Genomic DNA, 57,671 nt, shown 5'->3' on the forward strand with positions numbered 1-57,671 from the left:
GATCATTGCTGCTGTTTTTACCCGGCGTGGGCGAAATTCAGCGCGTTCAGGAAAAGCTGGCTGCGCGCGTGGGCAGCGATGTTGTGCTGTGTCCGCTGTACGGCGCGCTTTCCCTGAATGAACAACGCAAGGCGATTCTTCCGCCGCCCGCCGGGCAGCGCAAAGTGGTGCTGGCGACCAATATCGCCGAGACCAGCTTAACGATTGAAGGCATCCGTCTGGTGGTCGACACGGCACAGGAGCGGGTGGCAAGTTTCGATCCGCGCACCGGCCTGACCAAACTGCTGACGCAGCGTATCAGCCAGGCGTCCATGACGCAGCGTGCGGGTCGTGCCGGGCGTCTGGAGCCGGGGATCTGTTTGCATCTCACAAGCGTTGAACAGGCCGATCGCGCCGCCGCGCAAAGTACGCCAGAAATTCTGCAAAGCGATCTTTCCGGATTGCTCATGGAACTGTTGCAGTGGGGATGCCCCGATCCGGCGCAGCTCTGCTGGCTCGATCGGCCACCTGCGGTGAATCTGACGGCGGCACGTCGCTTGTTAGCGCTGTTAGGCGCACTGGACGGCGAGCGGTTAACGCCAGCCGGCCAGAAAATGGCTGCACTGGGAAATGATCCGCGCCTGGCGGCGATGCTGATTGCCGCGAAAGGGGATGATGAGATTGCCACGGCAGCAAAACTCGCCGCGATTCTGGAAGAGCCGCCGCGCGGGGCGAGCAGCGATCTGGCTTCGGCTTTCTCCCGCAATCAGCCGAACTGGCAGCAGCGCGCGCAGCGGTTTTGTCAGCGGCTTAACAGCCGTGGCGGGGCGCTGGACAGCGATAAAATCGCCGAACTGCTGGCGCAGGCTTTTCCGGACCGTATTGCCCGTCGGCGCGGCCTGGACGGGCGCTATCAGCTTGCAAACGGAATGGGCGCGATGCTGGACAGCGACGACGCCTTAACGCGCCATGAGTGGCTTATCGCGCCGCTGCTGTTGCAGGGCAGCCAGTCTCCCGATGCGCGCATTTTGCAGGCGGTGGCGGTGGATATTGACGCGCTAACGCACCGCTGCCCGCAGCTTTTGCAGCAGTCTGATACCGTCGAGTGGGATGACGCGCAAGGCACATTGAAGGCGTTTCGCCGCAGCCAGATTGGTCGACTCGCGGTAAGCGTTAAACCGCTGGCAAAGCCGTCAGAGGACGAATTGCACCAGGCAATGCTGAACGGTATTCGTGATAAAGGCCTGAACGTCCTGAGCTGGACGCCGGAGGCTGAACAGTATCGGCTGCGTTTACACTGCGCGGCGCAGTGGTTGCCGGAATATGACTGGCCTGCGGTTGATGATGAAACGCTGCTGGCCTCGCTGGAGAAGTGGTTGCTGCCGGAAATGAGCGGTGTGCATTCGCTCAAAGCGCTTAAATCTCTGGATGTGAAGACAGCGTTACAGAATTTACTCGACTGGTCATTGCGCCAACGTCTGGATAGAGAGCTTCCTGGGCATTACACTGTGCCGACCGGAAGTCGGATTGCCATTCGTTATCATCAAGATAATCCACCGGCGCTGGCTGTGCGGATGCAGGAGATGTTTGGAGAATCTGCCACGCCATCTATCGCGGAAGGGCGTGTTCCGCTGGTACTTGAGCTATTATCACCTGCGCATCGTCCGCTGCAAATTACGCGTGATTTAAGCGCGTTCTGGGCCGGAAGCTATCGCGAAGTGCAAAAAGAGATGAAAGGGCGGTATCCAAAGCACGTTTGGCCGGACGATCCGGCAAATACCGCGCCGACACGGCGTACGAAGAAGTATTCGTAGTTTGTGCGGAGTGGTGCGGCCTGATGCCCTCACCCGGGCCCTCTCCCACTGGGAGAGGGAGGAAACACTAAAAGCTTTCTTGATAAGAAAGCCTTGCTGTTTATTTTGAGAGATTTCTTCTTTCACCGCCTGGTGGAAGAAAAGAGAATCGGGCCCTTGCGCCTGACAGTTGCGGAGAAAAAGCATGGCGGGGAATGACCGCGAGCCAATTGGACGTAAGGGTAAACCTGCGCGTCCGGCGAAGGAAAAAGTGAGCCGTCGTCGCCTCAGTGATGAGGATTATGACGATGACTATGAAGACGATGATGAGGATCAAGAACCCATGCCGCGTAAAGGTAAAGGCAAAGGGCGGAAGCCTCGTGGACGACGCGGCTGGTTCTGGCTGCTGCTGAAGCTGTTTATTGTATTTGTTGCCCTGATGGCGATTTACGGTGTGTACCTGGATCAAAAAATCCGCAGCCGTATCGACGGTAAAGTCTGGCAGTTGCCTGCGGCGGTATATGGCCGCATGGTGAACCTTGAGCCAGATATGTCCATCAGCAAGAACGAAATGGTCAAACTGCTGGAAGCGACACAGTATCGTCAGGTGACGAAAATGACGCGTCCCGGCGAGTTTACCGTGCAGGCGAAAAGCATCGAGATGATCCGTCGTCCGTTTGATTTTCCGGACAGTAAAGAAGGGCAGGTGCGTGCGCGTCTGACCTTTGACGCCGATCGTCTCGAAACAATCGAGAACCTGGAAAGTAACCGCCAGTTCGGTTTCTTCCGCCTCGATCCGCGCCTGATCACCATGCTCTCTTCACCAAACGGCGAGCAGCGCCTGTTTGTGGCGCGTAATGGCTTCCCGGATCTGCTGGTCGATACGCTGCTGGCGACGGAAGACCGTCATTTCTACGAACACGACGGCGTGAGTTTGTACTCCATCGGTCGTGCGGTGCTGGCGAACCTGACGGCCGGACGTACGGTGCAGGGGGCGAGTACCCTGACGCAGCAGCTGGTTAAAAACCTGTTCCTCTCCAGCGAGCGCTCTTACTGGCGTAAGGCCAACGAAGCGTACATGGCCGTGCTGATGGACGCTCGCTACAGCAAAGATCGTATTCTTGAGCTGTATATGAACGAGGTGTATCTCGGTCAGAGCGGCGATAACGAGATTCGCGGTTTCCCGCTGGCGAGCCTGTATTACTTTGGTCGCCCGGTGGAAGAGCTGAGTCTCGATCAGCAAGCGTTGCTGGTGGGCATGGTGAAAGGCGCGTCAATCTATAACCCGTGGCGCAACCCGAAGCTGGCGCTTGAGCGTCGTAATCTGGTCCTGCGTTTACTGCAACAGCAGCAGGTTATCGATCAGGAACTTTACGAGATGCTGAGTGCGCGTCCGCTGGGCGTTCAGCCGCGCGGTGGGGTAATCTCTCCGCAGCCTGCGTTTATGCAGATGGTGCGTCAGGAGCTGCAAACCAAGCTTGGCGATAAGGTGAAAGATCTCTCCGGCGTGAAGATCTTTACCACGTTCGACTCGGTGGCGCAGGATGCCGCTGAGAAAGCCGCCGTTGACGGCATTCCGGTGCTGAAAAAGCAGCGTAAGCTGAGCGATCTGGAAACCGCGATGGTGGTGGTCGATCGTAATTCCGGTGAAGTTCGTGCGATGGTCGGTGGCGCGGAACCGCAATATGCGGGCTACAACCGCGCGATGCAGGCGCGTCGTTCGATTGGTTCTCTGGCAAAACCAGCGACCTATCTGACCGCGCTGAGCCAGCCGAATCAGTATCGACTGAATACCTGGATTGCCGATGCACCGATTGCCCTGCGCCAGCCTAACGGCCAGGTGTGGTCGCCGCAGAACGATGATAAACAGTTCAGCGGTCAGGTGATGCTGGTGGATGCGCTGACCCGTTCCATGAACGTGCCAACCGTTAACCTTGGTATGGCGCTGGGTCTGCCTGCGATTACGGACACCTGGCAGAAGCTGGGCGTGGCGAAAGATCAGCTGCATCCGGTTCCTGCGATGATTCTGGGCGCGTTGAACCTGACGCCAATCGAAGTAGCGCAGGCGTTCCAGACCATCGCCAGCGGTGGTAACCGCGCTCAGCTCTCTTCGCTGCGTTCGGTGATCGCAGAAGACGGTTCGGTGCTGTATCAGAGCTTCCCGCAGGCGGAGCGCGCGGTGCCTGCACAGGCCGCATATATGACGCTGTGGACCATGCAGCAGGTTGTGCAGCGCGGTACGGGTCGCCAGCTTGGCGCGAAATATCCGGGTCTGCATCTGGCGGGTAAAACCGGAACCACCAACAATAACGTCGATACCTGGTTTGCCGGGATTGACGGGCGCGAAGTGGTGATCACCTGGGTTGGCCGCGATAACAATCAGCCGACCAAGCTATACGGTGCAAGCGGGGCGATGTCGATTTATCAGCGCTATCTGGCTAATCAGTCTCCGGTTCCGCTGAACCTGACGGCACCAGAAGATATCGTCGATATGGGCGTGGATGATTCCGGTAACTTCGTGTGTGGCGGCGGGGTGCGTACCTTGCCTGTCTGGACGGCTGACCCGGATTCGCTGTGCCAGCAAAGCCCAACGCAGCAACCGACGGGCAATCCGTTTGAGCAGTCTTCTCAACCTCAGCAGCAGCCGCAGCAACAACAGCCGCAGCAGCAGAATGAGAAGAAAGACAGCGACGGCGTCGCAGGCTGGATCAAAGATATGTTCGGCAGCAACTAGTCTCACTCATCCCCCTCCGCAGTGAGGGGGATTTTTCACTTCCGTCATACATTCTTCTAACCTGATTTTCATCTCAGTTTAACCCCGCGTTTCTACTTGTTTAATTCTTAAACCCTCAATTCTTGTAGGGCCGCATATTGCTTGCTATGCCGCCAGCGTTTCGCCTATTATTCTGCGGTCATAATAATAATTCTCGTTTACGTTATCATTCACTCTTTCATCAGAGATATACCAATGGCGCTTAAAACTGCTCAGCCAATGAATGCTTCGCTGCGTAAAATCGCAGTCGTTGTAGCCACAGCGGTAAGTGGCATGTCTGTTTTTGCACATGCAGCAGATACCCCTAAAGAAGAAACCATCACCGTCACGGCGGCACCCGCTGCGCAGGAAAGCGCCTGGGGTCCTGCGGCGACGATCGCGGCAAGACAATCGGCGACTGGGACCAAAACGGACACTCCTATTCAAAAGGTGCCGCAGTCTATTTCTGTCGTGACCGCCGAAGAGATGGCGCTGCATCAGCCTAGATCAGTTAAAGAAGCGCTGAGCTATACGCCAGGTGTTGCGGTGGGTACCCGTGGTGCTTCAAATACCTACGACTACCTGGTTATTCGCGGTTTTGCCGCCGATGGTCAGACTCAGAATAACTACCTCGACGGTATGAAGATGCAGGGCAACTTCTATAACGACGCGGTGATTGACCCTTATATGCTGGAGCGTGCTGAAATTATGCGCGGTCCGGTTTCTGTGCTGTATGGAAAAAGCAGCCCAGGTGGCTTGCTGAACATGGTGAGTAAGCGTCCAACAACCGAGCCGCTGAAAGAGATCCAGTTCAAAATGGGCACCGACAGCCTGTTCCAGACCGGTTTTGACTTCAGCGATGCGATTGACGATGACGGTGTTTACTCTTATCGCTTAACGGGCGTGGCGCGTTCCAACAATGCGCAGCAGGAGAATAAAGGAGAACAGCGTTATGCCATCGCGCCATCTTTCTCCTGGCGTCCGGACGATAAAACGACATTCACGTTCCTCTCCTACTTCCAGAACGAGCCTGAAACGGGCTACTACGGCTGGTTGCCAAAAGAGGGAACGGTTGATCCGCTGCCAAACGGCGATCGTCTGCCGACGGACTTCAACGAAGGTGCGAAGAACAATACCTATTCCCGTAACCAGAAAATGGTGGGATATAGCTTCGACCACGAATTCAACGATACCTTTACCGTTCGTCAGAACCTGCGTTTTGCCGAGAACAAAACCTCGCAAAACAGCGTTTATGGTTACGGTGTCTGCACCGATCCGGCGAATGCCGGCAGCAAACAGTGTGCGGCCTTAGCCCCAGCAGACAAAGGGCATTATCTGGCACGTAAATACGTCGTTGATAATGAAAAACTGCAAAACTTTACCGTTGATACTCAGCTGCAGAGCAAATTCTCTACCGGTGCGGTAGATCACGTCCTGCTGACCGGCGTTGACTTTATGCGTATGCGTAACGATATCAACTCCTGGTTCGGCTACGACGACTCCGTGCCGTTGCTGGATCTCTACAATCCGGTAAGCAGCGATTTTGATTTTGGCTCAAAAGATCCGGCAAACTCTGGCGCTTATCAAATCCTTAACCGTCAAAAACAGACGGGTCTGTATGTTCAGGATCAGGCGCAGTGGGATAAGGTGCTGGTGACGCTGGGCGGTCGCTATGACTGGGCCGATCAGGACTCCTATAACCGTGTAACGAACACCACCTCCACACGTGATGACACCCAGTTCACCTGGCGTGGCGGCGTTAACTACCTGTTTGATAACGGCGTAACCCCTTACTTCAGCTACAGCGAATCGTTCGAACCCGCTTCTCAGACCGATGCTCAAGGTAAACTGTTCTCACCTTCTAAGGGTAAACAGTACGAAGCTGGCGTGAAGTACGTACCTGAAGATCGTCCGATTGTGCTGACCGGTGCGGTGTATCAGCTCACCAAAACCAACAACCTGATGGGTGATCCTGCGGGTTCATTCTTCTCGGTTGAAGGCGGTGAAATCCGTTCCCGTGGTGTAGAGCTGGAAGCGAAAGCGGCACTGTCTGCGAGCGTGAATGTGGTCGGTTCTTATACCTACACCGATGCCGAGTACACCACCGACACCAACTATAAAGGCAATACGCCAGCGCAGGTGCCGAAACACATGGCGTCCCTGTGGGGTGATTACACCTTCTATGATGGCGCATTGTCTGGCCTGACGTTGGGTACTGGCGGACGCTTAACTGGCTCAAGCTATGGCGATCCGGCGAACTCCTTCAAAGTGGGTAGCTATACCGTGGTGGATGCGTTGATCCGATACGATCTGGCGCGCGTGGGTATGGCAGGCTCGAACGTGGCGCTTCACGTGAACAACCTGCTCGATCGTGAATACGTCGCCAGCTGCTTTAACACCTACGGCTGTTTCTGGGGTGCTGAACGTCAGGTTGTTGCTACCGCGACCTTCCGCTTCTAATCTCTCTTCGGGCACGGTTCGCCGTGCCCTTTAACACGTTGACGTTGGCCACAATGCAGGATAAAAACTCGCAATCCGAGACCACCTTTACGCTCGATAACACCTCCTTCCGCGTACCCGGACGCACGTTGCTGCATCCGCTCTCCCTGACGTTCCCTGTTGGTAAAGTGACCGGCCTTATCGGCCACAACGGTTCGGGTAAATCCACATTGCTCAAAATGCTGGGTCGCCATCAGCCGCCATCAGAAGGGGATATCCTGCTTGATGGACAGCCGCTCGATAGCTGGAACAGCAAGGCGTTTGCCCGCAAAGTGGCCTATCTACCGCAGCAACTGCCGCAGGCCGAAGGGATGACCGTGCGCGAGCTGGTGGCGATTGGGCGTTATCCGTGGCACGGCGCGCTCGGGCGTTTCGGCGTGGCCGACAGAGAAAAAGTGGAAGAGGCGATCACGCTCGTGGGCTTAAAACCGCTCGCGCATCGTCTGGTTGATAGTTTGTCCGGCGGCGAACGTCAGCGCGCGTGGATCGCGATGTTGGTGGCGCAGGACAGCAACTGTCTGCTGCTTGATGAACCGACTTCCGCGCTGGATATCGCGCATCAGGTGGATGTCCTGGCGTTAATCCATCGCCTCAGCCAGCAAAAAGGTCTGACGGTGATTGCGGTTCTGCATGATATCAATATGGCTGCGCGCTACTGCGACTATCTGGTGGCGCTGCGTGGCGGGGAAATGATCGCCCAAGGCACGCCATCTGAGCTGATGTGCAGCGAAACGCTGGAGCTGATTTACGGCATTCCGATGGGTATTCTGCCGCATCCGGCAGGCGCTGCACCGGTGAGCTTTGTGTACTGATGCGGGATCCTATGATAAGTCGCCGTCGCTTACTGACGGCCATGGCGCTTTCGCCACTGCTGCTGAGAATGGGCACCGCCCGCGCCGCTGCCATCAACCCGCACCGAATCGTGGCGCTCGAATGGTTGCCGGTTGAGCTGATGCTGGCGCTGGGAATTACGCCGTACGGCGTAGCGGACATCCCCAATTACAATCTGTGGGTCAACGAGCCGAAAATTCCGGACTCGGTGATCGATATCGGTTTGCGAACCGAACCTAATCTTGAACTGCTGACCCAGATGAAACCCTCTTATTTGGTTTGGTCTGCGGGCTACGGTCCGTCTCCTGAGACGCTGGCACGCATTGCGCCGGGTCGCGGTTTCGCGTTCAGCGACGGTAAAAAACCGCTGACCATGGCGCGTCACTCCCTGTCCGAAATGGCGCAGCTTCTGAATTTAGAGACGGCGGCGAAAGCGCATCTCGATCATTTCGACAGCACTATCGACGCCTTAAAACCGCGCTTTGCCAGTCGTGGCGATCGGCCATTGCTGATGGTCACCCTGCTGGACGCGCGGCATATGCTGGTGTTTGGCAAAAACTGCCTGTTCCAGGAAGTGCTCGATCGTTACGGGATTCCGAATGCGTGGGAAGGCGAGATGACCTTCTGGGGCAGTACCGCGATCGGTATCGATCGTCTGGCGCAGTTCCGCGATGTGGACGTGCTCTGTTTTGATCATGGTAATGAGCGTGAAATGCAAACCCTGATGGCGACGCCGCTGTGGCAGGCGATGCCGTTTGTGCGCGAGCAGCGTTTCCAGCGCGTGCCAGCGGTGTGGTTCTACGGCGCAACGCTCTCTGCGATGCACTTCGCCCGCGTGCTTGACGACGCGCTCGGAGGCAAAGCATGAAATCACGTTTCGCGCTTTTCCCGGCGATCCTGCTGGGCGTCGTTTTCATTGCCGCGCTGCTTCTGACGGGGGAAAATCTGTCAATTGCGCTGCCGCGCGGGCAGTGGGGTCAGGCGATTTCCGTTCCGGATATCGACAACATCCAGCAGATGATTTTCCACTACAGCCTGCTGCCGAGGCTGGCGATTTCGTTGCTGGTGGGCGCAGGACTGGGTCTTGTCGGCGTGCTTTTCCAGCAGGTATTACGCAATCCGCTGGCCGAGCCGACCACGCTTGGCGTCGCCACCGGCGCGCAGCTCGGGATCACGATCACCTCGCTCTGGGCGCTGCCTGGCGCGTTAACCAGCCAGTTTGCCGCGCTGGCGGGCGCATGCATCGTGGGTGCGCTGGTATTTGGCGTCGCCTGGGGTAAACGTCTCTCTCCGGTCACGCTGATTCTGGCGGGCCTGGTCGTGAGTCTGTACTGCGGGGCGATCAATCAACTGCTGGTGCTGTTTCATCACGATCAGCTGCAAAGCATGTTCCTCTGGAGCACTGGAACGCTGACGCAAACCGACTGGAGCATCGTGCAACGCCTGTGGCCACAGCTGCTCGGCGGCGTGCTGCTGACCTTGCTGCTGCTACGTCCGTTGACGCTGATGGGGCTGGATGACGGCGTGGCGCGCAATCTCGGCCTGGCGCTGTCGCTGGCTCGTCTGGGGGCACTGACGCTGGCGATTGTGATCAGTGCGCTGCTGGTCAACGCCGTCGGAATTATCGGCTTTATCGGGCTGTTTGCGCCGCTGCTGGCGAAAATGCTCGGTGCGCGCCGATTGCTGGCGCGACTGATACTGGCTCCGCTGATTGGGGCGCTGATCCTCTGGCTTTCTGACCAAATTATTCTTTGGCTGGCACGTGTCTGGATGGAAGTTTCGACCGGGTCCGTCACGGCGCTGATTGGTGCACCGCTTCTGCTCTGGCTGCTGCCGCGTCTTCGCAGCATGAGCGCGCCGGCGATGGATGCCGGGGACAAAGTGTATGCTGAGCGCCAGCACATCCTGTGGTTTTCCCTGGCGGGTGTCGGCGTGCTGATTCTCGTCTGCTGGCTGGCGCTGTCTCTGGGGCGCAATGCCAGCGGCTGGCATTGGGCAAGCGGTTCACTGCTCAACGAACTGGCGCAGTGGCGCTGGCCGCGCATCTCCTCCGCGCTGATTGCGGGCGTCATGCTGGCTGTGGCGGGCTGTATTATTCAGCGCTTAACCGGCAACCCGATGGCGAGCCCGGAAGTGCTGGGGATCAGCTCCGGCGCGGCGTTTGGTGTGGTGTTGATGCTGTTCTTTGTGCCGGGCGATGCCTTTGGCTGGTTGATGCCGGCGGGCAGTCTCGGCGCTGCGGCGACGCTTTTCATTATCATGATCGCGGCGGGGCGTGGCGGTTTTTCGCCACATCGTATGCTGTTGGCGGGGATGGCGCTGAGTACCGCGTTTACCATGCTGCTGATGATGCTGCAGGCCAGCGGCGATCCGCGCATGGCGCAGATCCTGACATGGATTTCAGGTTCGACGTATAACGCCACGGGCGCTCAGGTGGTGCATTCCGGTATGGCGATGCTCTTGCTGCTGGCGGTGACGCCGCTGTGTCGTCGCTGGATGACCATTTTGCCGCTGGGCGGTGAAACCGCGCGTGCCGTGGGCGTCGCGCTGACGCCGTCGCGCGTGGGGCTGCTGTTGCTGGCGGCTTGTCTGACGGCGGTCGCGACCATGACAATCGGCCCGTTGAGTTTTATTGGCCTGATGGCACCGCATATTGCGCGCATGATGGGCTTCCGTCGCACGATGCCGTTTATCGTAATGTCGGCGCTAACGGGGGGGATGATGCTGGTCATCGCGGACTGGCTGGGCAGAATGGTGCTGTTCCCGTATCAGATTCCCGCAGGGCTGCTGTCGACCTTTATCGGCGCGCCGTACTTTATTTATTTGTTGAGAAAGCAGAGTCGGTAATAAAAGCAAACGGCAACCTCTGGGTTGCCGTTTTGGTCTTTGCGCCCTCTTCCTGTGGGAGAGGGTTGGGGTGATGGCATCAAGCCGCACACAGCTTAAAGCTTCGCAAACACCTTACGCGCTGCGTCGATGGTTTTATTGATGTCTTCCACGCTGTGCGCCACGGACATAAAGCCCGCTTCGAACGCGGATGGCGCCAGATACACTCCTTCTTCCAGCATCAGATGGAAGAAGCGCTTGAAGCGCTCAACGTCGCATTTCACTACGTCCTGATAGCAGGTCACGGTTTTCGCATCGGTGAAGAAGATCCCGAACATGCCGCCAACGTGGTTCACCACCAGCGGAACCCCCGTTTCTTCCGCCGCTTCCAGCAGGCCGTTGGCCAGTTGGGTGGTCAGATCGGTCAGGGTTTCGTGAATGCCAGGCTGCGCGACTTCGGTCAGACAGGCAAAACCGGCGGCCATGGCGATAGGGTTACCGGACAGCGTACCGGCCTGATAAACCGGACCGGTCGGTGCCAGCGCTTCCATCACATCTTTACGTCCGCCAAATGCGCCCACTGGCATACCGCCGCCGATGATTTTTCCAAGGCAAGTCAGGTCAGGCACCACATCGTAATAAGACTGTGCACCCGCCAGCGCGACGCGGAAACCGGTCATCACTTCGTCGATAATCAGCAGCGCACCGAATTCGTCACACAGCGCACGCAGGCCCGGCAGGAACTCTGGTTGCGGTGGAATACAGTTCATGTTGCCCGCGACAGGCTCAACGATGATGCAGGCCACCTCTTGCGGATACTGCTTAAACGCCGCGCGCACGGTGTCGAGATCGTTATAGGTGCAGGTGAGTGTGTGCTTCGCGAAATCCGCCGGGACGCCCGGCGAGTTCGGCTGGCCCAGCGTCAGAGCACCAGAACCGGCTTTGACCAGCAGACAGTCAGCGTGGCCGTGATAGCAGCCTTCAAACTTGATGATTTTGTCGCGTCCGGTAAAACCACGCGCCAGACGGATGGCGCTCATGGTCGCCTCCGTACCGGAGTTCACCATGCGCACCATATCCATGGTCGGGACCAGTTCCGTCACCAGTTCCGCCATTTTGACTTCCATTTCGGTAGGCGCCCCGAAACTTAACCCGCGCTGCGCGGCTTCAATCACTGCGTTGCGGATGGTGGGGTGGTTGTGGCCGAGCACCATCGGACCCCAGGAACCGACATAATCGATATAGGCTTTGCCATCGACATCGTACAGAAACGCGCCGTCTGCACGTTCAATAAACAGCGGCGTTCCACCGACGCCGGTAAAGGCGCGAACGGGAGAGTTTACGCCGCCCGGGATAAGCTCACGTGCTGCGCTGTACAGGTTTTCAGACTTGCTCATAGCGTGTTCCTGGTTCGTAGAAAAAGGGTAAGCCAGCTATTCTAAGTGATTCGCGGATAGTTATAAAATTTTTGCCCAAATGATACAGAACAAACGTTAAGGATTTTTCAGGCGACGTGCGGTGTCAGGCGCATTAAAATCCCCTCAAATATTTGTATGATCAATATAAGAATTGGTGATGACAGCAAACAACTCCTCATTTGAAGAACAGCAATTGGCTCGCGTGCGCCGCCGGATAAGCGTCCGACGCCTGCTCAATCGTGACAAAACGCCGCTGATGATCCTGATTATGGCGGCGGTCGTTGGCACGCTCGCGGGGCTGGTGGGTATTGCGTTTGAGAAAGCCGTTAACGTCATACTTAACTGGCGTATCGGCACGTTGGCGGCAACAGCGGATCACCCGTGGCTGGTGTGGCCGCTGGCTTTTGGATTGTCGGCGCTGCTGGCGATGGTGGGCTATTTTCTGGTGCGGAAATTTGCGCCGGAAGCGGGCGGCTCCGGGATTCCGGAAATCGAGGGCGCGCTGGAAGAGCTGCGCCCGGTTCGCTGGTGGCGGGTTATCCCGGTCAAATTCCTTGGCGGGATGGGCACGCTCGGCGCAGGAATGGTGCTAGGACGCGAAGGCCCAACGGTGCAACTGGGCGGCAATATCGGGCGCATGGTGGCGGATATTTTCCGTATGCGCAGCGGCGAAGCGCAGCACACGCTGCTTGCGACGGGGGCTGCGGCGGGTCTTTCTGCCGCGTTTAACGCGCCGCTGGCCGGGATCTTGTTTATTATCGAAGAGATGCGCCCGCAGTTTCGCTACAACCTTATCTCGATTAAAGCGGTCTTCACGGGTGTGATCATGTCGAGCATCGTGTTTCGCATTTTTAACGGCGAAGGCGCAGTGATTGAGGTGGGGAAATTCACCAATGCGCCGGTCAACACGCTCTGGCTGTATCTGATTCTGGGCATGATTTTTGGCGTTGTCGGACCGTTATTCAACACGCTGATTCTGCGCACTCAGGATCTGTTCCAGCGTATTCACGGCGGCAATATGACAAAGTGGGTGCTGGTGGGTGGACTGCTCGGCGGGATGTGCGGCGTGTTGGGCGTTATCGAACCCGAGACGTCTGGCGGCGGATTCAGTTTGATTCCCATCGCGGCGGCAGGGAATTTCAGCATCGGGATGCTGCTATTTCTGTTTTTCACTCGCGTGATAACCACGCTGCTATGCTTTTCGTCTGGTGCACCGGGCGGGATTTTCGCGCCTATGCTGGCATTAGGGACTCTGCTCGGTACGGCGTTTGGCATGGCGGCGGCAGTGGGTTTCCCGGCTTATCATCTTGAAGCGGGTACGTTTGCCATCGCCGGAATGGGGGCGCTGCTGGCCGCGTCATTGCGGGCACCGTTGACCGGCATTTTGCTGGTTCTGGAAATGACGGACAATTATCAGCTCATTTTGCCAATGATCATTACCTGCCTCGGCGCGACACTATTAGCCCAATTCCTGGGCGGAAAGCCGCTATACTCCACGATTCTTGCCCGCACCCTGGCGAAGCAGGAGGCAGAGCTTGCCGTGAAGCAGAATACTTGAATGAATTACCAGGGTATTAGATAATGAAAATATGAATTGGGTGATTTTTACTCAATAGCAGTATTCATGGGAGCAAAAAATGAGTGATGACGTAGCGCTGCCGTTGCAATTTACTGAAGCAGCAGCCAAAAAAGTGAAAGTCCTGATTGCCGATGAAAATAATCCGGAGCTGAAACTGCGAGTTTATATTACTGGCGGTGGTTGCAGCGGCTTCCAGTACGGTTTTACCTTTGACGATCAGATCAACGATGGGGATATGACCATCGAGAAGCAGGGCGTTGCGCTGGTTGTTGATCCAATGAGCCTGCAATATCTGGTGGGCGGCGCGGTGGATTACACCGAAGGGCTGGAAGGTTCACGCTTTGTGGTGACGAACCCGAATGCGAAAAGTACCTGCGGCTGCGGTTCTTCCTTCAGCATCTAATGGTTTTGCTTCGGGGTGCGGTCTGATGCCATCACCCCGACCCTCTCCCACAGGGAGAAGAAGAAAACATTAAAAATGGCAACCGTGGGTTGCCGTTTTGCTTTTACCTTCCGTTCTCATCGAGTGCAAACGTCGGTAATTTTAAGTGCCAGCGTATCGCCGCCAGACGAATCGCCAACGTTACCACCATGCCGATCATCGCTGCGGTTTCGAGCTCAACGCCGAAGGTATAAAACGCCGTGGCGTGGACGATCCCGCCGATAATGCAGGCTGTGGCGTAGATTTCGGTGCGCAGAATCATCGGCACTTCACGCGCCAGGATATCGCGGATAATCCCTCCACCGACGCCCGTCAATACGCCCATACAAATTGCGACCATCGGACCCGTACCCGCCATAAATGCCTTATTAACACCAATCCCCACAAACACCGCCAATCCGACGGCATCCAGTACCGGTAGGATCCACTTGGGTAAACGGCGAGGCTGACGCACCAGCACGATGGTTAGCAGACAGGTGACCATCGCCACCACCAGATCGGTGGGATCTCTCACCCAAAACACCGGGCCGTGATCGAGCGCCATATCGCGGATTGTTCCACCGCCTACCGCCGTCACCACACCGAGCACCAGCACGCCAAACGGGTCCATGCGCAGTTTGCCTGCAAGCAGCACGCCAGAGATAGCAAAGACGGCGGTGCCAAGGATATCCAGCCAATAAACGAGCATCGTCGAGTCCTAAAATGACCAGGGGCTAAATTAATGGCTCTGCGACAACGCAGAGCAGAGTTGTTTTGCGGCGAGGATAATACGCGGGCTTGCGCGTTCAAACCAGTCACTGTGCAGGGCGATAACCGGAATTTTTAGCTGGCTTTGCCAGAATTGTTCAATTTTAGGGATCTCGCTCGCATTGCCTGCCACGACGATGGCCTGCGGATGACGCGCCAGCACCTGTTCACGGCTCACCTGCGGCCAGGGAACGCGGCTCGCTGCAAAGATATTTTCACCGCCACACACTTCCAGCACCTGATTTTGAATCGAGCCTTTTCCGGTGGTGAACAGCGGCTGATTGCCAAACTGGAGGAACACGCGTTTTTTGACGGTCGTGTCATAGCGGGCTTTCAGAGCCGCATACTCTTTCAGCAACTGTTGCGCGGCCTGCTTGGCTTTTTGAGGTGTCGGGCTGTAAGGCGCAAGATCCTGTAGCGCCTGAGCGACCTGCTCAATGCTGATGGCATCAATCCACATCACCTTTATGCCAAGTGACGCGAGTTGATTGACCTGCCGCTCTGCGTTTCCGCCGCGCCATGCGAGGACCAGATCCGGCTTCAGCGCGACGATGCGTTCAAGCTTCATGCCTTGCCAGGTGGAGATCTGCTCGAGTTTTTTTGCTTCGGGGGGATAGTCAGAAAAACTGCTGACCGCGACGGGGGTGATCCCCGCGGCAAAAGCCAGTTCAGTATTAGCAGGGGAGAGGGTAATCACACGCGGCGCGGCCAGAAGCCACGCCGGTGAGAGCAGACACAGGGCGACCAGCGCCCCTAAAAACTTAGCCACGCGCCAGTTTCTGCACCAGGGTTTCGACCATAATAGTGGACTGCTTAGCCGCAACGGCCAGGAACTCGTCAAAGCTCAGATGAGACTGTTGATCGGCCACATCAGAGATGGCGCGAACGACGACGAACGGCACGCTGAAGTTATGGCAGACGTGCGCAATGGCCGTCGCTTCCATTTCCACTGCAATGGCATTCGGGAAGTTGTGACGTATTTTCGCCAGGCCCACGGAGCCGTTGATGAAAGCGTCGCCGCTGACAATCAGGCCGCGTACGGCGTTCAGGTTCAGTTCCGCAATGCAGCTTTCAGCGGCGGCAATCAGTTTGTCGTCGGCTTTAAAACCGGCCGGGCAGCCCGGAAGCTGGCCGTATTCGTAGCCAAACGCGGTCACATCGGCGTCGTGATAGCGTGCTTCATCAGAGACCACGATGTCACCCACTTTCAGGGACGGAGCCAGACCGCCCGCAGAACCGGTGTTGATGATCACGTCAGGTTTGCAGCGCTCCAGCAGCAGCGTCGCGCCCAGCGCTGCAGCGACTTTACCGATGCCTGATTTCAGCAGAGCCACGTCAGTCCCGTTCAGTTGGCCGGTATAGATTTCACAGCCGCCCAGGGACAGAGTCTGACAGTTCTCAATTTTGTCACGCAGCAGCGTAACTTCTTCTTCCATTGCACCAATAATGCCGATTTTCATAGATTTACTCGCGATGTGCCTTGTTAAGATGCATAGTCTATCATGCGCTTAAGGGGAAACGCATTCTCACGCGGGGGAGCACATGGCACTAATCGATTTTCGCAACAAAATTAACTGGCATCGTCGATTCCGATCCCCACAGGGGATCAAGAGCGAGCATGAGATCCTGCGGATCTTCGAAAGCGATCGTGGGCGCATCATTAACTCTCCTGCCATCCGCCGCTTACAGCAAAAAACCCAGGTATTCCCGCTTGAGCGTAATGCTGCCGTCCGCACGCGTCTGACCCATTCCATGGAAGTTCAGCAGGTGGGGCGGTATATCGCCAAAGAAATTTTAAGCCGCCTTAAAGAACAGCGCCTGCTGGAAACGTACGGTCTGGATGAGTTGACCGGCCCGTTCGAGAGCATCGTTGAGATGGCGTGTCTGATGCACGACATCGGCAACCCGCCGTTTGGTCACTTTGGTGAGGCGGCGATTAACGACTGGTTTAAACAGCGTTTGTACCCGTTGGACGCTGCCAGCCAGCCGTTTAGCGACGATCGCTGCATCGTCCGGGATTTACGGTTGCGCGAGGGCGAAGAGCCACTAAACGATCTGCGGCGCAAAGTGCGTCAGGATCTGTGCCAGTTCGAAGGCAATGCGCAGGGGATCAGGCTGGTGCATTCCCTGATGCGGATGAACCTGACCTGGGCACAGGTGGGCTGCATCCTGAAATACACCCGTCCGGCATGGTGGATGGGGGAACCGCCCGCGTCTCACAGTTATTTAATGAAAAAGCCCGGCTATTATTTGTCTGAAGAGGCCTATATTGAACGACTGCGTAAGGAACTTTCACTGACGCCTCATGGCCGTTTTCCATTGACCTGGATTATGGAAGCTGCCGATGACATTTCCTATTGCGTAGCCGATCTGGAAGATGCCGTAGAGAAAAGAATATTCAGCGTCGAGGAACTTTATCAGCATCTTTATGATGCCTGGGGCACCCACGAAAAAGGCTCATTGTTTTCTCAGGTGGTGGAAAACGCCTGGGATAAATCGCGCTCGAATACCCTCAGTCGCAGTACCGAAGATCAGTTCTTTATGTATTTGCGCGTTAACACGTTAAATAAACTGGTGCCGTATTCCGCTGCGCGTTTTATCGACAATCTGCCCGCAATTTTCTCTGGCGACTTTAATCATGCGTTGCTGGAGGACGACAGCAGTTTCAGTCAACTGCTTGAGTTGTATAAGAATGTCGCTATCCGCCATGTGTTTAGCCACCCGGATGTGGAACAGCTGGAATTACAAGGCTACCGGGTGATCAGCGGTCTGCTGGATATTTATCAGCCGTTACTGAAATTATCCGTCGAGGAATTTACTGAGCTGGTCGAAACAGATCGAATGAAACGCCTGCCGATTGAAACGCGGCTATTACATAAACTCTCGACCCGCCATCGTCTTGCCTATGTAGAGGCTGTGAGTAAAATTGATCGCACCAATTTACAGTGGCCAGTGATGGAATATTATTATCGCTGTCGGCTTATTCAGGACTATATCAGCGGGATGACAGATTTGTATGCCTGGGATGAATACCGTCGTCTGATGGCTGTGGAATAACTGATGAGTTTTGTAAAGACGGCCAATAAATTTTTACTTTTTCCAGAAACTTAATCCCGGAACTTAGGCGCTGAAAACGAATCTGATGTACACAGCAATTTTGCGTAATCTGTTAATCGAGATTGAGAACATGAAAAAAACAACATTAGCAATGAGTGCACTCGCATTGAGTTTAGGTTTAGCGTTGTCTCCTCTGTCTGCAAGCGCAGCCGAGACCGCGTCTTCGGCCACAACCGCGCAGCAGATGCCAAGCCTGGCCCCGATGCTTGAGAAAGTGATGCCATCGGTGGTGAGTATTAACGTTGAGGGAAGCACAACCGTTAATACGCCGCGCATGCCGCGCAACTTCCAGCAGTTCTTTGGCGATAATTCACCGTTCTGCCAGGACGGCTCGCCATTCCAGAGCTCACCGTTCTGTCAGGGCGGTGGTGCGGGCGATGACAGCCCTGGCGGTAACGGTGGCGGTCAGCAGCAAAAATTCATGGCGTTGGGATCGGGCGTGATTATTGACGCGGCGAAAGGCTACGTCGTCACCAACAACCACGTTGTGGATAATGCCAGCACCATCAAAGTACAGCTGAGCGATGGCCGTAAATTTGATGCCAAAGTGGTGGGTAAAGACCCGCGCTCTGACATTGCTCTGATTCAGATTCAGGATCCAAAAAACCTGACGGCTATTAAGCTGGCTGATTCCGATGCCCTGCGCGTCGGCGATTATACCGTAGCCATCGGTAACCCGTTTGGCCTGGGTGAAACGGTGACATCCGGTATCGTTTCTGCGCTGGGTCGTAGCGGCCTGAATGCGGAAAACTATGAAAACTTTATCCAGACGGATGCGGCCATTAACCGAGGTAACTCCGGCGGTGCGCTGGTTAACCTGAACGGTGAGCTGATCGGTATCAACACCGCGATTCTGGCACCGGACGGCGGCAACATCGGTATCGGTTTTGCGATTCCAAGTAATATGGTGAAAAACCTGACCAGCCAGATGGTTGAATTCGGCCAGGTCAAACGCGGTGAACTGGGTATTCTGGGTACGGAACTGAACTCCGAACTGGCGAAGGCAATGAAAGTTGACGCGCAGCGCGGGGCCTTTGTCAGCCAGGTGATGCCAAATTCCTCTGCGGCGAAAGCGGGTATCAAGGCGGGTGATGTGATTACCACCCTGAACGGTAAGCCAATCAGCAGCTTTGCGGCGCTGCGTGCCGAAGTCGGCTCAATGCCGGTGGGTAGCAAAGTGACGTTGGGTCTGCTGCGCGACGGTAAACCTGTCAGCGTTAACCTTGAACTGCAGCAGAGCAGCCAGACTCAGGTCGATTCCAGCTCTATCTTCAGCGGTATTGAAGGTGCGGATATGAGCAACAAAGGGGCTGATAAAGGGGTGGCGGTGAGTGAGGTTAAAGCCAACAGCCCAGCGGCCCGTATCGGCCTGAAAAAAGGTGATGTGATTATTGGCGCTAACCAGCAGCCAGTGAAAAACATTGCTGAACTGCGTAAAATTCTCGACAGCAAACCTAACGTGCTGGCGTTGAATATTCAGCGTGGTGATACCACTCTGTACCTGTTGATGCAGTAATCTCCTGCGCTCCAGCCTGACATCAGGCTGGAGCGTCTCCTTTTCTGTGACCCTTCCCACAAGTCCATACTTCTTCCCCTGACTTTGTGCATTCGCACAATGCGGCCTTCATTGAACTTCCCTATGCTTGAGCTCTGCTCACGGGAGGATTACATGGCTGGCTGGCATCTTGATACCAAAATGGCGCAGGAAATCGTGGCGCGCACCATGCGCATCATCGATACCAATATCAACGTAATGGATGCCCGTGGGCGAATCATTGGCAGCGGCGATCGTGAGCGAATTGGTGAATTGCACGAAGGCGCGCTGCTGGTACTTTCCCAGGGCCGCGTCGTGGATATTGACGACGCCGTCGCGCGGCATCTGCATGGAGTGCGTCAGGGCATCAATCTACCGCTGCGTCTGGAAGGCGAAATCGTTGGCGTCATTGGCCTGACGGGCGAGCCAGAATCCCTGCGTAAATATGGTGAGCTGGTGTGTATGACCGCCGAGATGATGCTGGAACAATCGCGTCTGATGCATCTTCTGGCACAGGACAGCCGCCTGCGCGAAGAGCTGGTGATGAACCTGATACAGGCCGAAGAGCATACCCCTGCGCTGACAGAATGGGCGCAGCGTCTGGGAATTGACCTCAATCAGCCGCGTGTCGTGGCGGTTATCGAAGTCGATAGCGGCCAGCTTGGCGTGGACAGCGCGATGGCGGAATTACAACAACTGCAAAACGCGCTAGCGACACCGGAGCGTAACAACCTGGTCGCGATTGTTTCGTTGACTGAAATGGTGGTGCTGAAGCCCGCGCTGAATCAGTTTGGTCGCTGGGATGCTGAAGATCACCGCCGTCGGGTTGAGCAGTTGATCGCGCGAATGAAAGAGAACGGGCAGCTGCGTTTTCGCGTCGCGCTGGGCAACTATTTTACCGGCCCCGGCAGCATCGCCCGTTCATGGCGAACGGCGCGCACTACCATGATGGTCGGCAAGCAGCGCATGCCGGAAAGCAGGGGATATTTTTATCAGGATTTGATGCTGCCTGTGCTGCTCGACAGCTTGCGCGGTGGCTGGCAGGCCAACGAGCTGGCGCGGCCATTAGTGCGCCTTAAGGCAATGGATAATAATGGATTACTGCGTCGGACGCTGCAGGCGTGGTTTCGCCATAACGTTCAGCCGCTGGCGACGTCGAAGGCATTGTTTATCCACCGGAATACGCTGGAATATCGTCTCAACCGTATTTCGGAATTAACAGGGCTGGATTTGGGTAATTTCGATGACAGGTTATTGTTGTACGTCGCGTTGCAGCTGGATGAGCAGAGATGATGTGGCGTGCGGCCTGATGCACTCTCCCACGGGGAGAGTGAGAAAAACTAAAAACGGCAACTCAAGGTTGCCGTTTTTGTTTTTACTTATTGCGGGTCAATTTCTCAAGATCGGCTTCGATTTCGCTGATCTTGTGAGTCACAACGCTTTCAAGGTGACGAAGGTCATCGAGGATCTTACGTTTAAGATCGACTTCGGTGCGGTCGCGCTGGCAGATCTGATCGAGTTCATCGATCACGTAGCGCAGGTTAGGGCTGATTTCCTGAACTTCTTTATACCCCTGGCCGACACCATCAGCGACGACGGTTTTACGTTGACGTGGGTATTTGAACTTCACGCTCTTCGCGAAAAACTCTCCTTTGTCCTTGTGAAAATAGATTTTCAAAATATCGTTGTTCGCTTCCTGGCGGAGGCTGTAACGATCAATTTCATCAGGATTGGTAATGCCCAGACTTTTCAGATTATCGTACATAGCGGTACCCTTGATCTCAACATAACCCATGAATAATTAACGAAAAAATCTATTTTCGCCACCTTCAGATGTAAAAAAAGCGGGGTAGCCCCGCTTTTTGTTGTACCTGATTAATCGATGGTGCGCAGCAACTCGTTGATACCGACTTTACTGCGGGTTTTGGCATCGACTTTTTTCACGATAACCGCGCAATACAGGCTGTATTTGCCATCTTTCGACGGCAAGTTACCGGAAACGACAACGGAGCCTGCGGGGACGCGGCCATAATGCACTTCGCCCGTTTCACGATCGTAAATACGGGTGCTCTGACCGATGTAAACGCCCATGGAAATCACGGAGCCTTCTTCAACGATCACGCCCTCAACCACTTCGGAACGTGCGCCGATGAAGCAGTTGTCTTCAATGATGGTTGGGTTTGCCTGCAATGGCTCCAGAACGCCACCGATGCCGACGCCGCCGGACAGGTGAACGTTTTTACCAATCTGCGCACAAGAACCGACGGTCGCCCAGGTATCCACCATTGAGCCTTCGTCAACGTAAGCACCGATGTTCACATAAGAAGGCATCAGCACGGTATTGCGTGCGATAAATGCACCCTGACGAACGGCCGCAGGTGGCACGACGCGGAAACCTTCTTTCACGAAACGCGCTTCGTCATAATCCGCGAATTTCATCGGCACTTTATCGAAGTAGCGGCTTTCTGCACCGTCGATAACCTGGTTATCGTTAATACGGAAAGAGAGCAGCACGGCTTTTTTCAGCCACTGATGCGTGACCCACTGGCCGTCAATTTTTTCTGCTACACGCAGCGCGCCGGAATCAAGCAGAGAAATCACCTGATTCACCGCTTCGCGGGTTACGGTATCCACATTTGCCGGAGTAATATCGGCGCGACGCTCAAAGGCGGACTCAATAACGTTCTGTAACTGCTGCATTGTTTACACTTTCCATTTCACTAAAAAACACGTCACCCTTTATCGTTTGGATTGAGGGCCGCTGTCAACCGTTGTTGCACCTCAAGTTGCAGCTCATTATTAAGCGCACGCCTGTCGGCAGTAGCGATTATGAATAAATCTTCTACTCGCTCGCCAATGGTTGTAATTCTGGCGCCATGCAGGGAAATTCCCAGGTCCGCAAAGACCTGGCCGACACGTGCGAGCAGTCCCGGCTGGTCGAGGGCGATCAGTTCGAGGAATGATTTACGATCGGTGTGGGTCGGCAGGAAATTGACCTCGGTATCGACGGTAAAATGGCGCAGTTTTGACGGTTGGCGACGCGGTTGCGGCGGCTGCCAGCTGTGCTGATTGATAGCCTGTTCCAGACCGAAGCGGATGGCTTCGTGGCGATCGGCAGAAAGCGGGCTTCCGTCTGGCTCCAGCACAATAAAGGTGTCCATCGCCATGCCGTCGCGCGTGGTGAAAATCTGCGCGTCGTGGACGCTGAGATTTCGCCTGTCCAGTTCGGCACACACTGCGGCAAACAGATAGGCTCTGTCAGGACTCCAGATGAAAATTTCGGTCCCGCCGCGTGTGGCCTGTGGACTCAGCAGGATCATCGGTTTCGACAGATCGTGGTCGAGAAGATGGCGCGCATGCCAGGCAAGTTGATGTGGGCTGTGACGCACAAAATAGTTTGCCCGACAGCGCGACCAGATCTGATGCAGGGCCTCTTCATCAATGTTGTCCATCCGCAGCAGCGCCAACGCCTGAAGCTGATGGTGGCGCACGCGCTCGCGCATATCGGGCGTGTTTTGCATCCCACGGCGCAGCTGCTTTTCAGTGGCAAAATAGAGCTCGCGCAACAGGCTTTGCTTCCAGCTATTCCACAGCGTTTCGTTGGTGGCGCAGATATCCGCCACTGTGAGACACACCAGAAAACGTAGCCGGTTTTCCGTCTGGACGATTTCGGCGAACTGCTTGATGACTTCCGGATCCTGAATATCACGCCGCTGCGCGGTCACGGACATCAACAAATGATGTCGCACCAGCCAGGCGACCAGCTGGGTTTCCCGCGAATTGAGTCCGTGCAGCTCGGCAAATTTCAGCACATCCTGCGCGCCGAGCACGGAGTGATCGCCGCCACGCCCTTTGGCGATATCGTGGAACAGCGCAGCGATCAGGATCAGCTCCGGATGGCTGAGGCGCGGCCACAAATCCACGCATAATGGATGCATGGAGCGCGTCTCTTCGTTCGCGAAACTTTCCAGTTTCAGCATCACGCGGATGGTATGTTCATCCACCGTGTAGGCGTGAAAAAGGTCAAACTGCATTTGGCCGACAATGTGCGACCACTGAGGCATATAGGCCCATAACACACTGTGCCGGTGCATCGGCAACAGACCACGTTTGACCGCGCCCGGATGGCGCAGCATGCTCAGAAACAGCGAGCGGGCTTCCGGTATGTAGCACAGTGGCTGCTTCAGATGGCGACGTGCGTGGCGCAAATGGCGCAACGTCGTGGAGTAGATCCCGGAGATCGTGCTGTTGCGAACCATGGTGTAAAACATACGCAGGATCGCTTCCGGCTCGCGCATAAAGAGCGTTTCGTCGCGCAGGTCGATCAAGGTGCCACGCAGCTGGAATTCGTCATCAATCGGGCGCGGCTTTTCATCCGGCGTCAGCGCCAGGATCGCTTCATCGAAAAGTTGCAAAAGCATCTGATTGAGTTCACTCACGCGACGAGTGACGCGGAAGAAATCCTTCATCATATGTTCAACCGGTTCGTTGCCTTCGCCGCTGTAGTTCAGGCGCTGGGCGACGCTCAACTGCCTGTCGAACAGCAGACGGTTGTCATAGCGGGTGACTTCAAGATGCAGCGCAAAACGGATCCGCCACAGCAGATGCAGACATTCGTTGAGTTCGTTGCGTTCGGCTTCGGTTAAAAAGCCAAAGCCGACCATCTCATCAAGGGATGTCGCGCCAAAATGGCGACGGGCAACCCACTGAAGCGTGTGGATGTCACGCAAACCACCCGGACTGCTTTTGATATCCGGCTCAAGATTATAGCTGGTGCCGTGATAGCGCTGGTGGCGCACATTTTGTTCTTCGACCTTGGCGGCAAAGAATTTTTCGGTAGGCCAAAAGCCTTCGCTGAAAATGTGCTTCTGCAGTTCAAGAAACAGCGCGACATCGCCAATCAGCAAACGTGTTTCAATCAGATTGGTGGCGACGGTGAGATCGGATAGCCCTTCGAGCAGACACTCTTCCAGCGTGCGAACGCTGTGGCCCACTTCCAGCTTGACGTCCCACAGCAGCGTCAGCAGTTCGCCCACTTTCTGCGCCTGTTCGTCCGACAGCTTTTTACGGCTCAGGACGAGCAGGTCGATATCGGACAACGGGTGTAACTCGCCGCGTCCATACCCCCCGACGGCGACCAGCGCGACGTCGCTGATTTGCCCAAAGCCATAATCAATCCACAGCCGTTGCAGCATTTGGTCGATAAACTCGGTGCGCGCTTCGATCAGCGCTTCCGCAGAAATGCCTTCGTCAAAGGCTTTACCCAGCCAACGCTGAAAGACTTCAATGTGCGCTTTGATATCCGCACATGTCAGCTCACGCTGCGGCCACACTCCCGGATTGTCCGGCTGATCGGGCAGGGTGGGGAGTGCCGTGTTGGCATACTGTTCGGGTAAAAGGTTATTCATCTACGTCACCCATAAGTAAAAGCTATCGCCATTAAAAAAGCCGGCATTCGCCGGCTTCTTATTATTCGTTGTGCGAGAGTATCGCCGGGATGGTGTCATCCTTTCGCAACGTCATAATTTCGCAGCCGTTGTCTGTGACCACAATAGTATGCTCGTACTGCGCAGACAAGCTTCTGTCTTTGGTTTTTACCGTCCAGCCATCTTTCATGGTGCGGATGCGGTAGTCGCCGGAGTTCACCATCGGTTCGATAGTGAAGGTCATGCCTTTTTGCAGAACCACGCCGCCGTCATCTGCATCGTAATGCAAGACCTGCGGTTCTTCGTGGAAGACGCGACCAATGCCGTGACCGCAGTATTCGCGAACTACGGAGAAACCTTCCGCTTCGACAAATTTCTGAATGGCGGCACCCAGGGTACGCAGACGAATGCCTGGTTTCACCATCTTCAACGCCAGATAGAGGCTTTCTTGCGTCACACGACACAGGCGCTCGCCCAGAATGGTTGGTTTACCAACGATAAACATTTTTGAGGTGTCGCCGTGATATTCGTCTTTAATGACGGTCACGTCGATGTTGACAATATCACCGTCCTTCAGCAGTTTCTCATCATCGGGGATGCCGTGGCAGACGACTTCATTAATAGAGATACAGACGGATTTCGGGAAGCCGTGATAGCCCAGGCAGGCGGAGATTGCGTGCTGCTCATTGACGATATAGTCATTACAGATGCGATCCAGCTCGCCGGTGCTCACGCCCGGTTTAATGAACGGCTCGATCATTTCCAGCACTTCGGCGGCCAGACGACCGGCGACGCGCATCTTTTCAATTTCTTCAGGGGTCTTAATAGAGATAGCCATGTAATCTGTCCATCAGTGTCGATTATTTCGACGATACTAGTCTAAGTGTTGTCAATGGTATCAGTCCCTCGCACTCGCTGCCAAATTGAGAATCAGTAACAGCACATCAGGCCAACAATAATTGGTTTCTGCTGGTGTTTTGTGGTATAAAGCGCGCCGGACTTCCGATCCATTTCGTATACACAAGATGGACCAGAAGCGACAAATCTCACTTTGTGTAATTACACACACGTATCGGCACATATTCCGGGGTGCCCCTAGGGGTCGGTGATATGGGATACGTGGAGGCATAACCCCAACATTTAATATAGAGGTTTTTACCATGGCAACTGTTTCCATGCGCGACATGCTCAAGGCTGGTGTTCACTTTGGTCACCAGACCCGTTACTGGAACCCGAAAATGAAGCCTTTCATCTTCGGCGCGCGTAACAAAGTTCACATCATCAACCTTGAGAAAACTGTACCAATGTTCAACGAAGCCCTGGCTGAGCTGAGCAAGATCTCTTCCCGTAAAGGTAAGATTCTGTTTGTTGGTACTAAACGCGCTGCAAGCGAAGCTGTGAAAGATGCTGCTAACAACTGCGACCAGTTCTTCGTGAACCATCGCTGGTTGGGCGGTATGCTGACTAACTGGAAAACTGTTCGTCAGTCCATCAAGCGCCTGAAAGATCTGGAAATCCAGTCTCAGGACGGTACTTTCGATAAGCTGACCAAAAAAGAAGCCCTGATGCGCACTCGTGAGCTGGCCAAGCTGGAAAACAGCCTGGGCGGTATCAAAGACATGGGTGGTCTGCCAGACGCTCTGTTCGTTATCGATGCAGACCACGAGCACATCGCAATCAAAGAAGCTAACAACCTAGGTATCCCGGTATTTGCTATCGTTGATACCAACTCCGATCCGGACGGTGTTGACTTCGTTATCCCGGGTAACGACGATGCAATCCGTGCTGTTACTCTGTACCTGGGTGCTGTAGCGGCTACCGTACGTGAAGGCCGTTCTCAGGATCTGGCTTCTCAAGCGGAAGAAAGCTTCGTAGAAGCTGAATAATAAGGTTCTACCCCTTATTAGTACCGTGTATGGATAGGGGCCTCTTAATGGCCCCTTTTTCACTTTTAAACCTGTTTGGTTCAATGAGCCGAGCAGGTCATCTCTCCCGAGGATTTAAGAATGGCTGAAATTACCGCATCCCTGGTAAAAGAGCTGCGCGAACGTACTGGCGCAGGCATGATGGATTGCAAAAAAGCACTGGTTGAAGCTAACGGCGACATCGAGCTGGCAATCGAAAACATGCGTAAATCCGGCGCGATCAAAGCGGCGAAAAAAGCAGGCAACGTTGCTGCTGACGGCGTAATCCTGACCAAAATCGACGGCACCTACGGCATCATTCTGGAAGTTAACTGCCAGACTGACTTCGTAGCAAAAGACGGTGGTTTCCAGGCATTTGCTAACAAAGTTCTTGACGCTGCTATCGCTGGCAAAATCACTGACGTTGACGTTCTGAAAGCACAGTTCGAAGAAGAACGTGTTGCGCTGGTTGCTAAAATCGGTGAGAACATCAACATCCGTCGTGTTGCTTCCATCGAAGGAGACGTTCTGGGTTCTTATCAGCACGGTGCACGTATCGGTGTTCTGGTTGCTGCTAAAGGCGCTGACGAAGAGCTGGTTAAACAGCTGGCTATGCACATCGCGGCAAGCAAACCAGAATTCGTTAAGCCAGAAGACGTGTCTGCTGAAGTTGTAGAAAAAGAGTACCAGGTTCAGCTCGACATCGCTATGCAGTCTGGCAAGCCGAAAGAAATCGCAGAGAAAATGGTTGAAGGCCGCATGAAGAAATTCACCGGCGAAGTTTCTCTGACGGGTCAGCCATTCGTTATGGATCCAACCAAGTCTGTTGCTCAGTTGCTGAAAGAGCACAATGCTGACGTGACTGGTTTCATCCGCTTCGAAGTGGGCGAAGGCATCGAGAAAGTTGAAACTGACTTCGCAGCAGAAGTCGCTGCAATGTCCAAGCAGTCTTAAGGATTGCGAAGGAGCCGCCTGAGGGCGGCTTCTTTTTGCCCGTCATGTAAAAATCAGACAGAAGCCCGTAGTTTCTGCACTGATATGCGACGTACTATGTCGCCAGAATTAACCCCCATCTCAATCGTTGACAGTCTCAGGAAAGAAACATGGCTACCAATGCAAAACCCGTGTACAAACGCATTCTGCTTAAGCTTAGTGGCGAAGCGCTGCAGGGAACAGAAGGCTTCGGTATCGACGCAAGCATTCTTGACCGTATGGCACAGGAAATCAAAGAACTGGTTGAACTGGGTATCCAGGTTGGCGTGGTAATTGGCGGTGGTAACCTTTTCCGTGGCGCTGGTCTGGCGAAAGCGGGTATGAACCGTGTTGTGGGTGACCACATGGGTATGCTGGCTACCGTGATGAATGGTCTGGCAATGCGTGATGCACTTCATCGTGCCTATGTGAACGCTCGCCTGATGTCCGCTATTCCGCTGAATGGCGTGTGCGATAACTACAGCTGGGCAGAAGCTATCAGCCTGCTGCGCAATAACCGCGTGGTGATTCTTTCCGCGGGTACCGGTAATCCTTTCTTTACGACCGATTCTGCAGCGTGTCTGCGTGGTATTGAAATCGAAGCCGACGTGGTGTTGAAAGCGACCAAAGTAGATGGCGTGTTTACCGCCGATCCAGCAAAAGATCCTTCCGCAACGATGTACGAACAGCTGAGCTACAACGAAGTACTGGATCAAGAGCTGAAAGTCATGGATCTTGCTGCCTTTACGCTGGCTCGTGACCACAAATTACCGATTCGTGTTTTTAACATGAATAAGCCCGGAGCACTGCGTCGCGTAGTGATGGGCGAAAAAGAAGGCACTTTGATCACGGAATAATTTCCGTTGACGATAAATACAGGTAAGATTCCGCTTTACTTTGTAGTGATTTCTTACCTCGACGCGCCTCAGGCGTTGTCATGATTTAAACGCGACTATACTTAGCACACCTAAAGTGGCTGTGTTGGCGGATAGTCTGCCTGAAACAAGTTTTCAAGGATTCGTAACGTGATTAGCGATATCAGAAAAGATGCTGAAGTGCGCATGGAAAAATGCGTAGAAGCCTTCAAAAACCAAATTAGCAAAGTGCGCACTGGCCGCGCTTCTCCAAGCCTGCTGGATGGCATTATCGTAGAATATTACGGTACGCCAACACCGCTGCGTCAGCTGGCGAGCGTCACGGTAGAAGATACCCGTACGCTGAAAATCAACGTCTTTGACCGTTCTTTGGGCCCGGCTGTAGAAAAAGCGATTATGGCTTCTGATTTGGGTCTGAACCCAAGCTCAGCAGGTACCGACATTCGCGTTCCGCTTCCAGCGCTGACAGAAGAACGTCGTAAAGAGCTGATCAAAGTGGTTCGTGGTGAAGCAGAAGGCGCGCGCGTTGCGGTACGTAATGTCCGTCGTGATGCGAACGACAAAGTGAAAGCACTGCTGAAAGATAAAGAAATCAGCGAAGATGACGATCGCCGTTCTCAGGACGACGTGCAGAAACTGACAGACGCAGCCATCAAAAAACTTGATGCGGCGCTGGCAGATAAAGAAGCGGAACTGATGCAGTTCTGATTTCTGACGTAATCTGATAAACGCCGTTCAGAAAGTCCTTATGACTTTGCTGGCGGCGTTTTGCTTTTATATGGTTTAACTATCCCGGGCATCTCATGAAGCATTTAACTCTCCTCGGCTCGACCGGCTCTATTGGTTGCAGCACTCTCGACGTTGTTCGCCACAATCCTGAAGACTACACGGTGACCGCCCTTGTGGCCGGGAAAAACGTGCAGCGCATGGTTGAACAATGTCTTGAGTTCTCTCCCCGTTATGCGGTGATGGATGACGAGGAAAGTGCTCGCCAGGTTAAAGCGTTGCTGGCAGATCGGGGAAGTCGTACGGAAGTCATGAGTGGGCGAAAAGCCGCTTGTGATATGGCTGCGCTGGATGACGTCGATCAGGTGATGGCGGCCATTGTTGGCGCAGCAGGGCTTTTGCCCACGCTCGCGGCAATTGACGCCGGGAAAACCGTTTTACTGGCAAATAAAGAGGCACTCGTGACATGCGGGCGCCTTTTTATGGACGCTGTAAAACAGCGAGGCGCGCGACTTTTACCGGTAGATAGCGAACATAACGCGATTTTTCAGAGTTTACCGCAACCTTTTCAGGAAAACCTAGGGTACGCTTCCCTTGAGCAAAATGGCGTTGTGTCCGTTTTGCTCACCGGGTCTGGTGGCCCGTTCCGTGAAACGCCATTGTCTGAACTGGTCTCAATGACGCCCGATCAGGCATGCCGTCATCCGAACTGGTCGATGGGGCGAAAAATCTCTGTCGACTCAGCCACCATGATGAATAAAGGTCTGGAATACATTGAAGCTCGCTGGTTATTTAACGCGTCTGCAAAACAGATGGAAGTGTTGATTCACCCACAGTCGGTGATTCACTCCATGGTGCGCTATCAAGATGGCAGCGTAATTGCGCAGTTGGGTGAACCGGATATGCGTACGCCAATCGCGCATTCGATGGCGTGGCCCAACCGGGTAATGTCGGGAGCTAAACCACTCGATTTTTGCGCGCTGAGTGCACTCACTTTCAGCGAACCTGACTACGACCGTTACCCTTGTCTGAAGCTGGCGATGAACGCTTTTGATCAGGGACAAGCGGCAACGACAGCACTGAATGCAGCTAACGAAATAACGGTTGAGGCATTTCTGAAACAGCAGATCCGCTTTACGGATATTGCGGCGCTCAATCTGTCGGTTCTCGAAGAGATGGATTTACGGGAACCGCAGAGCGTTGAAGAAGTGCTGGCTGTCGATTCACAAGCTCGCATGGCGGCGCGTAAAGCGGTGACGCATCTCGCAAGCTGGTGATAATCCACCGACTCGTGCTTGTGTTGTTTGTTAGCGTTAGGCTTCAGTGATATAGTCTGCGCCACCTGATCGCAGGTATTTGGCTTTAAGTGGTCAGGTAAGCCGTGGTTAGACACGGCTTTTTTATGTAATGGCTTCAGTATTCCTGAGTACCGTAAAATCCTTTCAGGGACTAAAAACGCGTTATGTTGTCTGCGAATCAACCAATAAGCGAAAACTTGCCAGCTCATGGCTGCCGCCATGTAGCAATCATTATGGATGGCAATGGCCGCTGGGCGAAAAGACAAGGGAAGATACGAGCCTTTGGGCATAAAGCTGGGGCGAAATCTGTTCGTCGCGCCGTTTCATTTGCCGCCAATAACGGCATTGATGCGTTAACGCTCTATGCTTTTAGCAGTGAAAACTGGAATCGACCTCCGCAGGAAGTGACTGCGTTGATGGAGCTGTTTGTGTGGGCGCTCGACAGCGAAGTAAAAAGCCTGCACCGCCACAACGTTCGCTTGCGCATTATTGGCGATACCAGTCGTTTTAACTCACGTTTGCAGGAACGTATTCGCAAAGCGGAAGCGGTGACCGAAAATAATACAGGTCTGACGCTCAATATCGCTGCGAACTACGGCGGACGCTGGGATATTATCCAGGGCGTTCGGCATCTCGCCGAGCAAGTTCAGGAAGGGCTATTAAGACCCGACCAAATTGATGAAGAGGCGCTGGGTCAGCAAATCTGCATGAATGAACTCGCACCCGTGGATTTGGTAATTAGGACAGGGGGAGAACACCGCATTAGTAACTTTTTGCTTTGGCAAATTGCCTACGCCGAACTTTACTTTACGGATGTGCTCTGGCCCGATTTTGATGAACAAGACTTTGAAGGTGCGCTGTATGCCTTTGCCAATCGTGAGCGTCGCTTCGGCGGTACTGAGCCAGGCGCCGAAAAAGTCTGATGGGGGTAGCTTTTGCTGAAGTATCGCCTGATTTCCGCTTTTGTATTAATACCCATCGTCATTGCGGCGCTGTTTTTACTGCCCCCGGTGGGATTTGCTATTGTCACGCTGGTGGTGTGTATGCTTGCCGCGTGGGAATGGGGACAGCTTAGCGGCTTTACCTCGCGCACTCAGCGAGTATGGCTGGCGGTGCTCTGTGGTCTGTTATTGGCCCTGATGCTGTTTATGTTGCCCGAGTATCATCACGATATTCATCAGCCGTTGGTGGCAGGTTCGCTATGGGCCTCACTGGGTTGGTGGATTGCCGCGTTGCTGCTGGTTCTTTTCTATCCTGAGTCAGCGGCTATCTGGCGCAACTCTAAAACGCTGCGTCTGATTTTTGGCCTGCTCACTATTATTCCATTTTTCTGGGGTATGCTCGTGTTGCGCGCCTGGCATTATGACGAAAACCACTACAGCGGCGCGTTGTGGCTGCTTTATGTGATGATTCTCGTCTGGGGGGCTGACTCAGGTGCCTATATGTTTGGTAAACTGTTTGGCAAACATAAACTGGCGCCAAAAGTTTCGCCTGGTAAGACCTGGCAGGGGTTCATCGGTGGTCTGTTCACAGCAGCGATTATCTCCTGGGGATATGGCTTCTGGGCGAATCTGGACGTCGCGCCGACAACGCTGCTCATTTGTTCTATTTTTGCTGCGTTGGCATCCGTATTAGGTGATTTGACCGAAAGTATGTTCAAGCGTGAAGCAGGGATTAAAGACAGTGGTCACCTCATTCCAGGACATGGTGGAATATTGGACCGTATTGATAGCCTGACGGCTGCGGTTCCTGTGTTTGCATGCCTGTTGTTTCTGGTGTTCGGGACGATTTAACGGAAGGTTTTATGCTGAGCATTCTCTGGAATCTGGCGGCGTTCATAGTTGCACTGGGTGTACTGATTACCGTGCATGAATTTGGCCACTTCTGGGTTGCCCGGCGCTGCGGAGTGCGGGTCGAGCGTTTTTCTATTGGCTTTGGCAAATCGCTGTGGCGTCGTACCGATCGTTATGGCACTGAGTTTGTCATCGCGCTGATCCCTCTTGGCGGCTACGTCAAAATGCTGGATGAACGCGTAGAATCTGTCGTGCCTGAAATGCGACACTACGCGTTCAACAACAAAACAGTGGGCCAACGCGCCGCTATCATCGCTGCCGGTCCGGTAGCCAACTTCATCTTTGCTGTCTTCGCTTATTGGCTGGTGTTTATCATCGGTGTCCCTGGTGTTCGTCCGGTTGTTGGCGAAATTACCGCCAACTCCATCGCTGCAACAGCGCAAATTACGCCAGGCATGGAACTTAAAGCGATCGATGGCATCGAAACCCCTGATTGGGATGCCGTAAGGCTGCAATTGGTCTCTAAGATTGGTGATGAAAAAGCATCAGTTAGCGTATCGCCGGTGGGTGAGAGTCAGCGCCAGGAAAAAACTCTAGATTTGCGTCAGTGGGCTTTTGAGCCAGACAAAGAAGATCCCGTTGCCGCGTTGGGGATTCGCCCACGTGGTGCGCAGATTGAGCCAGTGTTAGCCGAAGTGCAAAATGATTCAGCGGCACGTAAAGCAGGTTTGCAAGCGGGCGACAGGATCGTTAAAGTCGATGGTCAGCCTTTAACGCAATGGATGACCTTTGTTAATCTGGTGCGCGATAATCCAGGCACACCGTTAGCGCTGGAAGTTGAAAGGCAGGGGAGTCCGCTCTCTTTGACGCTGATTCCGGATACCAAACCGGGCGGTGGCAAGGCTGAGGGGTTTGCTGGCGTCGTGCCAAAAGTGATCCCACTGCCAGATGAGTACAAGACAATACGCCAGTATGGGCCGTTTAGCGCAATCGTTGAAGCCACGGATAAAACATGGCAATTGATGAAGCTTACGGTCACTATGTTGGGGAAATTGATAACTGGTGACGTAAAACTGAACAACCTCAGTGGGCCGATTTCTATCGCCCAAGGGGCTGGGATGTCAGCGGAATTCGGGGTGATCTACTATCTCATGTTTCTCGCGCTCATAAGCGTGAACCTCGGGATAATCAACCTGTTCCCGCTTCCTGTTTTAGATGGGGGGCATCTGCTGTTTTTAGCGATTGAAAAGCTAAAAGGCGGACCAGTATCCGAGCGAGTTCAAGACTTTAGTTATCGCATTGGCTCGATATTGCTAGTGTTGTTAATGGGGCTTGCACTTTTCAATGATTTCTCTCGGTTGTAAGAGAGAGTGTTAGGAAGAACGCATAATAACGATGGCGATGAAAAAGTTGCTCATAGCGTCGCTGCTGTTTAGCAGCGCGACCGTATACGGTGCTGAAGGTTTCGTAGTGAAGGATATTCATTTCGAAGGTCTTCAGCGTGTCGCCGTTGGTGCGGCCCTCCTCAGCATGCCAGTTCGCCAGGGCGACACGGTTAATGATGAAGATATCAGTAATACCATTCGCGCATTGTTTGCCACTGGCAACTTTGAGGATGTCCGCGTCCTTCGCGATGGTGATACGCTGCTGGTACAGGTGAAGGAACGCCCAACGATTGCCAGTATCACTTTCTCCGGTAATAAGTCGGTTAAAGACGATATGCTCAAGCAAAACCTTGAAGCATCGGGTGTTCGTGTCGGTGAATCTCTTGACCGCACAACCCTGTCTGATATCGAAAAAGGACTGGAAGATTTCTACTATAGCGTCGGTAAATACAGCGCGAGCGTAAAAGCCGTTGTCACACCGTTGCCGCGTAACCGTGTGGATCTGAAGCTCGTCTTCCAGGAAGGCGTTTCTGCAAAAATTCAGCAGATCAATATCGTGGGTAACCACGCGTTCACTACGGACGAATTGATCTCTACGTTCCAGCTCCGCGACGAAGTGCCGTGGTGGAACGTGGTTGGCGATCGTAAATATCAGAAACAAAAGCTGGCAGGCGATCTTGAAACCCTGCGTAGCTACTATCTGGATCGCGGTTACGCCCGTTTCAATATCGATTCCACTCAGGTCAGTCTGACTCCGGACAAGAAAGGTATCTACATTACGGTAAACATTACTGAAGGCGATCAATATAAGCTTTCAGGTGTTGAAGTGAGTGGAAACCTGGCGGGTCATTCCGCTGAAATTGAGAGTCTGACCAAACTTCAGCCGGGTGAGCTGTATAGCGGTGCAAAAGTCACCAAAATGGAAGACGGCATTAAAAAGCTGCTCGGCCGTTATGGTTATGCTTATCCGCGCGTACAGACTCAGCCTGAAATCAACGATACCGACAAAACTGTTAAACTCCGCGTGAACGTCGATGCGGGTAACCGTTTCTACGTGCGTAAAATTCGCTTTGAAGGTAACGATACCTCCAAAGATTCCGTACTGCGCCGCGAAATGCGCCAGATGGAAGGCGCGTGGTTGGGTAGCGATCTGGTCGATCAGGGTAAAGAACGTCTGAACCGTTTGGGCTATTTCGAAACGGTTGATACGGATACCCAGCGTGTTGCGGGCAGTCCTGATCAGGTAGACGTTGTCTACAAAGTCAAAGAACGTAACACCGGTAGCTTCAACTTCGGTGTCGGTTACGGTACTGAGAGTGGTGTTAGCTTCCAGGTTGGCGTTCAGCAGGATAACTGGTTAGGTACTGGCTATTCCGTTGGTATCAACGGCACCAAAAACGATTACCAGACATATTCCGAATTCTCGGTCACTAACCCATACTTTACTGTTGATGGTGTGAGTCTCGGCGGTCGTATTTTCTATAACGACTTTAAAGCTGACGATGCGGACCTATCTTCCTATACTAACAAAAGCTATGGTTTAGACGGAACGCTTGGCTTCCCGATTAACGAGTATAACACCCTGCGTGCTGGCTTAGGTTACGTGCATAACGACCTGTCCAATATGCAACCGCAGGTTGCGATGTGGCGTTATCTGGACTCAATTGGTCAAGCAGCCAGCAAATCCAGCGATAACAATGGTTTTGCTGCAGATGACTTCACCTTTAACTATGGCTGGACGTATAACCGTCTCGACCGTGGTTTCTTCCCGACCGAAGGTTCTCGTGTCAACCTGAACGGTAAAGTGACCGTGCCGGGTTCCGACAACGAGTTCTATAAATTGACGCTTGATACCGCATCCTATTTCCCGATCGATGATGATCATAAATGGGTGGTTCTGGGTCGTACGCGTTGGGGTTATGGTGACGGGTTAGGTGGCAAAGAGTTGCCATTCTACGAAAACTTCTATGCCGGTGGTTCTAGTACAGTGCGTGGCTTCCAGTCCAATAACATTGGTCCGAAAGCGGTGTATTACGGCGGTAACGACAAAGATAACTGTAATAAGACATCTTCCAGCGAAGTATGTAGTTCTGATGACGCAGTAGGCGGTAACGCCATGGGTGTCGCCAGCCTGGAAATCATCACACCTACGCCGTTTATCAGCGACAAGTATGCGAACTCAGTGCGTACTTCGTTCTTCTGGGATGCGGGTACGGTATGGGATACCAACTGGGAAAATACTGCCCAGATGAAAGCGGCTGGTGTGCCAGACTACAGCGATCCGAGCAACATTCGCATGTCTGCAGGTATAGCATTACAATGGATGTCACCGTTGGGGCCGTTGGTCTTCTCTTACGCCCAACCGTTTAAGAAATACGATGGAGACAAAGCGGAGCAATTCCAGTTTAACATTGGTAAAACTTGGTAATAATCCGTTGCGATGGAATGCGTTTGCAGTGTAGCGCTGACAACCGGCGATCGCATAGACGATCGCCTTGCCACGCAAAGAACGGTACCTTCGGGTGCCAATGGGATGGTAAGGAGTTTATTGTGAAAAAGTGGTTATTAGCGGCAGGTCTTGGTTTGGCGATGGTGACTTCTGCTCAGGCAGCGGACAAAATTGCAATCGTCAACATGGGCAACCTGTTCCAGCAAGTTGCACAGAAAACCGGTGTTTCTGCAACGCTGGAAAATGAATTCAAAGGCCGTGCTAGCGAACTGCAAGGTATGGAAAGCGACCTTCAGTCTAAAATGCAGCGTCTGCAGCGTGATGGTTCTACCATGAAAGCAAGCGATCGCAGCAAGTTGGAAAAAGACGTGATGGCACAGCGCCAGACCTTCTCCCAGAAAGCGCAGGCTTTCGAGCAGGATCGTCAGCGTCGCTCTAACGAAGAACGTGGCAAACTGGTCACTCGTATCCAGTCTGCGGTGAAATCCGTGGCAGCCGATCAGAGTATCGATCTGGTTGTTGACGCGAATGCCGTTGCTTTCAATAGCAAAGATGTTAAAGACATCACTGCAGATGTACTGAAACAGGTTAAATAAGTAATGCCTTCTATTCGACTGGCTGATCTAGCTCAGCAGTTGGATGCAGAATTACACGGTGATGGCGATATCGTCATCACCGCTGTTGCGTCCATGCAATCTGCTAAAACAGGCAATATTACGTTCATCGTAAGTCCTAAATACCGTGAACACCTGGCACAATGCCAGGCGTCTGCTGTGGTTTTAACACAGGACGACCTTCCTTTTGCCACAGGCGCCGCGCTGGTAGTGAAAAATCCCTACCTGACTTACGCGCGCATGGCTCAAATTTTAGATACCACGCCGCAGCCGGCACAGAACATTGCACCAAGTGCAGTGATCGATTCAACGGCAAAGCTGGGTAGCAACGTATCAATTGGTGCGAACGCCGTTATCGAATCCGATGTTGTTTTGGGTGATAACGTGGTGATCGGTGCGGGTTGCTTCGTTGGAAAACACACTAAAATTGGTGCAGGCACTCGCTTGTGGGCCAATGTGACCGTTTATCATGAAATTGAGATCGGTGAACACTGCCTGATCCAGTCCAGTACCGTGATCGGTTCGGATGGTTTTGGCTATGCCAACGATCGTGGTAATTGGATCAAGATCCCTCAGTTGGGGCGCGTGATTATCGGCGATCGTGTTGAGATCGGTGCATGTACGACGATCGACCGCGGTGCGCTCGACGACACCCTTATTGGTAATGGTGTTATCATCGATAACCAATGTCAGATTGCGCATAACGTCGTGATTGGCGACAATACCGCAGTTGCGGGCGGCGTAATCATGGCAGGCAGCTTGAAAATTGGCCGCTACTGCATGATCGGTGGAGCCAGCGTGATCAATGGCCATATGGAAATATGCGACAAAGTCACGGTGACGGGCATGGGTATGGTGATGCGTCCTATTACTGAACCAGGTGTTTACTCCTCCGGTATTCCGCTGCAACCGAATAAGATGTGGCGTAAAACCGCAGCTCTGGTGATGAATATTGATGATATGAGTAAGCGCCTCAAGTCTATTGAGCGCAAAATCAATCAACAAGACTAAGCGTTCATCCTTTAACGCTAAATTTCCCGGCCTGTCGGCTTTCTTATAATCCGGCAGGCCGTGTTATTATTGCTATTCAGTACATTTTGACAGGAAGAGTATTTTGACTACCGACACTCATACTCTGCATATTGAAGAGATTTTAGAACTTCTGCCGCACCGCTACCCGTTTTTGCTGGTAGATCGTGTGCTGGATTTTGAAGAAGGTCGTTTTCTGCGCGCAGTGAAAAATGTTTCAGTAAATGAGCCATTCTTCCAGGGACATTTCCCTGGTAAGCCTATCTTCCCGGGTGTTTTGATCCTGGAAGCAATGGCACAGGCAACGGGTATTCTCGCGTTTAAAAGCGTGGGTAAACTTGAGCCTGGCGAGTTGTATTACTTCGCGGGTATTGATGAAGCGCGCTTTAAGCGCCCAGTCGTACCTGGTGATCAGATGATCATGGAAGTGACTTTTGAAAAAACGCGCCGTGGATTGACGCGCTTCAAAGGCGTTGCTTCAGTTGACGGCAAAGTTGTTTGTGAAGCTACAATGATGTGTGCGCGTAGCCGGGAGGCCTGATACGTGATTGATAAAACTGCCTTTATTCATCCAACTGCCATTGTGGAAGAGGGTGCCGTAATTGGTGCCAACGCTCACATTGGCCCATTCTGTATTGTTGGACCCCATGTCGTAATTGGTGAGGGTACCGTACTGAAATCTCACGTCGTCGTGAATGGTCATACGACCATAGGCCGCGATAATGAGATCTATCAGTTCGCCTCCATCGGCGAAGTCAACCAGGATCTTAAGTATGCTGGTGAGCCGACCCGTCTGGAAATCGGCGATCGTAACCGCATTCGCGAAAGCGTCACCATTCATCGTGGCACAGTACAGGGTGGTGGATTGACGAAGGTGGGCAGCGATAACCTCTTTATGGTCAATGCGCATATTGCGCACGACTGTACAGTGGGGAGCCGTTGTATCCTCGCCAACAACGCAACGCTGGCGGGACACGTATCGGTTGATGATTTCGCGATCATTGGCGGCATGACGGCGGTCCATCAGTTCTGCATTATTGGTGCGCACGTCATGGTCGGCGGTTGCTCCGGTGTCGCGCAAGACGTGCCACCGTATGTGATTGCGCAGGGTAACCACGCAACACCTTTTGGCGTTAACATTGAAGGCCTCAAGCGTCGTGGCTTTAGCCGCGAAGCCATTACAGCGATCCGCAACGCGTACAAACTGATGTACCGTAGCGGCAAAACGCTGGAAGAGGCCAAGCCAGAAGTGGCAGCGTTGGCAGAGCAGCACCCGGAAGTAAAAGCGTTCACTGAGTTCTTTGAGCGCTCTACTCGAGGTCTGATTCGTTAATGGTCGACAACCGTCCACTAACGATTGCCCTGGTCGCCGGAGAAACCTCCGGCGATATTCTTGGTGCAGGTCTCATCCGGGCGCTCAAGGCCCGCGTACCGAATGCTCGCTTTGTGGGTGTTGCTGGCCCGCTAATGCAGGCCGAAGGCTGTGAAGCCTGGTACGAAATGGAAGAGCTCGCGGTGATGGGCATCGTTGAAGTGCTGGGGCGTTTACGCCGTTTACTGCATATTCGCGCCGATCTCACACGTCGTTTTACCGATCTGAAGCCCGATGTCTTTGTGGGCATTGATGCGCCTGATTTTAATATCTCCCTCGAAGGCAACCTGAAAAAACAGGGTATTAAAACGATTCACTACGTCAGCCCGTCCGTCTGGGCATGGCGACAGAAACGTGTTTTCAAAATAGGCAGATCCACCGATATGGTGCTGGCTTTTCTGCCTTTCGAAAAAGCGTTTTATGACAGATTCAATGTTCCCTGCCGTTTTATCGGGCATACCATGGCCGATGCCATGCCGCTTGATCCGGATAAAAATGCTGCGCGAGATAGTCTTGGTATTCCGCATGACGCTCACTGTTTGGCTCTTTTGCCGGGTAGCCGTGGTGCAGAAGTCGAAATGCTTAGCGCGGATTTCCTGAGAACCGCGCAAATTCTTCGGCAGACGTATCCCGATCTGGAAGTGGTGGTGCCGCTGGTGAATGCCAAACGCCGTGAGCAGTTTGAACGTATTAAAGCGGAAGTCGCGCCTGATCTGCACATTCATCTTCTGGATGGCAAGGGACGTGAAGCGATGGTGGCGAGTGATGCCGCATTGTTGGCGTCCGGCACGGCTGCGCTGGAATGCATGCTGGCAAAATGCCCAATGGTTGTGGGCTATCGCATGAAGCCATTTACCTTCTGGCTGGCGAAGCGTCTGGTTAAAACGGATTATGTTTCATTGCCCAATCTGCTGGCAGGCCGTGAGCTAGTCAAAGAGCTGTTGCAGGATGAGTGTCAGCCGCAGGCATTAGCCGATGCGCTGTTGCCTTTACTGGCAGACGGTAAAACCCGTCATCAAATGCACGACACCTTCCGGGAACTGCATCAGCAGATCCGCTGTTACGCCGATGAGCAAGCAGCAGATGCCGTGATGGAGTTAGCGCAATGATTGAGTTTGTTTACCCACACACGCATCTTGTGGCGGGTGTGGACGAAGTCGGACGCGGGCCGTTGGTCGGTGCTGTCGTCACGGCGGCCGTCATCCTTGATCCCGCTCGCCCGATTGTAGGGCTGAATGATTCGAAGAAACTGTCTGAAAAACGCCGTCTTGCGCTCTTTGAGGAAATCAAAGAAAAAGCGCTGGCCTGGAGTTTAGGCCGCGCAGAGCCCGAAGAGATTGACGAGCTGAACATTCTGCACGCCACCATGTTGGCGATGCAGCGTGCTGTCGCTGGCCTAAAAATCGTACCAGAATATGTGTTGATTGACGGTAACCGCTGTCCTGCACTGCCGATGCGCTCCTTGGCGGTCGTAAAAGGTGATAGCCGTGTGGCTGAGATCAGCGCAGCGTCTATCATTGCCAAAGTGACACGCGATGCCGAAATGGCGGCGCTGGACCTTTCATATCCTCAGTATGGTTTCGCCCAGCACAAGGGATATCCAACCGCTTTCCATCTGGAAAGACTGTCTGAGCATGGCCCAACTGAACATCATCGACGCAGTTTTGGTCCGGTGAAACGCGCACTGGGACTGGTGTGCTGAATCAATACGTAAGCAACTAAGTCACGCGGAATCTGAAGATGGCTGAACCACGTTTCGTACACCTGCGGGTGCATAGCGACTACTCCATGATTGATGGGCTGGCGAAGACCGGGCCGCTGGTAAAAAAGGCAGCGGCTCTTGGCATGCCTGCGCTGGCGATCACCGATTTTACCAACCTGTGTGGTCTGGTTAAGTTCTATGGAGCGGCGCATGGCGCGGGCCTAAAGCCGATTATCGGTGCGGATTTTCACGTCCAGAGCGAGCTGCTCGGCGATGAAATGACGCAAATTTCCGTGCTGGCGATGAACAACACCGGCTATCAGAATCTGACGCTGCTGATTTCCCGCGCCTATCAGCGTGGCTATGGCGCTGCAGGGCCGTGGATCGACAGGGACTGGCTTGCAGAACTCAATGAAGGTTTGCTGCTGATTTCTGGCGGTTGCATGGGTGACGTGGGCAAAAGTCTGATACGCGGCAACAATGTTTTGGTCGAGCAGTGCGTTGCATTTTATGAAGAACATTTCCCGGATCGTTTTTATCTGGAGCTGATTCGCACAGGTCGTCCCGATGAAGAAAACTACCTTCATGCGGCTGTGGCGCTTGCAGAGCAGCGTGGTCTGCCGGTTGTCGCGACCAATGACGTACGGTTTATTAACGCTGAAGACTTTGATGCGCACGAAATCCGTGTTGCCATTCATGACGGCTTTACGCTCGACGATCCAAAACGCCCGCGCAATTACTCCACGCAGCAATATATGCGCTCCGAAGATGAGATGTGCGAGCTGTTTGCTGATATTCCGGAAGCACTGGAAAACAGTGTCGAGATTGCCAGACGCTGCAACGTTACCGTCCGTCTGGGTGAATATTTCTTGCCGCAGTTCCCAACCGGCGAGATGAGTACGGAAGATTTCCTGGTCCTCAAATCAAAAGAGGGTCTGGAAGATCGTCTGGAGTTTTTATTCCCGGATGAAGCCGAGCGTAACGAGAAACGCCCGCCTTATGATGAGCGCCTGGACATTGAACTTCAGGTTATCAACCAGATGGGGTTTCCAGGCTACTTCCTGATCGTGATGGAATTTATCCAATGGTCGAAGGACAACGGTGTGCCGGTGGGGCCGGGCCGTGGTTCAGGCGCAGGTTCGCTCGTGGCTTACGCGCTGAAAATTACCGACCTTGACCCGCTGGAATTCGACCTGCTGTTCGAACGTTTCCTTAACCCGGAACGTGTCTCTATGCCTGACTTTGACGTTGACTTCTGCATGGAGAAACGCGACCAGGTTATTGATCACGTTGCAGAAATGTACGGACGTGATGCGGTATCGCAGATCATTACTTTCGGTACGATGGCGGCGAAAGCGGTTATCCGCGACGTGGGCCGCGTGCTGGGTCACCCGTATGGCTTTGTGGATCGCATCTCAAAACTGGTGCCACCGGATCCGGGCATGACGCTGGCAAAAGCGTTTGAAGCCGAGCCGCAATTGCCGGAAATCTACGAAGCGGACGAAGAAGTTAAAGCGCTTATCGACATGGCGCGCAAGCTTGAAGGCGTCACGCGTAACGCCGGTAAACACGCAGGCGGTGTGGTTATCGCACCGACCAAAATTACCGATTTTGCGCCGTTATATTGTGATGAATCTGGACAGCATCCGGTCACACAGTTCGACAAGAATGACGTGGAGTACGCCGGCCTGGTGAAGTTTGACTTCCTTGGTTTGCGAACACTCACTATCATTGACTGGGCGTTGAAGATGATCAACCCGCGTCGGGCCAAACAGGGCCTGGAGCCGATTGACATCGCTGCTATTCCGCTTGATGACAAGAAAAGTTTCGACATGCTGCAGCGCTCGGAAACCACGGCGGTATTCCAGCTTGAATCGCGCGGCATGAAAGACTTGATTAAACGCCTTCAGCCCGACTGTTTCGAAGATATGATCGCGCTTGTGGCGCTGTTCCGCCCCGGCCCATTGCAGTCGGGCATGGTTGATAACTTTATTGACCGTAAGCACGGGCGTGAAGCGATTTCCTACCCTGATGTGCAGTGGCAGCATGATTGCCTGAAACCGGTGCTTGAGCCTACCTACGGCATTATCCTGTATCAGGAACAGGTTATGCAAATTGCGCAGGAACTTTCGGGCTATACCCTTGGCGGCGCCGATATGTTGCGTCGTGCGATGGGTAAGAAAAAACCGGAAGAGATGGCCAAGCAGCGTGGCACCTTTGAAGATGGCGCGAAGAAAAACGGCATTGATGGTGAACTGGCGATAAAAATCTTTGACCTGGTGGAGAAATTCGCGGGTTACGGATTTAACAAATCGCACTCAGCGGCTTATGCCCTGGTGTCCTATCAAACGCTGTGGCTGAAAGCGCACTACCCGGCAGAATTTATGGCGGCCGTAATGACTGCCGACATGGATAATACCGAGAAGGTTGTCGGTCTGGTGGATGAATGCTGGCGAATGGGGCTAAAAATTCTGCCGCCGGATATTAATGCCGGGATGTACCATTTCCACGTTAATGATGACGGTGAAATTGTTTACGGCATTGGGGCGATTAAAGGTGTGGGCGAAGGTCCTATCGAAGCGATTCTGGAAGCGCGTAATAATGGCGGCTACTTCCGTGAGCTTTTCGATCTCTGTGCACGGACTGACACCAAAAAGCTGAACCGCCGTGTGCTGGAAAAACTGATCATGTCCGGGGCATTTGACCGCCTCGGGCCGCATCGCGCAGCGCTCATGAATTCGCTCGGCGAGGCGTTGAAAGCAGCCGATCAGCACGCTAAAGCGGAAGCAATTGGTCAGGCCGATATGTTTGGGGTGCTGGCGGATGAGCCTGAACAAATCGAACAATCGTATGCCAATTGCCAGCCGTGGCCAGAACATACGGTGCTGGAAGGGGAGCGTGAAACGTTAGGCTTGTATCTGACGGGACACCCGATCAACCAGTATCTAAAAGAAATTGAGCGCTATGTCGGCGGCAATAGGCTAAAAGACATGCATCCAACTGAACGTGGTAAAATGACCACGGCAGCGGGGCTCGTCATTGCAGCGCGGGTTATGGTCACCAAGCGCGGTAATCGCATCGGCATCTGTACGTTGGATGACCGTTCCGGGCGGCTGGAGGTGATGTTATTCACCGAAGCGCTGGAAAAATACCAGCATTTGCTGGAAAACGACCGCATACTTATCGTCAGCGGACAGGTCAGCTTTGATGACTTCAGCGGCGGGCTTAAAATGATGGCCCGTGAAGTGATGGATATTGACGAAGCCCGTGAAAAATATGCTCGCGGGCTTGCTATCTCGCTGACGGACAGGCAAATTGATGACCAGCTTTTAAACCGACTCCGTCAGTCTCTGGAACCCCATCGTTCGGGGACCATTCCAGTACATCTCTATTATCAGAGGGCGGATGCACGCGCGCGGTTGCGCTTTGGTGCAACGTGGCGTGTCTCTCCGAGCGATCGTTTACTCAACGATCTCCGTGGCCTTATTGGTTCGGAGCAGGTGGAACTGGAGTTTGACTAATACAGGAATACTATGAGTCTGAATTTCCTTGATTTCGAACAGCCGATTGCGGAGCTGGAAGCGAAAATCGATTCTCTGACCGCGGTGAGCCGTCAGGATGAAAAACTGGATATTAACATCGACGAAGAAGTGCATCGTCTGCGTGAAAAAAGCGTAGAACTGACGCGCAAAATCTTTGCCGATCTCGGCGCATGGCAGATTGCCCAGTTGGCACGTCATCCACAGCGTCCGTACACCCTGGATTATGTCCGCCTGGCGTTTGATGAATTTGACGAACTGGCTGGCGATCGTGCTTATGCTGACGACAAAGCCATTGTCGGCGGCATAGCGCGTCTTGATGGTCGCCCGGTGATGATCATTGGTCATCAGAAAGGCCGTGAGACCAAAGAGAAAATCCGTCGCAACTTTGGTATGCCAGCGCCAGAAGGTTACCGTAAGGCGCTGCGCCTGATGGAAATGGCTGAGCGCTTCAACATGCCGATCGTGACCTTTATCGACACGCCGGGTGCATACCCAGGAGTCGGTGCAGAAGAACGCGGCCAGTCTGAAGCCATCGCTCGCAACCTGCGTGAAATGTCTCGCCTGACGGTACCGGTTATCTGTACTGTGATTGGTGAAGGCGGTTCCGGTGGTGCACTGGCGATCGGCGTGGGCGATAAAGTGAATATGCTGCAGTACAGCACCTATTCCGTTATCTCCCCTGAAGGCTGTGCGTCTATTCTGTGGAAAAGCGCCGATAAAGCGCCGTTGGCCGCTGAAGCGATGGGTATCACTGCGCCGCGTCTGAAAGAATTGAAACTGATCGACACCGTGATCCCTGAACCGTTGGGTGGTGCGCACCGTAAGCCGGAAGTGATCGCCGCTTCCCTTAAAGCGCAGCTACTGGCCGATCTGGCCGATCTCGATGTGCTGAGCAAAGAAGACCTGCTCAACCGTCGTTATCAACGTCTGATGAACTACGGTTACGCATAAGCTTCACATTTGTCTTAAAAGCCGCACATTGTTGCGGCTTTTTTTATGTCAGCCATTTACCTCAACTATCCTTAACGCATGTTTTTTAAGGAGGTATACCGTGAATATTATTGCAATTATGGGGCCGCACGGCGTCTTTTATAAAGATGAGCCCATCAAGGAGCTGGAACAGGCATTGCAGGCGCGCGGGTATCAACTTATCTGGCCGCATAATAATGCCGATCTGCTGAAGTTTATCGAACACAACCCGCGAATCTGTGGCGTGATTTTTGACTGGGATGAGTACGATCTTGAACTGTGCAGCGATATCAATCAGCTGAATGAATACCTGCCGCTCTACGCTTTCATCAACACGCATTCGACGATGGATGTCAGTGCCCACGATATGCGTATGGCGCTGTGGTTTTTTGAATACGCATTGGGTGCTGCAGAAGATATTGCGACCCGCATTCAGCAATACACGCGCGAATACCTCGACAATATTACCCCGCCATTTACCCGCGCGCTTTTCACCTACGTTCAGGAAGGTAAATACACGTTTTGCACGCCGGGTCATATGGCGGGAACCGCCTATCAGAAAAGCCCTGTGGGTTGCCTGTTTTACGATTTTTTTGGTGGGAATACGCTCAAAGCTGATGTGTCGATTTCGGTGACGGAGCTGGGCTCGCTGCTTGATCACACCGGCCCACACCTGGAGGCCGAAGAGTACATTGCACGTACTTTTGGTGCGGAGCAAAGTTATATGGTGACTAACGGTACCTCGACTTCTAACAAGATTGTTGGGATGTATGCCGCCCCGGCTGGAAGTACGCTGCTGATTGACCGTAACTGCCACAAATCACTGGCGCATTTACTGATGATGAGTGATGTTGTACCGCTCTGGCTCTCGCCAACACGAAATGCGCTGGGGATTCTGGGCGGGATCCCACGCCGTGAATTCTCCCGCGCCGCCATTGAACATAAAGTCGCAGCGATCCCTGACGCAAGCTGGCCGATTCACGCGGTGATTACTAACTCGACGTATGATGGCCTGCTGTATAACACCAACTGGATCAAGCAGACTCTTGATGTTCCTTCGATTCATTTCGATTCTGCATGGGTACCCTATACCAATTTCCACCCTATTTACGCCGGTAAAAGCGGTATGAGTGGTGAGCGCGTACCGGGAAAAGTGTTCTTCGAGACGCAATCGACGCACAAAATGCTGGCCGCTTTATCTCAGGCGTCGTTAATCCATATTAAGGGGGAATACGACGAAGAGACGTTCAACGAAGCTTATATGATGCACACCACCACATCACCGAGTTATCCATTAGTCGCATCAATCGAAACGGCAGCGGCCATGCTGCGCGGCAATCCGGGTAAACGACTGATAAACCGTTCGGTGGAACGGGCACTCCATTTCCGTAAGGAAGTTCAGCGCCTGAAAGAGGAAGCCGACGGCTGGTTCTTCGATATCTGGCAACCGGAAGAGATTGATGAGGCGGAATGCTGGTCTGTCGCGCCAGGCGAGAGCTGGCACGGTTTCAGAGAGGCTGACGCGGATCATATGTTTCTTGATCCGGTCAAAGTCACCATTCTGACGCCGGGGATGGATGAGCAGGGAACGATGAGTGATGAAGGGATTCCGGCCGCGCTGGTGGCAAAATTCCTCGACGAACGCGGCGTCGTGGTGGAAAAAACCGGCCCTTACAATCTGCTTTTCCTGTTCAGCATAGGTATCGATAAGACCCGAGCGATGGGCCTGTTACGCGGACTCATGGAATTTAAGCGCGCTTACGATCTCAATCTGCGAGTCAAAAATATGCTCCCGGATCTGTATGCCGAAGATCCTGACTATTACCGAAATATGCGTATTCAGGATCTGGCGCAAGGGATCCATAAGCTGATCCGCCAGCACGATCTTCCTCGACTGATGCTCCAGGCGTTTGACGTATTGCCTGAAATGAAACTCACGCCGCACAAGGCCTGGCAGCAGCAGGTCAAAGGTGAAGTCGAAACCATTGAGCTGGAAAATCTCATTGGGCGCGTATCCGCAAATATGGTTCTCCCTTATCCACCGGGCGTCCCGCTTTTGATGCCGGGAGAAATGATCACTGAACAAAGCCGGTCAGTGCTCGATTTTCTGCTGATGCTCTGTTCTATTGGCCGCCATTATCCTGGGTTTGAGACGGACATTCACGGTGCAAAACGCGATGAGAATGGCGTCTACCGGGTACGAGTCTTAAAAGCGTGTTGATCCCTTGCGTGTGTAGGGTTTTCAGTTGTAACGTGCAGGCATGATAAAAAGGAGACGCTATGCTGGGTTTAAAACAGGTTCACCATATTGCGATTATCGCTGCGGACTACGCCAGAAGTAAGGCTTTTTATTGCGACGTTCTCGGGTTTACGCTGTTGAGCGAAGCCTATCGTTCTGAGCGTGACTCCTGGAAAGGTGACCTGGCGCTTAACGGTCATTATGTGATCGAACTGTTCTCGTTTCCATTTCCGCCTGCACGTCCGTCTCGTCCCGAAGCATGTGGGCTTCGTCATCTCGCGTTCAGCGTCGACGATATCGATCGGGCTGTTGAACATCTTGAAGCGCACGGCGTGAAGTGTGAATCAATTCGCGTCGACCCGTTTACCGACAAACATTTTACGTTTTTTAACGATCCGGATGGCTTACCGCTGGAGCTCTACCAGCAGTAATGCTTGCCATCATCGCCAATGCTCGGTAATTTTCCGGGCATTGGCTCTCTATAAGACGTCTTATGACCTCATCCGTTATCGCCCAGTCTGTTTCTCCGTACCGCCAACTGCTGGTGGGATTTAGCGGTGGGCTGGATTCGACCGTTTTACTTCATCGATTAATGCTTTGGCGCGAGCAGGAACCAGATGTTCAGATACGTGCTGTTCATGTGCACCATGGTTTGAGTTCGAATGCTGATCACTGGGTTGCGCACTGCGAATCGCTCTGTAAAGCGTGGCATATTCCGCTGATCGTTGAACGTGTGACGCTTGATGATGAAGGTTTGGGGACAGAAGCGCAGGCGCGAAAAGCGCGCTATTTAGCGTTCGAAAAAGCGCTTCAGGCGGGGGAGGCGCTCGTCACGGCGCAGCATCTCGACGATCAGTGTGAAACGTTTTTACTGGCTCTTAAACGGGGAAGCGGCCCGGCGGGATTATCCGCCATGCCTTTGCGCACTGAATTTGCTAGCACGCAGTTGATTCGTCCACTTCTGGGTGAAACGCGTACCTCACTCGAAAAGTGGGCGCAGGACTATAACCTGGGCTGGATCGACGACGAAAGCAATCAGGATGACCGCTACGATCGTAATTTCCTGCGACTGCGCGTATTGCCTTTGCTCTCTGAACGTTGGCCGCATTTTGCAGATGCGACGGCGAGAAGCGCGGCGTTGTGCGCCGAGCAAGAGAGCCTGCTGGATGAGCTGCTGACTGAAGAATTGGCCAGTGTGATTTCGACGGAAGGCGGGCTCAGAATTGAACCTCTTGAAGCGATGAGCCCCGTGCGTCGTGCTGCGCTAATACGCCGCTGGCTGGCGGCTCATCATGCCCAAATGCCTTCGCGCACAATGTTAAACCGCATCTGGGAAGAGGTCGCTTTAGCGCGTGAAGATGCCACGCCGCGTTTGTATCTCGGTGGCTTTGAGGTCCGGCGCTACAAAGGCGAGCTTTGGTGGGTTAAATATCAGTCCTCCATGACTGACCAGATTATCGAGTGGCGCGATCCGTCGGTGTCTCTGATGTTGCCTCAGGGGAGCATTTGTTTTGCGAAAGGCGGCCACATTCGCCTGCCGAACCCTGATGAACAAGTCACAATCCGTTTCAAAGCCTGCGGAATACTGCATATTGTTGGGCGTCACGGCGGACGAAAACTGAAGAAAATCTGGCAGGAGTACAACATTCCTCCCTGGTTACGCGATACGACTCCGCTGCTGTTTTATGGGGAAACGCTGATCGCGGCTGCGGGTGTTTTTGTCACGAAGGAAGGTTGGATAGAAAAGGGCGTGCAGTTGGAGTGGAAAGCGTAACGGGCAGGTGACTGCCCGTTAGGGACATTCAGGATTCGCTCACCACAACGGTGCCGATGTCCGGATGACTGAAGCTGGCAATCTTATCGAGACGAAACTCACGCGTTGAACCTGCGTCTTCGACGACAAGGTATTCAACGTTCTTACGCATAACCAGATCGCTGGCTTTTGCCTTCAGCTCTTCGCCATCTTTTAACGCCAGCGCCAGGATCAAATGGTTCTGGCAGGCAAGTTCCAGGTTGTCATAGTCATCACAGTTGATGGGTTGATAGGTATCATTCATTGACATAATCGCTCACCAGTAAATTCGCAGCAGCATACGCCGCTTTTTCCCTGATCGATTCTGAAAGGCTGTTATCCGTCGCCACTTCATTCAGCACTTTCAACACACAGCCCAACGCATCCGGGATATAACCCAGATCTCCGCTGGCGATTTCCGCATACCTTTTGCGAATTAACTCACAATAAATTTCCACATCCCCTCCTGCCAGCGCACTGACGTTACTGTGAGATACTTAAGCCTACGAAGATAAACACGGTTTATCAAGGTGACTATAACATACTCATCCTGGCAATATCAGCGCCTTGATATTGTGGACTTTCACCACCCGGACCAGTCTTTTGGCCATAATTTCGCTACAATGGCCACCTTATAAGAATGGAGTTTAGTCATGGCGCTGAAAGCGACAATTTATAAAGCGGTAGTCAATGTAGCCGATCTTGACCGCAACCAGTTTCTCGATGCGTCGCTCACGCTGGCGCGTCACCCTTCCGAAACCCAGGAACGCATGATGCTGCGCCTGCTGGCGTGGATTAAATATGCCAACGAGCGGTTACAGTTCACGCGAGGATTAAGTGCCGAAGAAGAGCCAGAAGCCTGGCTGAAGAACGATCATCTGGGCATCGACTTGTGGATCGAACTTGGTCTGCCCGATGAACGTCGTATCAAGAAGGCCTGCACGCAGTCCGCTGAGGTGGCGATATTTGCGTATAATCAGCGTGCAGCTGAGATTTGGTGGCAGCAGAACCAGCGCAAATGCGCACAGTATTCGCATCTTTCTGTGTGGTATCTGGATGATGAACAGCTGGCGCAGCTGAGTGATTTTGCCGGAAGAACAATGGCTTTGCAGGCCACGATCCAGGACGGGGCGATCTGGTTGTCTGATTCCCAGAATAATCTGGAAATTCATCTCACCGCGTGGCAGTCCCCGTCATGATCGAATTGTCCCGCACCGTTAGCATTCCTGACAGCGAGTTTGAGATTACGGCGATTCGCGCGCAGGGCGCGGGTGGGCAACATGTCAATAAAGCCTCAACCGCTATCCATCTGCGCTTTGACATTCGGGCCTCAAGCCTGCCAGAGTCATACAAAGACGCTCTGCTTGCCGCCAGTCATCACCTCATCACCAGTGATGGCGTGATCATTATTAAGGCGCAAGAGTATCGCAGCCAGGAGCTCAATCGCGAAGCTGCCCTTGCTCGGTTGGTGGCGCTGATTAAAGAGTTAACCGTCGTGCAGAAAAGCCGCCGGGCAACCCGGCCGACTCGCGCGTCAAAAGAGCGTCGGTTGTCATCGAAAGCGCAAAAGTCCACAGTGAAGTCACTACGCGGTAAAATTCAACGGTCTTCTGATTAACGAACCGGGACACCCAATTTATAAGGAATTCATCGTGAAAACAGCGATATTGTCAGTGCTCGCCGCCTCTACGCTTTTTGCACTTATTGGCTGTAATAACCGTACAGAAACTCAGGCGCTGCAACCGACGGAGTCGGAAGCGCTGCAGCCGATGCAGCAGAGCTGGCAAGGTGTTCTACCCTGCGCCGACTGTGAAGGAATTGAAACTACCCTGTTCCTGGAAAAGGACGGTTCATGGGTAATGAATCAGCGCTATCAAGGCGCGAAAGAGCCTTCGTCTTTCGCGACTTACGGTAAGTGGGTGCGCACAGCTGAAAAGCTGATCCTGACGGATGCTGAAGGTGAGAAAACCTATTTCCGCCCGAAGGGCGAAGGAATGGAGATGCTTGATCGGGAAGGTCTTCCGATTGAATCTCAGCTCAATTATACGCTGGCACCGGTAAACGTGGCGCTGCCATCGACTCCGATGCCGATGCGCGGCATGTATTTCTATATGGCGGATGCTGCGGTGTTTACCGATTGTGCGACGGGCAAGAAAGTCAGTGTCGCCAACAATGCGCAGCTGGAACGTGATTATGCCGTGGCGCGTGGAAATGACAGTAAACCGGTTCTTTTGACCGTGGATGGCCATTTCACTCTGGAACCTAATCCGGATAGCGGCGAGAGGGTTAAAACGCTGGTAGCGGATAAAGGCGCTAAGTTTGTGGCGGGTAAAGGCTGCGAAACTCAATAAACGGATGTAAACGCTGATAATAAAAAGCCCCGCATTTGCGGGGCTTTTTGTTGCTTAGTGACTTAGCCTTTGATGGCTTTCACAAGGTAATCAAGGATGTCGCCGGTCTTGATCATCTGCTTCTCGCCGCTACGACGGTATTTGTACTCAATGTCGTCACTGTCGAGGTTACGATCGCCGATAACCACGGTGTGCGGAATGCCGATCAGTTCCATATCAGCAAACATCACGCCTGGACGTTCTTTACGATCGTCCATCAGCACTTCAATACCCTGAGCGCGCAGTTCGCTGTACAGCTTCTCCGCCAGCTCCTGCACACGGTAAGATTTGTGCATGTTCATCGGCAGGATGGCGACCTGGAACGGTGCCAGATTATCTGGCCATACGATGCCGCGCTCGTCGTGGTTCTGCTCAATTGCAGCAGCCACAACGCGCGTGACCCCGATACCATAACAACCCATCGTCAGGATCTGGTTACGGCCATCTTCACCCTGAACGGAAGCGTTAAGCGCCTCGGAATATTTGGTGCCGAGCTGGAAGATGTGACCGACTTCGATCCCGCGTTTGATCATCAACGTACCCTGGCCGTCTGGGCTTGGATCGCCTGCCACCACGTTACGGATATCGGCCACTTCTGGCGTCGCAACGTCACGATCCCAGTTGATACCAAAGTAATGCTGACCATCGATGTTCGCGCCAGCGGAGAAATCACTCATCGCAGCTACGGTGCGGTCGATAACCACTGGAATAGGCATGTTCACTGGACCCAGAGAGCCTGGACCTGCGTTAACCACCGAGCGGATTTCCGCTTCGGTCGCAAAAGTCAGTGGGCTGGCAACCTGCGCCAGTTTCTCCGCTTTGACTTCATTCAGTTCGTGATCGCCACGCACCAGCAGCGCAACCAGTGGATAAGCGCTACCTTCAACGGCTTTAACCAGCAGGGTTTTCACCGTTTTTTCGATTGGCAGATTGAACTGCTCAACCAGTTCGGCGATGGTTTTTGCGTTTGGCGTATCGACCAGCTTCATCTCTTCTGATGCAGCAGCACGGGGTGCTGACGGGGCTAACGCTTCTGCAAATTCGATGTTAGCTGCGTAGTCTGAAGTATCGGAGAAGATCACATCGTCTTCGCCGCTCTGTGCCAGTACCTGGAATTCATGAGAAGCGCTGCCACCGATAGAACCGGTGTCAGCCTGCACCGCGCGGAAATCCAGACCCATGCGGGAGAAGATTTTGCTGTACGCTTCATACATCTTGTCATACGTCTCTTGCAGAGATTCCTGAGAGGTATGGAAAGAGTAAGAATCTTTCATCAGGAATTCGCGAGAACGCATGACGCCGAAACGTGGACGGACTTCGTCACGGAACTTGGTCTGGATCTGGAAGAAGTTCAGCGGCAGCTGTTTGTAGGAATTCAGCTCGTTGCGGATCAGATCCGTGATGACTTCTTCATGCGTTGGGCCGAGCACAAACGAACGTTCGCCGCGATCAACAAAACGCAGCAGCTCCGGGCCGTACTGCTCCCAGCGACCACTTTCTACCCACAGGTCAGCAGGCTGAACCACAGGCATAGACACCTCGATTGCACCGGCGTTGTTCATCTCTTCACGCACGATGTTTTCGACTTTTTTCAGGACGCGCAGACCGGTCGGCAACCAGGTGTACAACCCAGAGGCCAGCTTGCGGATCATCCCGGCGCGGAGCATCAACTGGTGGCTGATGACTTCGGCGTCGGCTGGTGTCTCCTTCAGTGTGGAGAGCAGATATTGGCTAGTACGCATGTTGTTACGGTTCCATTTCGACGATTGGACCAGGCTGATTCGTCAACCTGACACAAAAAAAGTGGTTTAGTTTACCAGTGTGGCAAAGATGCCAAAAGAGAGGACAATAAAATTAGCGCACTTCCAGTGCAAACACTTCAAAACCCGCTTCGGTTACACGCCAGCGAACGTTAAAATCCAGCAACCAGACGGCGTAGTTTTTCCCTACCTCTTCTTCCTTTCGATAAGCTGGACGCGGATCCTGAGCCAGAACGTCGACGATAAAATCTTTCAGTCGAGGATACCGCTTTTCAAGCTGCTGAAGCTGTAAGAAGACATCGGCAGTGAAGCCAACCGGCATATCTGCCACCGGCGCCTGCTGGGCATAGCTCGCCACGGCATCGGGTAGGGCTTCGGCGAAGGGCAGATACGGTTTGATATCTACAACCGGCGTTCCGTCTACCAGGTCCAGGCTCCCGAGTTCGAGAATCACCTGATCTTTTTGGCAGCGGATACCGTTTAATTCAACGAGCGACATGCCAATCGGATTGGGTCGGTATGTCGAACGCGTCGCGAAAACACCCATTCTTGCATTGCCGCCCAGACGTGGAGGGCGAACGGTAGGGCGCCAGCCTCCTTCCATCGTTTGATGAAAGATGAACAGAATCCACAGATGACTGAATGCTTCCAGCCCACGAACGGCATCGGCCTGATTAAAGGGCGCAATTAAGTGAAGTTCACCGCCACAGCTTTTGACCAGACCTGGTTGACGCGGAACGGCAAACTTCTCTTTATAAGGCGAGCGGATAACTCCTATCTGCTCGAACTCAAATACACTCATTTAGCCGAGACGTTAAGAGCGTTGCCCATGCACACGGCCTGGCGATAGCATCCCGGCGTGCCGCTGGTGACTTCACAGCTATGCAGCAGTACGGCGTTAGCCTTCATTTTGGCTGCGTTGATCTGCAGACGCTTGCGCGCTGTTGGGATATTTGGCGGTGAATCCTGGTTGCTTGCCTGGCATGATTCGCCAGTGACTTCGCCCAAATCTCGGAAAGGCTTACCGATAAGATCTTCGGCATTGGTGTAAATTTTTACCGGCGCTGGACGCGGTGCCTTCGGTTTGGCTGGTTCCACTTTTGGCGGAGTTGCAGTGCTTTTAACAGGTTCAACAGGAGATCTGCTTAGCATTGAACAGCCGCTCAGCATGAGTGCTAAAAGACAGATCGGTAAAGCCCGCATAATATTTCCTCAATGAATAATCAAATCGTCAGTTATTGAATCAGTTGCCTGTATAAATGACAAGACGGGCTTTCGCCCGCCCTGATGATATTACATAAAGGTAAGATTACCAGCCTTTAACAGCGCCGCCGTTAAACACTTTATTGGCTTCCTGGTAAACTTCTTCAGACTGGTAAGCCTGAACGAATTTTTTCACGTTTTCCGCGTCTTTGTTATCTTCACGGCTAACGATCATGTTGACGTAAGGAGAGTCTTTTTCTTCAACGAAGATGCCGTCTTTCGCTGGCGTCAGGCCGATCTGGCTAGCGTAAGTGGTGTTGATTACCGCCAGCGCAATTTGTGCATCGTCCAGAGAGCGCGGAAGTTGTGGCGCTTCCAGTTCAACAATTTTCAGATTTTTTGAATTCTCAGCAACATCCAGCACAGTTGGCAGTAAACCAACGCCGTCTTTCAGTTTGATTAAGCCCACTTTCTGTAACAGCAGCAGGGAACGGCCAAGGTTGGTTGGGTCATTCGGTACTGCCACCTGCGAACCTGGCTGCAGCTCTTCCAGCGATTTGATTTTTTTGGAGTAGCCAGCAATCGGGTATACAAATGTATTGCCTACGGAAACCAGTTTGTAACCGCGATCTTTAATCTGCTGATCAAGATACGGTTTGTGCTGGAAGGCGTTGACATCGATATCGCCTTTGCTCAGCGCTTCGTTTGGCAGAACGTAATCATTAAAGGTCACCAGCTCAACGTCCAGGCCGTATTTTTCTTTTGCTACTTTTTGCGCTACTTCAGCAACTTGTTGTTCCGCGCCAACGATGACACCCACTTTAATGTGGTTTGGGTCTTTCTCGTCCTGACCACAACCGACCAGAGCCAGAGATCCAATCAGCGCGCCGACTGCGGCAAAGGTTTTCAATTTAAACGTCATGTCATTTCCTTAATTCGTCGAGTTTGTGTTGTGTAACGTTATTTGTGAGTCACTGCCCGGACGATACGATCGCCTGAGAATTGAATGAGATAAACCAGCACAACCAGCAATACCAGAACCGTATTCATCACGGTAGCGTTATATCCAATATAGCCATATTGATAGCCGATCTGGCCAAGACCGCCAGCGCCGACGGCACCGCCCATCGCGGAATATCCCACTAATGTAATGAGCGTAATAGTGGCGGCATTGACCAGACCTGGTAGTGCTTCGGGTAACAGCACTTTACGCACGATCTGCATCGGGGTTGCGCCCATTGCGCGCGATGCTTCGATCAGCCCTGTAGGAATTTCCAGCAGGGCGTTTTCAACCATACGAGCAATAAAGGGAGCGGCTCCGACGGTGAGCGGGACGATTGCTGCCTGCAGACCAATCGATGTGCCCACAATGATGCGGGTGAAGGGAATCATCCATACCAGTAGGATAATAAAAGGAATCGAGCGGAAGATATTCACCAGCGCAGACAGCGTGCGATAGAGTTTGGCATTCTCGATAATTTGCCCTGGGCGAGTGACGTAGAGCAGGACGCCGACCGGCAGACCAATCACAAAGCCAAAAAAACCAGAGACGAAGGTCATTGCCAGCGTTTCCCATACGCCGCGAACCAGTAGCCACATCATCGGCTCAGACATAACCCAGTACCTCTACTTTTACATGGTGTTCTTGCAGCCAGGCAATGGCGGCTTGCGTTTCTTGTTGTGTACCGTGCATTTCCGTCAGCATGATGCCGAACTTCACGCCACCGGCATAATCCATCTGCGCACTGATTATGTTGTTGTTCACATTAAAGCGGCGTGCTGTTTCGGAAAGCAGCGGAGCATCTACCGATTGGCCAGTAAATTCCATACGCAACATCGGGACGCTGGCTTCGGTTGGTTCTGCTTTTAAACGTGCCAGGTAATCTTCAGGGATATCCAGATGCAATGTTGACTGAATAAACTGCTGGGCCAGCGGCGTTTTCGGATGTGAGAACACTTCACTCACGGTATCTTGTTCGATCAATTCACCGTTGCTGATCACCGCTACGCAGTCGCAAATGCGCTTAACCACATCCATCTCATGCGTAATAAGAAGAATAGTCAGCCCCAGACGGCGGTTAATGTCTTTCAGTAATTCGAGTATTGAACGGGTGGTTGCGGGATCAAGTGCGCTAGTGGCTTCGTCACACAGCAGAACTTTGGGGTTGCTTGCCAGCGCACGCGCGATCGCCACACGCTGCTTTTGTCCACCAGAGAGGTTGGCTGCATAGCTGTCACGCTTGTCGCTCAGACCCACCAGATCCAACAGTTCCGTCACCCGACGTTTGATTTCTTCTTTAGGGGTATTGTCCAGCTCCAGCGGCAACGCGACGTTACCAAATACGGTGCGGGAAGCCAGCAGGTTGAAGTGCTGGAAGATCATGCCAATCTGGCGGCGTGATTTGGTTAATTCCGTTTCGGAAAGTTGGGTTAACTCCTGGCCGCCAACCTGGACGCTACCTTCGGTTGGACGTTCGAGCAGATTAACGCAGCGGATAAGCGTGCTTTTACCTGCACCTGATGCGCCAATCACGCCATAAATCTGTCCAGCCGGAACATGCAGGCTGACGTTATTCAGCGCCTGGATGGTTCGGGTTCCTTGCTGGAACACTTTGGTGATATTGGAAAGTTTAATCATTGGATTATTTTTATCGTATTTAAGTTAGCCGTGGCATTTTCTTCTGCCAGATACGGGTGTCTACCGTAAACAAAAC

At 53.3% G+C, this 57,671-nt stretch carries 50 protein-coding genes (1 of these 50 cut by a window edge); 34 read left to right on the plus strand and 16 right to left on the minus strand.

The window, feature by feature from the left end:
* From hrpB to fhuB, 6 genes are all read left to right on the plus strand, one after another.
* A protein-coding gene (hrpB, locus tag ACKI5T_RS08865) for an ATP-dependent helicase HrpB (protein ID WP_407437076.1) crosses the window boundary here: on the plus strand, window positions 1–1,793 show its 3' portion. It extends 637 nt beyond the left edge of the window; 1,793 of the gene's 2,430 nt are visible here — the last part of the coding sequence; the start codon falls outside the window, past its left edge; its stop codon occupies window positions 1,791–1,793.
* A 184-nt stretch (window positions 1,794–1,977) separates the two neighbouring features.
* Window positions 1,978–4,506 carry a bifunctional glycosyl transferase/transpeptidase gene (gene mrcB, locus ACKI5T_RS08870; protein WP_407437077.1) on the plus strand — a complete coding sequence of 843 codons (2,529 nt, stop codon included), beginning with the start codon at window positions 1,978–1,980 and terminating at the stop codon, window positions 4,504–4,506.
* Window positions 4,507–4,740: 234 nt separating this feature from the next.
* Complete coding sequence (gene fhuA / locus ACKI5T_RS08875) at window positions 4,741–6,984, plus strand: ferrichrome porin FhuA (protein ID WP_407437078.1); 2,244 nt, start codon at window positions 4,741–4,743, stop codon at window positions 6,982–6,984.
* Window positions 6,985–7,037: 53 nt separating this feature from the next.
* Window positions 7,038–7,835 carry a Fe3+-hydroxamate ABC transporter ATP-binding protein FhuC gene (fhuC, locus tag ACKI5T_RS08880; RefSeq protein WP_407437079.1) on the plus strand — a complete coding sequence of 266 codons (798 nt, stop codon included), beginning with the start codon at window positions 7,038–7,040 and terminating at the stop codon, window positions 7,833–7,835.
* Window positions 7,835–8,722, plus strand: coding sequence for a Fe(3+)-hydroxamate ABC transporter substrate-binding protein FhuD (fhuD, locus tag ACKI5T_RS08885; protein WP_407437080.1), 888 nt, complete (start codon window positions 7,835–7,837; stop codon window positions 8,720–8,722). The genes fhuC and fhuD overlap by 1 nt, the downstream gene beginning before the upstream one ends.
* Complete coding sequence (gene fhuB, locus ACKI5T_RS08890; RefSeq protein WP_407437081.1) at window positions 8,719–10,701, plus strand: Fe(3+)-hydroxamate ABC transporter permease FhuB; 1,983 nt, start codon at window positions 8,719–8,721, stop codon at window positions 10,699–10,701. The genes fhuD and fhuB overlap by 4 nt, the downstream gene beginning before the upstream one ends.
* Window positions 10,702–10,796: 95 nt before the next feature.
* Here the strand turns inward: fhuB and hemL are convergent, their stop codons facing one another.
* Complete coding sequence (hemL, locus tag ACKI5T_RS08895) at window positions 10,797–12,077, minus strand: glutamate-1-semialdehyde 2,1-aminomutase (RefSeq protein WP_407437082.1); 1,281 nt, start codon at window positions 12,075–12,077, stop codon at window positions 10,797–10,799.
* Window positions 12,078–12,255: 178 nt separating this feature from the next.
* Here hemL and clcA point away from each other — a divergent pair, with 178 nt between their 5' ends.
* Together clcA and erpA are read left to right on the plus strand one after the other, a co-directional pair.
* Window positions 12,256–13,656 carry a H(+)/Cl(-) exchange transporter ClcA gene (gene clcA / locus ACKI5T_RS08900; protein ID WP_407437083.1) on the plus strand — a complete coding sequence of 467 codons (1,401 nt, stop codon included), beginning with the start codon at window positions 12,256–12,258 and terminating at the stop codon, window positions 13,654–13,656.
* A gap of 79 nt (window positions 13,657–13,735) precedes the next feature.
* Entirely contained in the window at window positions 13,736–14,080 is a 345-nt protein-coding gene (gene erpA, locus ACKI5T_RS08905) for an iron-sulfur cluster insertion protein ErpA (protein WP_012016104.1), read from the plus strand.
* Window positions 14,081–14,183: 103 nt separating this feature from the next.
* On the opposite strand, the gene ACKI5T_RS08910 is transcribed toward erpA, so the two are convergent.
* The 3 genes from ACKI5T_RS08910 to mtnN are packed head-to-tail and all read right to left on the minus strand — an operon-like array spanning window position 14,184 to window position 16,326.
* Window positions 14,184–14,807, minus strand: a complete 624-nt coding sequence (locus ACKI5T_RS08910; RefSeq protein WP_012016105.1) for a TRIC cation channel family protein — start codon at window positions 14,805–14,807, stop codon at window positions 14,184–14,186.
* 30 nt (window positions 14,808–14,837) lie between these two features.
* Complete coding sequence (gene btuF / locus ACKI5T_RS08915; RefSeq protein WP_407437084.1) at window positions 14,838–15,635, minus strand: vitamin B12 ABC transporter substrate-binding protein BtuF; 798 nt, start codon at window positions 15,633–15,635, stop codon at window positions 14,838–14,840.
* Window positions 15,628–16,326, minus strand: a complete 699-nt coding sequence (gene mtnN, locus ACKI5T_RS08920) for a 5'-methylthioadenosine/S-adenosylhomocysteine nucleosidase (protein WP_407437085.1) — start codon at window positions 16,324–16,326, stop codon at window positions 15,628–15,630. The genes btuF and mtnN overlap by 8 nt, the downstream gene beginning before the upstream one ends.
* An 82-nt stretch (window positions 16,327–16,408) precedes the next feature.
* Here mtnN and dgt point away from each other — a divergent pair, with 82 nt between their 5' ends.
* From dgt to cdaR, 3 genes are all read left to right on the plus strand, one after another.
* A complete protein-coding gene (gene dgt / locus ACKI5T_RS08925) occupies window positions 16,409–17,923 on the plus strand; it encodes a dGTPase (protein WP_407437086.1) in 1,515 nt (504 codons plus the stop codon).
* 130 nt (window positions 17,924–18,053) lie between these two features.
* Entirely contained in the window at window positions 18,054–19,499 is a 1,446-nt protein-coding gene (gene degP / locus ACKI5T_RS08930; RefSeq protein ID WP_407437087.1) for a serine endoprotease DegP, read from the plus strand.
* A gap of 153 nt (window positions 19,500–19,652) precedes the next feature.
* Window positions 19,653–20,810: a DNA-binding transcriptional regulator CdaR gene (gene cdaR, locus ACKI5T_RS08935; RefSeq protein ID WP_012016110.1), complete on the plus strand. Its 1,158-nt coding sequence runs from the start codon at window positions 19,653–19,655 to the stop codon at window positions 20,808–20,810.
* Window positions 20,811–20,892: 82 nt separating this feature from the next.
* On the opposite strand, the gene ACKI5T_RS08940 is transcribed toward cdaR, so the two are convergent.
* From ACKI5T_RS08940 to map, 4 genes are all read right to left on the minus strand, one after another.
* Window positions 20,893–21,282, minus strand: coding sequence for a DUF3461 family protein (locus ACKI5T_RS08940; protein ID WP_012016111.1), 390 nt, complete (start codon window positions 21,280–21,282; stop codon window positions 20,893–20,895).
* Window positions 21,283–21,392: 110 nt separating this feature from the next.
* The gene (gene dapD / locus ACKI5T_RS08945; protein ID WP_012016112.1) at window positions 21,393–22,217 is read right to left on the minus strand and encodes a 2,3,4,5-tetrahydropyridine-2,6-dicarboxylate N-succinyltransferase; all 825 of its coding nucleotides are present in this window, start codon (window positions 22,215–22,217) and stop codon (window positions 21,393–21,395) included.
* A 32-nt stretch (window positions 22,218–22,249) separates the two neighbouring features.
* Window positions 22,250–24,925 carry a bifunctional uridylyltransferase/uridylyl-removing protein GlnD gene (gene glnD / locus ACKI5T_RS08950; protein WP_407437088.1) on the minus strand — a complete coding sequence of 892 codons (2,676 nt, stop codon included), beginning with the start codon at window positions 24,923–24,925 and terminating at the stop codon, window positions 22,250–22,252.
* Window positions 24,926–24,986: 61 nt separating this feature from the next.
* Window positions 24,987–25,781 (minus strand): type I methionyl aminopeptidase, encoded by a 795-nt coding sequence (gene map, locus ACKI5T_RS08955; protein ID WP_012016114.1) that lies wholly within the window; start codon window positions 25,779–25,781, stop codon window positions 24,987–24,989.
* Window positions 25,782–26,103: 322 nt separating this feature from the next.
* On the opposite strand from map, the gene rpsB reads away from it, so the two are divergent.
* From rpsB to tilS, 20 genes are all read left to right on the plus strand, one after another.
* A complete protein-coding gene (gene rpsB / locus ACKI5T_RS08960) occupies window positions 26,104–26,829 on the plus strand; it encodes a 30S ribosomal protein S2 (RefSeq protein ID WP_012016115.1) in 726 nt (241 codons plus the stop codon).
* Window positions 26,830–26,949: 120 nt separating this feature from the next.
* Window positions 26,950–27,801: a translation elongation factor Ts gene (gene tsf, locus ACKI5T_RS08965; protein ID WP_012016116.1), complete on the plus strand. Its 852-nt coding sequence runs from the start codon at window positions 26,950–26,952 to the stop codon at window positions 27,799–27,801.
* 149 nt (window positions 27,802–27,950) lie between these two features.
* The gene (gene pyrH / locus ACKI5T_RS08970; protein WP_012016117.1) at window positions 27,951–28,676 is read left to right on the plus strand and encodes a UMP kinase; all 726 of its coding nucleotides are present in this window, start codon (window positions 27,951–27,953) and stop codon (window positions 28,674–28,676) included.
* 168 nt (window positions 28,677–28,844) lie between these two features.
* A complete protein-coding gene (gene frr, locus ACKI5T_RS08975) occupies window positions 28,845–29,402 on the plus strand; it encodes a ribosome recycling factor (protein WP_012016118.1) in 558 nt (185 codons plus the stop codon).
* 95 nt (window positions 29,403–29,497) lie between these two features.
* The gene (gene ispC, locus ACKI5T_RS08980; RefSeq protein WP_407437089.1) at window positions 29,498–30,697 is read left to right on the plus strand and encodes a 1-deoxy-D-xylulose-5-phosphate reductoisomerase; all 1,200 of its coding nucleotides are present in this window, start codon (window positions 29,498–29,500) and stop codon (window positions 30,695–30,697) included.
* Between the two features lie 185 nt (window positions 30,698–30,882).
* On the plus strand, window positions 30,883–31,641 hold the full coding sequence (ispU, locus tag ACKI5T_RS08985) for a (2E,6E)-farnesyl-diphosphate-specific ditrans,polycis-undecaprenyl-diphosphate synthase (protein ID WP_012016120.1): 759 nt from the start codon (window positions 30,883–30,885) through the stop codon (window positions 31,639–31,641).
* Window positions 31,642–31,653: 12 nt separating this feature from the next.
* Window positions 31,654–32,511: a phosphatidate cytidylyltransferase gene (gene cdsA, locus ACKI5T_RS08990; RefSeq protein WP_407437090.1), complete on the plus strand. Its 858-nt coding sequence runs from the start codon at window positions 31,654–31,656 to the stop codon at window positions 32,509–32,511.
* An 11-nt stretch (window positions 32,512–32,522) separates the two neighbouring features.
* Window positions 32,523–33,875 carry a sigma E protease regulator RseP gene (rseP, locus tag ACKI5T_RS08995; protein WP_407437091.1) on the plus strand — a complete coding sequence of 451 codons (1,353 nt, stop codon included), beginning with the start codon at window positions 32,523–32,525 and terminating at the stop codon, window positions 33,873–33,875.
* A 31-nt stretch (window positions 33,876–33,906) separates the two neighbouring features.
* Complete coding sequence (gene bamA, locus ACKI5T_RS09000; protein ID WP_012016123.1) at window positions 33,907–36,324, plus strand: outer membrane protein assembly factor BamA; 2,418 nt, start codon at window positions 33,907–33,909, stop codon at window positions 36,322–36,324.
* 122 nt (window positions 36,325–36,446) lie between these two features.
* On the plus strand, window positions 36,447–36,941 hold the full coding sequence (gene skp / locus ACKI5T_RS09005; RefSeq protein ID WP_012016124.1) for a molecular chaperone Skp: 495 nt from the start codon (window positions 36,447–36,449) through the stop codon (window positions 36,939–36,941).
* A gap of 3 nt (window positions 36,942–36,944) precedes the next feature.
* Window positions 36,945–37,970 carry a UDP-3-O-(3-hydroxymyristoyl)glucosamine N-acyltransferase gene (gene lpxD, locus ACKI5T_RS09010; RefSeq protein WP_407437092.1) on the plus strand — a complete coding sequence of 342 codons (1,026 nt, stop codon included), beginning with the start codon at window positions 36,945–36,947 and terminating at the stop codon, window positions 37,968–37,970.
* A gap of 103 nt (window positions 37,971–38,073) precedes the next feature.
* Window positions 38,074–38,529 (plus strand): 3-hydroxyacyl-ACP dehydratase FabZ, encoded by a 456-nt coding sequence (fabZ, locus tag ACKI5T_RS09015; protein ID WP_012016126.1) that lies wholly within the window; start codon window positions 38,074–38,076, stop codon window positions 38,527–38,529.
* A 3-nt stretch (window positions 38,530–38,532) separates the two neighbouring features.
* Complete coding sequence (gene lpxA, locus ACKI5T_RS09020) at window positions 38,533–39,321, plus strand: acyl-ACP--UDP-N-acetylglucosamine O-acyltransferase (RefSeq protein WP_235134787.1); 789 nt, start codon at window positions 38,533–38,535, stop codon at window positions 39,319–39,321.
* Window positions 39,321–40,469 carry a lipid-A-disaccharide synthase gene (gene lpxB, locus ACKI5T_RS09025; RefSeq protein WP_407437093.1) on the plus strand — a complete coding sequence of 383 codons (1,149 nt, stop codon included), beginning with the start codon at window positions 39,321–39,323 and terminating at the stop codon, window positions 40,467–40,469. Before lpxA ends, lpxB begins: the two co-directional genes overlap by 1 nt.
* Window positions 40,466–41,062 carry a ribonuclease HII gene (gene rnhB / locus ACKI5T_RS09030; protein WP_407437094.1) on the plus strand — a complete coding sequence of 199 codons (597 nt, stop codon included), beginning with the start codon at window positions 40,466–40,468 and terminating at the stop codon, window positions 41,060–41,062. Before lpxB ends, rnhB begins: the two co-directional genes overlap by 4 nt.
* A gap of 38 nt (window positions 41,063–41,100) precedes the next feature.
* Entirely contained in the window at window positions 41,101–44,583 is a 3,483-nt protein-coding gene (dnaE, locus tag ACKI5T_RS09035) for a DNA polymerase III subunit alpha (protein WP_407437095.1), read from the plus strand.
* Window positions 44,584–44,595: 12 nt separating this feature from the next.
* On the plus strand, window positions 44,596–45,555 hold the full coding sequence (accA, locus tag ACKI5T_RS09040; protein ID WP_012016131.1) for an acetyl-CoA carboxylase carboxyl transferase subunit alpha: 960 nt from the start codon (window positions 44,596–44,598) through the stop codon (window positions 45,553–45,555).
* Between the two features lie 100 nt (window positions 45,556–45,655).
* Window positions 45,656–47,794, plus strand: a complete 2,139-nt coding sequence (locus tag ACKI5T_RS09045; RefSeq protein ID WP_407437096.1) for a lysine decarboxylase LdcC — start codon at window positions 45,656–45,658, stop codon at window positions 47,792–47,794.
* 59 nt (window positions 47,795–47,853) lie between these two features.
* Window positions 47,854–48,243 carry a VOC family protein gene (locus tag ACKI5T_RS09050; RefSeq protein WP_407437097.1) on the plus strand — a complete coding sequence of 130 codons (390 nt, stop codon included), beginning with the start codon at window positions 47,854–47,856 and terminating at the stop codon, window positions 48,241–48,243.
* 62 nt (window positions 48,244–48,305) lie between these two features.
* Window positions 48,306–49,586 (plus strand): tRNA lysidine(34) synthetase TilS, encoded by a 1,281-nt coding sequence (tilS, locus tag ACKI5T_RS09055; RefSeq protein ID WP_407437098.1) that lies wholly within the window; start codon window positions 48,306–48,308, stop codon window positions 49,584–49,586.
* A 28-nt stretch (window positions 49,587–49,614) separates the two neighbouring features.
* On the opposite strand, the gene rof is transcribed toward tilS, so the two are convergent.
* Both rof and ACKI5T_RS09065 read right to left on the minus strand, forming a co-directional pair.
* Window positions 49,615–49,875, minus strand: coding sequence for a Rho-binding antiterminator (rof, locus tag ACKI5T_RS09060; RefSeq protein ID WP_012016135.1), 261 nt, complete (start codon window positions 49,873–49,875; stop codon window positions 49,615–49,617).
* Window positions 49,862–50,062, minus strand: coding sequence for a YaeP family protein (locus ACKI5T_RS09065; protein WP_012016136.1), 201 nt, complete (start codon window positions 50,060–50,062; stop codon window positions 49,862–49,864). The genes rof and ACKI5T_RS09065 overlap by 14 nt, the downstream gene beginning before the upstream one ends.
* 195 nt (window positions 50,063–50,257) lie before the next feature.
* On the opposite strand from ACKI5T_RS09065, the gene ACKI5T_RS09070 reads away from it, so the two are divergent.
* Genes ACKI5T_RS09070 through nlpE form a run of 3 tightly spaced genes read left to right on the plus strand, consistent with a single transcriptional unit; the run spans window position 50,258 to window position 51,955 of the window.
* Complete coding sequence (locus tag ACKI5T_RS09070; RefSeq protein ID WP_012016137.1) at window positions 50,258–50,803, plus strand: YaeQ family protein; 546 nt, start codon at window positions 50,258–50,260, stop codon at window positions 50,801–50,803.
* Window positions 50,800–51,222, plus strand: coding sequence for an alternative ribosome rescue aminoacyl-tRNA hydrolase ArfB (gene arfB / locus ACKI5T_RS09075; protein WP_407437099.1), 423 nt, complete (start codon window positions 50,800–50,802; stop codon window positions 51,220–51,222). The genes ACKI5T_RS09070 and arfB overlap by 4 nt, the downstream gene beginning before the upstream one ends.
* A 34-nt stretch (window positions 51,223–51,256) precedes the next feature.
* Window positions 51,257–51,955, plus strand: a complete 699-nt coding sequence (gene nlpE, locus ACKI5T_RS09080) for an envelope stress response activation lipoprotein NlpE (protein WP_407437100.1) — start codon at window positions 51,257–51,259, stop codon at window positions 51,953–51,955.
* A 62-nt stretch (window positions 51,956–52,017) separates the two neighbouring features.
* On the opposite strand, the gene proS is transcribed toward nlpE, so the two are convergent.
* From proS to metN, 6 genes are all read right to left on the minus strand, one after another.
* Window positions 52,018–53,736 carry a proline--tRNA ligase gene (gene proS / locus ACKI5T_RS09085; protein WP_407437101.1) on the minus strand — a complete coding sequence of 573 codons (1,719 nt, stop codon included), beginning with the start codon at window positions 53,734–53,736 and terminating at the stop codon, window positions 52,018–52,020.
* Window positions 53,737–53,848: 112 nt separating this feature from the next.
* Window positions 53,849–54,556 carry a tRNA (N6-threonylcarbamoyladenosine(37)-N6)-methyltransferase TrmO gene (tsaA, locus tag ACKI5T_RS09090; RefSeq protein ID WP_407437102.1) on the minus strand — a complete coding sequence of 236 codons (708 nt, stop codon included), beginning with the start codon at window positions 54,554–54,556 and terminating at the stop codon, window positions 53,849–53,851.
* Window positions 54,553–54,957, minus strand: a complete 405-nt coding sequence (gene rcsF, locus ACKI5T_RS09095; protein WP_012016142.1) for an Rcs stress response system protein RcsF — start codon at window positions 54,955–54,957, stop codon at window positions 54,553–54,555. Before rcsF ends, tsaA begins: the two co-directional genes overlap by 4 nt.
* 106 nt (window positions 54,958–55,063) lie before the next feature.
* Window positions 55,064–55,879, minus strand: coding sequence for a MetQ/NlpA family lipoprotein (locus tag ACKI5T_RS09100; RefSeq protein ID WP_407437103.1), 816 nt, complete (start codon window positions 55,877–55,879; stop codon window positions 55,064–55,066).
* Between the two features lie 38 nt (window positions 55,880–55,917).
* Window positions 55,918–56,571 carry a methionine ABC transporter permease MetI gene (locus tag ACKI5T_RS09105; protein WP_012016144.1) on the minus strand — a complete coding sequence of 218 codons (654 nt, stop codon included), beginning with the start codon at window positions 56,569–56,571 and terminating at the stop codon, window positions 55,918–55,920.
* Entirely contained in the window at window positions 56,564–57,595 is a 1,032-nt protein-coding gene (metN, locus tag ACKI5T_RS09110) for a methionine ABC transporter ATP-binding protein MetN (protein ID WP_407437104.1), read from the minus strand. The genes ACKI5T_RS09105 and metN overlap by 8 nt, the downstream gene beginning before the upstream one ends.
* Window positions 57,596–57,671: the final 76 nt, after the last annotated feature.

The sequence above is a fragment of the Lelliottia sp. genome (assembly GCF_045627565.1).
GTDB lineage: Bacteria > Pseudomonadota > Gammaproteobacteria > Enterobacterales > Enterobacteriaceae > Enterobacter.

Excerpts from the sequence above, each read along its gene's own strand:
- mrcB (WP_407437077.1), top strand. The coding sequence starts at position 1,978 with ATGGCGGGGAATGACCGCGAGCCAATTGGACGTAAGGGTAAACCTGCG.
- clcA (WP_407437083.1), top strand. The coding sequence starts at position 12,256 with ATGACAGCAAACAACTCCTCATTTGAAGAACAGCAATTGGCTCGCGTG.
- glnD (WP_407437088.1), bottom strand. The coding sequence starts at position 24,925 with ATGAATAACCTTTTACCCGAACAGTATGCCAACACGGCACTCCCCACC.
- accA (WP_012016131.1), top strand. The coding sequence starts at position 44,596 with ATGAGTCTGAATTTCCTTGATTTCGAACAGCCGATTGCGGAGCTGGAA.
- tsf (WP_012016116.1), top strand. The coding sequence starts at position 26,950 with ATGGCTGAAATTACCGCATCCCTGGTAAAAGAGCTGCGCGAACGTACT.
- cdaR (WP_012016110.1), top strand. The coding sequence starts at position 19,653 with ATGGCTGGCTGGCATCTTGATACCAAAATGGCGCAGGAAATCGTGGCG.
- rpsB (WP_012016115.1), top strand. The coding sequence starts at position 26,104 with ATGGCAACTGTTTCCATGCGCGACATGCTCAAGGCTGGTGTTCACTTT.
- rseP (WP_407437091.1), top strand. The coding sequence starts at position 32,523 with ATGCTGAGCATTCTCTGGAATCTGGCGGCGTTCATAGTTGCACTGGGT.
- fhuC (WP_407437079.1), top strand. The coding sequence starts at position 7,038 with ATGCAGGATAAAAACTCGCAATCCGAGACCACCTTTACGCTCGATAAC.
- ACKI5T_RS09050 (WP_407437097.1), top strand. The coding sequence starts at position 47,854 with ATGCTGGGTTTAAAACAGGTTCACCATATTGCGATTATCGCTGCGGAC.
- proS (WP_407437101.1), bottom strand. The coding sequence starts at position 53,736 with ATGCGTACTAGCCAATATCTGCTCTCCACACTGAAGGAGACACCAGCC.
- ACKI5T_RS08910 (WP_012016105.1), bottom strand. The coding sequence starts at position 14,807 with ATGCTCGTTTATTGGCTGGATATCCTTGGCACCGCCGTCTTTGCTATC.
- ACKI5T_RS08940 (WP_012016111.1), bottom strand. The coding sequence starts at position 21,282 with ATGTACGATAATCTGAAAAGTCTGGGCATTACCAATCCTGATGAAATT.
- fhuB (WP_407437081.1), top strand. The coding sequence starts at position 8,719 with ATGAAATCACGTTTCGCGCTTTTCCCGGCGATCCTGCTGGGCGTCGTT.
- mtnN (WP_407437085.1), bottom strand. The coding sequence starts at position 16,326 with ATGAAAATCGGCATTATTGGTGCAATGGAAGAAGAAGTTACGCTGCTG.
- map (WP_012016114.1), bottom strand. The coding sequence starts at position 25,781 with ATGGCTATCTCTATTAAGACCCCTGAAGAAATTGAAAAGATGCGCGTC.
- dnaE (WP_407437095.1), top strand. The coding sequence starts at position 41,101 with ATGGCTGAACCACGTTTCGTACACCTGCGGGTGCATAGCGACTACTCC.
- metN (WP_407437104.1), bottom strand. The coding sequence starts at position 57,595 with ATGATTAAACTTTCCAATATCACCAAAGTGTTCCAGCAAGGAACCCGA.
- lpxD (WP_407437092.1), top strand. The coding sequence starts at position 36,945 with ATGCCTTCTATTCGACTGGCTGATCTAGCTCAGCAGTTGGATGCAGAA.
- hemL (WP_407437082.1), bottom strand. The coding sequence starts at position 12,077 with ATGAGCAAGTCTGAAAACCTGTACAGCGCAGCACGTGAGCTTATCCCG.
- rnhB (WP_407437094.1), top strand. The coding sequence starts at position 40,466 with ATGATTGAGTTTGTTTACCCACACACGCATCTTGTGGCGGGTGTGGAC.
- fhuA (WP_407437078.1), top strand. The coding sequence starts at position 4,741 with ATGGCGCTTAAAACTGCTCAGCCAATGAATGCTTCGCTGCGTAAAATC.
- bamA (WP_012016123.1), top strand. The coding sequence starts at position 33,907 with ATGGCGATGAAAAAGTTGCTCATAGCGTCGCTGCTGTTTAGCAGCGCG.
- dgt (WP_407437086.1), top strand. The coding sequence starts at position 16,409 with ATGGCACTAATCGATTTTCGCAACAAAATTAACTGGCATCGTCGATTC.
- ACKI5T_RS09100 (WP_407437103.1), bottom strand. The coding sequence starts at position 55,879 with ATGACGTTTAAATTGAAAACCTTTGCCGCAGTCGGCGCGCTGATTGGA.
- ispC (WP_407437089.1), top strand. The coding sequence starts at position 29,498 with ATGAAGCATTTAACTCTCCTCGGCTCGACCGGCTCTATTGGTTGCAGC.
- pyrH (WP_012016117.1), top strand. The coding sequence starts at position 27,951 with ATGGCTACCAATGCAAAACCCGTGTACAAACGCATTCTGCTTAAGCTT.
- ispU (WP_012016120.1), top strand. The coding sequence starts at position 30,883 with ATGTTGTCTGCGAATCAACCAATAAGCGAAAACTTGCCAGCTCATGGC.
- tsaA (WP_407437102.1), bottom strand. The coding sequence starts at position 54,556 with ATGAGTGTATTTGAGTTCGAGCAGATAGGAGTTATCCGCTCGCCTTAT.
- erpA (WP_012016104.1), top strand. The coding sequence starts at position 13,736 with ATGAGTGATGACGTAGCGCTGCCGTTGCAATTTACTGAAGCAGCAGCC.
- rof (WP_012016135.1), bottom strand. The coding sequence starts at position 49,875 with ATGTCAATGAATGATACCTATCAACCCATCAACTGTGATGACTATGAC.
- tilS (WP_407437098.1), top strand. The coding sequence starts at position 48,306 with ATGACCTCATCCGTTATCGCCCAGTCTGTTTCTCCGTACCGCCAACTG.
- arfB (WP_407437099.1), top strand. The coding sequence starts at position 50,800 with ATGATCGAATTGTCCCGCACCGTTAGCATTCCTGACAGCGAGTTTGAG.
- dapD (WP_012016112.1), bottom strand. The coding sequence starts at position 22,217 with ATGCAGCAGTTACAGAACGTTATTGAGTCCGCCTTTGAGCGTCGCGCC.
- fhuD (WP_407437080.1), top strand. The coding sequence starts at position 7,835 with ATGCGGGATCCTATGATAAGTCGCCGTCGCTTACTGACGGCCATGGCG.
- ACKI5T_RS09070 (WP_012016137.1), top strand. The coding sequence starts at position 50,258 with ATGGCGCTGAAAGCGACAATTTATAAAGCGGTAGTCAATGTAGCCGAT.
- lpxB (WP_407437093.1), top strand. The coding sequence starts at position 39,321 with ATGGTCGACAACCGTCCACTAACGATTGCCCTGGTCGCCGGAGAAACC.
- rcsF (WP_012016142.1), bottom strand. The coding sequence starts at position 54,957 with ATGCGGGCTTTACCGATCTGTCTTTTAGCACTCATGCTGAGCGGCTGT.
- ACKI5T_RS09105 (WP_012016144.1), bottom strand. The coding sequence starts at position 56,571 with ATGTCTGAGCCGATGATGTGGCTACTGGTTCGCGGCGTATGGGAAACG.
- degP (WP_407437087.1), top strand. The coding sequence starts at position 18,054 with ATGAAAAAAACAACATTAGCAATGAGTGCACTCGCATTGAGTTTAGGT.